Genomic DNA, 57,671 nt, shown 5'->3' on the forward strand with positions numbered 1-57,671 from the left:
CACCGAATCCTGTACGACACCGGGCCTCTTCGCGTCGCTACGAGCGAGGGAAGAACTGCTCGATGAGCACCAAGACGGTCTTCGAGACCTTGGCCGCCGAAATAAACGCGCTGCGCGGCTCTCCCGTCGTCGCGATCGACGGCGTCGACGGGAGCGGCAAGACGACATTCACGAAAAGTCTTGCAGCACAGCTGAATGAACGCCCCGCCATTGTGATTCACGTCGACAACTTCCTCAATCCGCCGGAGATTCGCCATCGCAGAGGTCGGCTGTCACCGGAAGGCTTCTGGCTCGACAGCTACGACTACGACGCCCTCGAGCGTCATGTTCTCGCCCCTCTGAGACCGGGAGGTAACCGCGAGTACCGACCACGACGGGACAGCGACGCGTACTTGCATGCAGCCGACGGAGCCGTAGTCCTCGTCGAGGGACTCTTTCTGCATCGGGACGAACTTGCTTCCCGATGGGACTATTCGATCTTTCTCGACGTGCCCTTCGAGATCACCGCCGAGCGAATGAACCTTCGCGACGGAACGAACGCGGATCCGGAACACCCGTCGATGAACCGTTATGTCGGCGGCCAACGTCTGTACTTCGCGGCTGCAGAGCCCTGGACCCGCGCGGACAGTGTCATCGACAATTCAGACCCGAAACTGCCTCGAATCACGACACATGCCGCCCACTGGAGTTGGCAGTCCGCATCGCCGGCCCCGCGTTTCATCGGTGCGCTGTGGATGTGAATTGGAAGGTTGCGGCATCCACGATCTCAGCGGGCGTGATGTCGATTTCGCCGTTGAGCCAGGCCGTCACCAATTCGGCCAGGCCGCCCACGAACAGTAATCCGTTGATCTCACCCTGATGGGGAGGCCAAGCTCGATCGCCGTACAAGAGCGCAGCCTCGTCGGCCACCATCTGCGCGAACCCACGCAGCGCTCCCCGCCTGTGAGTGCGCAGCGGCTCGTAAGCCACCGACTCGACCATCGCGACACGCCCTTTTCGAGGATCGTCCGTCAGGATGTTGACGAACGAAGCAATGGCGCTCCGCACGCGCTCCTCCCGTGTCCCATCGGTCGTTCGGAGTGCAGCCATTCCGGCCACGCGCACCTCGTCGACGATTCCGTCGAAAACCTGCTGGAGGAGTTCGTCCCTGCTGGTGAAACTCTCGTAGAAATATCGCTCTGTCAGCTTGGCATGCGCACAGATGGCGGTCATGGTGGCACCCTGCCTGCCCGCGGCTGCAAACACGTCCAGTCCTGCTGCGAGCAAGCTTTCACGCCGAAGCGCGGCCCGCTGCTCACCACTCAGACCGGCATATCGACGGGGTGTGGGAGAAGCCATGAGTCGATCTTGACAGACAACGCGACTGTGACGCAGACTACCCCCATCTGACAGGCGCCACTGTCAGATGCAAACGGAAGGCAGGTACGTGATGTCGAAAATCCTGGCCGCTCCACCCATCCGGTCGCAGTTGCGTCCCATCTCAGGCAATTCGGGACTACCCGGAATAGGGCAAACTTTCGAATACATCCGCGACCCTCTCGCTCTGATGCAAAAACGCTGGGATCGTTACGGCGAGGTCTCGTGGTTCTCGATGGCCGGTAGACGGTGGGTCGCAGCCCTCGGACCCGACGCATGCCAAGAAGTTCTCCAGAACAAGGACCGCGCTTTTGTCAACAGCGACGGTTGGTCAGTGCTCATCGGCCCCTTCTTCCACGGGGGTCTGATGCTTCTCGACTCCGAAGAGCACCTACGACAACGACGCATCATGCAACAAGCCTTCACGAGATCGCGTCTCGAAAAGACCGTGGACGTGCTGAATCCCGCGATCGCCTCCGCGCTCGACGCCTGGACTCCGTCCGATGGCTTCCGCGCCTACACCGCTCTCAAAGCTCTCACACTCAACCTCGCGACCGACATCTTCATGGGCGGCGCGGAAGGGACCACTGACAACGAAATCGACTCTGTGAAAAAAGCTTTCGTCGATTGCGTGCAAGCTGCAACCTCGGTGATCCGTTATCGAGTTCCCGGCACCAGATGGAAGCGCGGCCTCGACGGGCGCCGAACCCTCGAAAACTTCTTCCGCCGCTACCTACCTGCGCGCCGTTCACGCGAAACCGACGACCTGTTTTCCGTTCTCTGTCACATCGAATCAGACACCGGACAGCGCTTCAGCGACGGCGAGGTGATCGATCACATGATCTTCCTGCTGATGGCCGCACATGACACCTCCACCATCACCATCTCGACAATGATGCAATATCTCGGCCAGAATCCTCAGTGGCAGAACAGATGTCGGGCGGAATCACTCGCACTGAGTACGTCGACGCCGAGCTATGCCGAACTCGACCAACTCGCAGGCTTGGACCTGGTGATGAAAGAATGCCTCCGACTCGTCGCTCCCGTGCCGGTCATGGCTCGCCGAGCGGTGTGTGACACCCAGATACAGGACCACTTCGTACCCGCTGGGACCTACGTGTCAGTGGTGCCACATTTCACTCACCACATGCCGCAGTACTGGCCCGACCCCGAACATTTCGATCCCGAACGTTTCGCGGACCACCGACGTGAAGACAAGGTGCACCGGTATGCCTGGGAACCGTTCGGTGGAGGCGTGCACAAATGCCTCGGCATGCACTTCGCCGGCGTCGAAATCAAAGCGATCATGCACCACCTGCTCACACGCTTCGATTGGCAGGTCGCGCCCGGCTACACCGCCCCTCTCAACTACATGTCCTTGCCGTTCCCCTCCGACGGACAGCCGATCGATCTGAAACCACTCACGACTTCTCATGACCGGTAGCGACCGAACAGACGTCAGGATCAACTCGCACATGACTACCGGCACAGACGCTTTCGAAATCCAGAGGAAAACATGAGCACTCGGCCCGCCCGAAACCGGCATGCACGCGCTGCTCCGAAACCAGAGGTCGTCTCAGCGGCGGAGTTCCTACTCGCAGAATCCGACGCCCATGTCTTCCGTCGCCGCTATCTCGAACTGCTCACCCACACCACAGCGCCGGATGGCGCAACCGTCACGGACTACACGGTCGCCGAAAGGTATCTACTCAACTCTGCAGCAAAGAGACGTGCTGCGCGGCGCCCGGCCACTCCTTAGCCACGATCGCCGGTCGGGCAGCGCTCGCGGCGAACGTCGAGAACATCGGTACGGGGTTCACGAATTCGTCTTGGGGTAACGACGAAGAATAGAGTGCGCTGCCTGGGTGACGGTGGTGCGATCGTAGGTTTGCACGAAGTCGAAGGTCCGCTCGAGATCTGGACCGTTGTCATGAAGATCTCGCGCCGACAGCATCGCCGCATGGTGTGGTCCCAGAGTGACGACCGTCCACTCGTTGACGAGATCATCACCCGGGTCGAGCGGTGCGTGTTGAACTTTACCGTCGAGCATCACGGACAGTCCGACACCGTAGACACCGGCAAACCCTACGGTATCGGCGAGGTGACGCCACCGTGCTGTTGTGGATGCGGTGAAATGCTCGGCTTGTTGAAAGGTGCCCAGAACAAGCATCGAGGAACCCGATGTGGCGGCTTGCGCTTCGAGAGACTTACTCAGTTGGATCAACAGACGCTTGGTACCGCGCCGGATCCGGCTGTGAGCAGACACGATCGAGTAGGGAGTGCCCACGTCGGGGATGGGATCACTCCACACCGGACTGTCGGGCATCGCGACGACCGGTTCGGACAACAGTGAACTCGGATCGTCGACTGCGGGATACAACTCACCCGTTCCGTATGTGGCTCCGATGGTGATTGCGGCAAGACGGGACGATTCCGAGTCGACACCCTCGGCAAGGATAATCGCGTTCGATCGCTCGACGTAGGCGCCGAGCGCGTGCACCGTCGTTCCAACTTCGAAATATGCCGCCTTGGAGAGTAATTCAGCGGAAGTGATAATGATGTCGGGTTCGACCAAAGACAGAAGTGTCGCCGAGTGCCTGTCGATGCCGACGCCGTCGAGTGCAATCAGACGCCCGCCCGCGCGGGCTTCTCTGATCACTGCCAGAGAGTTGTGGGGATCGGTAAGCACCGATGCGCTGTCAACCGTGATGACGATCCGTTGCAGATTTCTCGTCACTCCTTCGATACCAGGAGCGTTCAGAGCTGCTCGGGAAGCCGAGTCGACTGCCACCAGCAACGGCAGGCGATCCGCGACGGTGCATGCGAGTGCAGTACGGGACATGGCCAGTTTGTGACTGTCGAATTCCGAGCGTTGCTGCATCAATTGCGAGGCGCGACGGAGGGCATGCGCCGAACACAGAGAGGAATTGTCAGGCCCACGCAATTGCAACTCGGCGCCTGCAAGTGCGTGGTCGTCGAGGCGGCGTATCGGTGCGAACTGCATGCTTACTTCCAGACCAATCACATCGGAGAACTGGGTGATCGGAGAATTCGACGATGTCGAACCGTTGCTGGTGTCATACGCCATGGTGTGGCTCTTCACTACGAGTCGGGACCACCAAGCGTTCATGCGGCCGGACGCGTCGATGGCAGCGCCGGCTGCTCGACACCGAACGAGAATACCGCAAATCTCGGCGCAACCCGGTGACGACAACCTGATCCCGCGCCGCAAAGTGCACATCGACACGCAGATCAGACCAGATACCAAGTCAACGCGTATCGAGCACTGCTCACTTCACATCGTTCGTGGGAGTTGTTTCCGGCTCAAGCACCGAGAGCATCAGCGGTCGACGTGGCAACGCCCGCAATGAGTTCGGAGGCGCCGAGAGCCTGAAAGATCATGGAGACCGCTCGCGTCGGGGCAAACAAGCGAATGCGGTTGTTGCCACGCCCCGCAGCATCGACAACGGCATTCGCCACTCCGGACGACATGAAGGTCACGCCGGAGAGATCGACGTGAATATCGGTTCCGACCAGGAGAAGTCGGTCGAGCGCGTGCACCAATTCCACCCGCTGACCCATGTCCAATTCTCCGGCAAGTCTCAGTACCGCATACGAAGGGGTGTAGCTTTCCACGTCGATACTGTACCGATGCCCTTCTCGGCCGGCGCTGTCAAAGAGATCGAGAACATTTGCAGCTGAAGAACGTTCGTTGATCGTAGTCATGAAAGCCTCTTGTCTGGACTCGGCGTGCCCCACCGCCCGAATCAGCGATGAATCACTGTGCGTCGGATAACCAACCGTGTCGGTCACTGCGTTCCAGACGAACTCTGCCACCGGCAGGTTTCGCCGACACAACCACATCTATAACGCTAGGGTCTCGAAAACGTCACAGCGCGATATCGCACTTTTGGCGCCACCCCCGACGCACTGAACCGCTACCTCGCCTGGCCCCCGACGTGCCTGCGGGGCGACGTCTCTGCGGCGTCGACCACTGGCTTTCTCGCTCATCGGGAAGGTGGGTTCGCCGCACCACCATTCCGCAATACCTTCTGTGACATGGATAACATTGTCGACGTACTCGTCATCGGATCGGGCGCTGCCGGATCGGCCGCAGCGCTCCAAGCGCACGCCGACGGCGCATCGGTCGTGATTCTGGAAAAGAGCGGACCTGATTCCGCGGGCGGCAACACTCGACTGTCCGGCAGTGGATGGTTCGTCAACCAGGACCCCGCTGCCGCCCGAACCTTCCTGCGTTCGTTGAACGGGGAGTTCCCCGTTGCCGAGGACGTCATCGATGCCTGGGCCGAGAACACTCACGGACTGTCCGACTGGATCCGCAGTCTGGGTGCAACTGTAGCGATGACCGGCGATTTCCATTCCGCGGCAGAGTTCGCCGAACTTGACGGAAGTTCTTGTTACGCAGGGATGGACACCGTCGAAGGGAAGATGGGCAATGAACTTCTCTACCGGTTCCTCGTCTCCGCTCTCGCTGAACGCGGCGTCACAACACTATTCGACACCGAAGCCACCGGACTGCTGACGGATGAATCCGGAGCGGTGACCGGAGTCGAGATCCGTTCGGGTGAAAAGACTTCGCAGATCCAGGCACGCCGGGGCGTCATCCTTGCCACCGGAGGATTCGAAGCAAATCCGACGATGGTGCGCGACTACTTGCGTCTGGAGAATCCGAAGATCTGGGGCTCACCATCGGCAACCGGCGACGGTCACCGCATGGCACAGGCCGTGGGCGCCGATCTGTGGCATATGAACAACATGATGACCATTACGGGAATTCCCGGCGACCTCGAAAATCCGACTGGATTCTTCCTCGCACTGTGGAACGCGCACAACTATGTGTTCCTCAGCCGGGAAGGTAGACGCTTCACCGACGAGTCAGCCGAAATGCGGCATGGTCATGTGTTCAGAGAGGGTTCTTACCAACACTTTCCGGTGCAACCGATGAACGTCGTCTTCGACGAGACGATGAGGTTGGCCGGACAGCTGAGCCCCGGCCGCGACGCACTGCCCGTCGGCCACAGGGTTCTCGACGAAGGGTACGAGTGGAGCTCGGACAATCAAGCCGAGATCGACAAGGGATGGATCCTAAAGGCGGACACGCTCGCCGAACTCGCCGAGAAACTCGGACTGGACCCAACAGTCGTGGAAACGAGCGTGCGACGCTACAACGAGGCGTGCGCGGACGGCATCGACCATTCGTTCGGCCGCAATCCCGAAACTTTGGCCCCGGTGGCTACCGCTCCGTTCTACGCCGTCTCCGGGTCGCCACTGCTGGGATGGAGTAGCGGTGGGCCGCGCCGCGACGGTCATTCCCGCGTACTCGATACTGCCCGCAATCCGATTCCTGGCCTCTACGCCGCGGGCGCGGTCAGTTCCACCTACAGCGCGGCGAAGGACGGCGGATTCCACATTGCCGACGCCTTCGCATTCGGCCGTGTCGCCGGGGCCCATGCCGCCGCGCGTAAAGCTTGATATCGCCGGCCTTTCGACTGACTAGCCACGCACGATTACGTGGCTGGTCAGTTGTGGTCGATCGTCACGCAGATGAATCCTCTGCGCCGGATGAAACCGGGATTCGTACCGGGACGCTATCGCCTCGGCCGTCCCGTAATAGCTCACATCGCGCGGACGTCCCTTCGCACGCCGCAAGGACTCGTCGAAGCTTGCTTCAACCCAGATTCGTAGGTCGAACTGATCTCGCATCAGTCCGCGAAAAAGCAGCACTCCCTCGACGATCACAATGGCGCGATCCGGGACTCGTGGCTTCGACACCACAGATTCGTCTGTCTCCGGATCAGTCGAGACGTAGGAAATTTCGGTAACTTCGGCCAACCGTAGCGGCACCATCACACGGCTACTCAGGTTCGAATAGTCGTACGCATCCTCGAGATACCCACGCACCGTGTCAGGATCTTTGTTCCGTACCGCTTTCGCAGTCGAGAACTCGTCCCCATGGATCATGATGAAGTCATGGCCCGACTTCGAGATACCGGCAGCCAACTCGTCCGCGATCGTCGATTTTCCGGAAGCCTCGATTCCCGAGATCCCGACAAAAGTGCGTCCGGCCCGATCTTCGTGGCAGCGCACGACGTGCTCGACTAGAGAACCCGAATCATCCGCGCCGAAGGTCTTCTGCCGATTCACACCCGAGCAGCCTTGACCTCGTCGAAGAACGCGATGACGGCTGCCTCGTTCTCCGGCGGAACAGTCAGCGATGCCCGTGGACCCGCTACCGCGATCGAGTCGTCGGCGAGCCTGTTCCCGATGGTGAGTTTCAGTCCCGACTTCGACGGTTTCGCCTTCACCGCAATGTGTTCGACATGCCAACGAGCCACTTCGCTCGTGCTCGCGGCGGTGCGGTCGAAGACCTCCACCGTGCGGTGGTCGAGGACCATCACGATGTTGATCCCGACGGTGACTTCCAGATAGCGCCGTTCCGCCACGGTGTACGCCTTTCGGTTAGGTGAAACCGACGCTACACACCGTGGCGGAACTCAGCGTGTCAAAACCTCAGCTGTTCAAGATTTCAGCTGTTCAAGATTTCAGCTGTTCGAAACCTCAGCGGGACGAACTTCCTGCATCCACCGGCAGGGCGACCGACGTGATGTAGCGAGCCTCGTCGGAAGACAGGAACAGAGCAGCGTTCGCTACGTCCACCGGTTCGATCCACGGAATGGCGAGCATGTTCATCGTCATCGCTGCGGCAGCAAATTCTTCGCGCGTCGGGTTCTCGAGATCGGGGCGGAACTTGCCGCGCACCAACGGGTTTTGAATCATGAGGGTGTCGACGTTGGTGGGATGGACCGTATTGACGCGTACGTTGTGCGGAGCCAGTTCCTTTGCCAGCGAACGCATCAGACCAACGACTCCATGCTTGGCTGCGGTGTAGTGCGCGACTCCGACCAGCCCCCGAAGTCCGGCGATGGAGCTTGTGAGTGTCATCGATCCCCCGCCCCGCGCGATCAAGTGCGGAGCCGCGACGGTCGTGGTGTGCCACACGCCGGTCAGATTGACGTCCAGCATGGTCTGCCACATCGTTTCCGACATGGTCAGGGCCCCGTCGGAGGACGTGATACCAGCTGTAGCGCAGACGATGTCGAGACCACCGAGCGTTCCGACGGCCGAGTCCACGGCACTGCGTAGTGCCTCGAGATCCCGAACGTCCACTACCGCAGATTCGACCTTTCGCCCCAGCGCCCGGATCTGCGCCACTGTCTCATCGAGATCGGCCTCCGTCGCGGGCGGCGTGACTGTGGTTTCCACCGAAGTGCACACGTCGACCGCGATGATGTCCGCGCCCTCTTCGGCAAAACGCACGGCCTGAGCCCGCCCGATTCCTCGTGCCGCACCCGTGATCAGCGCGATCTTGCCTTCCAATCGAGAAGTCATCAATTCACACTTTCTGGGTCAGGCCGGCGTCGACAATCAACTGACAGCCGGTCATGTAGCGGGACTCCGCGGATGCGAGGAACAGGACCGCATTACTGACGTCCACCGGATCGACCCAGGGAACGGGCAGCAAGTTGCGAGCGCTGAGCACTGCAGCAGCGTCTGCTTCGGTGGGATTCTCGATGTCCGGGCACAGGTTCGCGAACACTCGCTCGTTGATGATCATCGGGGTACGTACCGAACCCGGATGCACGGAGTTGACGCGGATACTCTGCGCCCCCAACTCGTTGGCCAGCGTTCTGGCCAGGCCCACCACGGCATGCTTGGCTGCGCTGTAATGACTTGCTCCGGCAATACCTTTGATTCCCGCTGTCGAGCTGACCAGAACGACGGATCCACCGTCGCCGAAGTGCGGAACGCAGGCCTTGACGGTGTGCCACGCCCCGGTCAGATTGACGTCCAGCGAGCGGTTCCACACTGCAGGATCGATGGTCCACGACGGTCCCGGCGTGTCGTAGACGCCTGCATTCGCGACCACGACGTCCAACCCGCCGAGTTCGGTAACGCACTCGGCCACGACGGCGGCCAGACCGTCGAAGTCCCGAATATCCGCCACACCGGTGACCGCGACACCGCCTCGATCACGCACTGCCTGAGCGGTTTCCGCCAACCCCGATTGCGCCTGTTCGACATCCAACGCGATCACGGACGCGCCTTCCTCGGCGAGCCGCTCACAGTGTGAGCGTCCCATTCCGCCGGCCGCACCCGTCACGAGTACCCGCTTGCCCTCCAGCCGGCTCATGCGTGCACCGCGCTGTTCAGCTCGAAGCCTCGGTATCCCGCTGCTGCCACGTCTGCACAGATGTCGGAGTAGACACCGAAGCCTCCGATGAAGGGCATGAATATCCTCGGCTTTCCCGGGATGTTGGCTCCCATGTACCAGGAGTTCGCGGATGGGAACAATGTTGCCGACGCCCGGCGTGAGCACTCCTCGAGCCAGTTGTCCACGGCTTCGGCACTCGGCTCGATGGTGTCGATGCCCGCCGAATCGAGGTGGTTGATCGCGTCGGCGATCCAGTCGACGTGCTGTTCGGCAGCGAGAATCATGTTGGACAGCACACTCGGGCTGCCCGGCCCGGTGACGATGAACAGGTTCGGGAAGCCGTGAACTCCCAAACCAAGATAGGTTCTCGGACCCGCATGCCAGTTCTCTCGCAAGGTCTCGCCGTTGCGGCCACGGATCTCGATGCGATCGAGTGCCCCGGTCATCGCATCGAAACCGGTGGCGAACACCAATGCGTCGAGTTCGTAGTGCGAGTCGGTCGTCTTGATCCCGGCCTCGTCGATTGCCTCGATCGGTGCGCTCTTGAGATCGACCAGGCTCACGTTGTCACGGTTGTAGCTCTGGTAGTAGTCGGTGTCCGTCACGATCCGCTTGGTCCCGATGGGGTGGTCGTTCGGGATCAGCAGGTCGGCGATGGCCTGATCTTCGACCACCGATCTGATCTTGGCCTCGGCAAATGCGGCCGCCGTCGCGTTGGCGTCGATGTTGCTGGTCTGGTCTGCGAAGGTTTTGGCGAACAGAACACCGCCGAGCTTCCACCGCTCCTCGTAGGCCGCGTTCCTCTCGGCCTCGGACACCTCGAGCGCGCTGCGAGGATCCGAAACGAACGGAGATCCACCGCCACTGCGCTTGGACAGCGCTCGACGCTCGGCGTAGTCGGCCTTGATCTCTGCGCGTCGTTTGTCATCGAGAGGCGTGTTTCCCGCCGGCACACTGTAATTCGCGGACCGCTGGAACACGAAGAGGTGATCGGCCTGCTCGGCGATCAACGGAACGGACTGGATGCCCGACGATCCGGTGCCGATCACTCCCACTCGCTTGCCGGTGAAATCGACGCCCTCGTGCGGCCAGAAGCCGGTGTGGAAGACCTCACCGCCGAAAGTCTCGCGACCTGCAATGTTCGGAACGTTCGCGGTCGAGAGGCTGCCCGTGGCGCACACCACGAACCGCGAGGTGACGTCATGACCACCGTCGGTGTGCACTCGCCACGTCGACGAGTCCTCGTCGAACTGTGCGCTCAGGACACGGGTATCGAAAGTGAACCCACTGCGTAGGTCGAAGCGATCGGCGACGTGATCGAGGTAGGACAGGATCTCCGGTTGCGCGGCGTACTTCTCGCTCCAGTCCCAATCCTGTTGCAACTCTTCGGAGAACGAGTAGGAGTAGTCGAAACTCTCGACATCGCAGCGTGCGCCCGGGTAGCGGTTGAAGTACCACGTGCCGCCCACTCCGGAGCCCGCCTCGAAGCCGTGGACACGCAGCCCCTGCTCGCGAAGTCGGTGCATGGCGTACATGCCGGCGACGCCGGCGCCGATGACTACGACGTCGAGTGGTGCGGTAGAGAAGTCAGGATCGGTCATGGTGGCCACGCTACGAGTGGGTTGAATGGTAGAGGAACAGGTTCTCCCGCTGGGTGGGCGGAGCCTCCACCCCATGACGCTGGGTGGGCGGAGCCTCCACCCCATGACGCTGGGTGGGCGGAGAGCGCTGTGTCCACCGATCGGCGGACAGCGATGTCGTCCAGCACTCGGACCCGTAGGTGGACAGACCCGAAGGGATTTCGGGGCCATAGTTGTCTCATCACAGAAACACACGGTCACCGAGACCGACAAATCGAGGAGAACATGATGAGCACCAACACAATTCGACCCGAATCACTTTCCTTCTCCGGCCTCAGCATGGCAGCTCTGGTTGCCCGCTCCGCCGGTACGAACACGGTGAAGTCGATGACCGACACATCCGTCACGACGGCGATGATCAGCAATTCGGGCCGCGGGGCCCTGTATCTGGTCCACGCGTCCAATCCGAACGGCGACTGGGTCGTCCCGCCGGCGGACTACATCCTCCCCAACATGAACGTGAACGTTGTGGCCACGAGCAAGAACCAGAACGACTTCCCCATCGTGCTCACGTACCGCTCCGACGACGGTGGGGTGTTTGTCTTCAGTGCTACCAACTCGAAGACCAGGGCGGATGCCGGCGGTACGCACGCCCCCGACAGCCACGACGTCACGGTGACGATGACCTCGGGTTACCCGGCCATGAACGTCACGTACGTGCTTCGGTGACGCTTGCTCACTCCAACAATCCCTGCCGCATTGCAGCGGCGACGGCCGCGCCTCGATCGTTGACTCCGAGTTTCTCGTAGAGGCGCTGCACGTGGGTTTTGACGGTGGAGGGCGCAAGAAAGAGTTGTGAGGCAATGGCCGGGATGCTGGCGCCCTGCGCGATCAATCCGAGAACCTCACGTTCGCGGGCGCTGAGCGTCGGACCGGAGGGTTCACTACGACGCCGAACCTCTCCTACCAATCCGGCGGCGATACTGGGCGGCAACACATCTCGTCCCGCAGCACAGTCGAGCACGGCGCTCACGATCTCGGCGCGAGTGGATTCCTTCGGCAGGAATCCGGCAGCACCGGCTTGCAGGGCCTGGTACACGACAGACGATTCGTCGTGAGCGCTGAGCAGAAGCACACGCGTCGGAAGCTCGTCTCGAACGACTGCGGCGGCGACCTGAGTTCCATCCAGGTGCGGCATCCGGAAGTCGAGCAGCGCGACCTGCGGGCGTAGTTCGCGGATCATTGCGAGCGCTGCTGCGCCGTCGTCGGCCTCGCCCAGGACGTCGATGCTGTCACTGCCGGTCAGAGCCCGAACCACGCCCTCACGGAACAGTGGGTGGTCGTCGCCGACCACCACGGAAACCTTGCCGGCCAGCGGCTTCGTGCCTTCGCGCATTGCTCACTTTCTCACGCCCGTACCAGCAATGCGAGCACTTACGCCTCCCCCGATCGGGGGACAAGAGATTCAACCCCGCCACGGCCCCGTCGGCGGACATACTGCAGCACTCATTCGCGACAAGATTGATTCATCGCCGAGAACGGCAACCACACACCATCCCAGGAGCAGACATCATGCGTACCAACACCACCCGCTTCGTAGCAGTCACCGCAATCGCCCTCACTGTCGGCGGAACCGCACTGGGAACCGCAGCGATCGCCAACGCCGGCACCATGCCCACCGACGGCCCGACGGTTGCCATGACCATCACCAACAACACCGACAACCCGATGCTGCTGGACAGCGCGTCCAACCCCTACGGACAGTGGATCAACGGCCCCCGCTCCTACCTGGCCCCGCACACCACCGAGATCGTCACCGCCTACAGCAGCGATCCCCGCGGTATCGGTGTCGACGTCACCTACAACGTCGCCGACGGCGTCCAGACGGTCATGGCTGCCAACAACTACGTCGGCAACCCCACCCTCGACGGGACTCGCATCATCGGCGACCCGACGCACGTCATCCTCACCGACTACATGGCCACCGGCTACCCCACGATGAACGCCTCCTACGACGTCTTCACGCAGAACTGAACCAAGCGTTGATGCAACCACGAACTTGATCCGCTACGGCCCACGACCCGGTATCCGCATGGATGTCGGGACGTGGTGTGCGCTGACCAGCTCAGACGCGTTCGACCAACACGCAGCGGGCGCCACTGAAGATCGTGGGCATGCACTTGTTGCAGTGGATGCACAGTGATTGGGTATCGGATTCGGCCGCGATCCGATTGATCAGATCCGGTTCTCTGAGCAGCGCCCGTGCCATGGCGACGAACTCGAACCCTTCCGCCATTGCGGTATCCATGCCCGCTTTGTCCGTGACACCCCCGAGCAGCACGAGCGGCAACTTCACCGCAGCACGAATCTGCCGAGCCTCTTCCAGCATGAACAACGGCTTGTACGGATAGGTATGCAACATGCTCTTCCCCACCAACTGCACACCGAGTCGAACAGGTTGCGGCATCGCGGCGGCGAACTCGCGGATCGGCGCATCGCCCTTGAACAGGTACATCGGGTTGAGCAGTGAACTGCCCATCGTCAACTCGAGCGCGTCGACGCTTCCGGATGCTTCGAGCCACTGCGCCACCTGGATTGCTTCGTCCACCCAGAATCCGCCTGGCACACCGTCGTCCATGTTCAGCTTGGCCAAGATCGCGATCTTGTCACCGACGGCATCGCGCACACTGCGTGCAGTTTCGAGTACGACGCGAGCCCGGTTCTCCAGCGATCCGCCGTAGGAGTCCTTACGACGGTTGAGTTTCGGGCTCAGGAACGAGCTCGCGAAATAGTTGTGACCGAAGTGGATCTCGACGGCGTCGAATCCTGCCTCGACGGCAAGTCGCGCAGCGCTCCCGTGCGCGGCCGCAATTCTGGTGATGTCCGCTGTCGTGGCAGTGCGAATCATCCTCATGCTCAACGGATTGAACGAACTCGACGGTGCCAGCGCGGGCAGTCCGGTCGACTTCTGATTCGCCACGGGACCGGCATGGCCGAGCTGCGCCGACGCAGCAGCACCTTCGGCGTGAATGGCATCGGTGAGCCGCCGAAGCCCGGGGAGGGCATCGGGCCGCATCCAGAGCTGGCCGTATTCGGTGCGCCCTTCCGGTGCGACGGCGCAATACGCGACGGTGGACATCCCGACTCCGCCGGCGGCTGGGCGACGATGGAACTCGATCAGCTCGTCGGTGACCAGGGCGTCGGGAGTTTTGCCTTCGAATGTCGCGGACTTGATGATTCGATTTCGAAGGGTCACCGGGCCGAGCTTCGCCGGGGCGAGCACGTCGGGAGCAGTGGTCATCGAGTTTGCCTCTCGCGGGAGTTGTTTGCAGGACGGTAGATCGATGGCCCCGAGCCGGCTAGGGCCCGTGCCACGGAGCGGGAAACGGCTTCAGCCCGGCCGAGGTGGCCGGGCTGAAGCCGTCATTGCCGTTCAGACGCGTCCGAAATACGCATCCTTGAGCACTGCCAGGTCGTCGATGTCCTTGGCATCGGCGTCGAGAACCACCTTGCCGATGTCGAGGACCGTGACATGATCGGCGACGCTCATCGCGGCCTCGACTGCCTGCTCGACCAGTAGAACAGCCAGGCCGGTTTCCTTGAGTTGTTGGACGCGGTCCATCACCTCACCGACGATCACGGGAGCGAGACCGCCCGAAGGTTCGTCGAGAAGGAGCAACCTCGGCTGCGCCATCAGCGCTGCGCCGATCGCGAGCATCTGCTGCTGACCGCCCGACATGGAACCGGCCGGAAGCGAACGCTTCTCCCCCAGGATCGGGAACATCTCGTACATCGATTCGACGGATTCCATAAGCTCGCCGCGCTTTGCCTTGCGGGTGTACCCGCCCAGCAGGAGGTTCTGCTCGACGGTCTGCTTGTGGAAGACCCGCTTGCCCTCCTGCACGTACGCCATCCCCTGTCGTACCCGTTTGTGCGCGGGGACTCCGGTGATGTCGGCGCCGTCCATCTCGACGGTTCCGGAGGCCACCTTGTTGAGGCCGGACAGGGCACGGAGCGTGCTCGTCTTGCCTGCGCCGTTGCGTCCGAGCAGGGCGGTCACCTGACCGGGATAGACGTCGAACGAGACATCCCAGACGACGCGCAGATCGCCGTACCCGGTCTGCAAGTTTCGGACCTTCAGAATCGGTTCCATCACTTCACCTCACTGGTCTGATGGTCTACCGCGCCGATTTCTTCGAGAAGTGCTTCTTCGTCACCGGACTTGACTCCGAGGTACTCGCTCAAGACGCGTGGGTGATGTTCGATGGTTGCCGCATCGCCGGTGGCGATCACCTGCCCTTGCGCCAGCACGACTATCTCGTCGGCCAGCGAGAGGACGAGGCGGAAGTTGTGCTCCACCAACACCACTGTCGCCCCGGCATCTCGCAGTACCCGGATCAGATCTGCCAGGCGTTCGAGTTCGTCCTCGTCGAGTCCGGATGCCACCTCGTCGAAGAGGACGACCCTCGGTTCGGCGATGACGGCGCGAGCAACCTCGAGCATGCGACGCATCCCCAGGGGCAGCGACGTCGCGATCTCGTTGCGCAAGTGCGACATCCCCACGAGTTCGAGGACACGCTCGGCCTCGACGATGTCGGCCTTCGCGATCCTGCGGAAGCTGGGCAGGCGAAGCACAGCCGACGCCATCGACGCTCGGTGCACCGAATAACGTCCGGATGCAACAGCTTCCAGAACCGTGATGTTTTCCGGAATCGTCGGAGTTTGGAACGTGCGCGCCACACCCACGCGCGCCACCTTGTGCGGCGACGACTGCGAGACCACCGTGTCACCGATCGTGATCACGCCCGCATCTGCGGTGTAGAAGCCGCAGATCATGTTGAGCATGGTCGTCTTACCCGAACCGTTGGGCCCGATCAACGCGGTGACCTTACCGGCCTCTGCGGTCAGGGTTGCCGCATTGAGCGCCTGGTTGCCACCGAACGCTTTGGACACTCCGCCGACCACCAACCGTGCTCCGTTGATCGGCGCCAGTTCCGGTGTCCCACCGCTGTTTTCCTTTGCGGTGACTACGCCCAGGCCGGCCTTGCGATCGAGTTTCGAGACGATCGCTCGCCCGACCTTGGTCAAACCCCCGGAGAGCAGCACACCGCCGATGATCAGGAAGCCGCCGTAGAAGATCAGCGAATACTCCTGGAACGCCGTCGACTGGTTGGGACCGAGCTGCATGATCGCGGCACCGACCACGGCGCCGTACACACTTGCCGCACCGCCGAGGATCGACGCCGCCAGAACTGCTGTGGCAAAGGTGAACCCGAAGGCTTCCGGCGAGATGAACAGGTCGGTGTTGGCGAACAGCGCACCCGCCAGACCGGCGGGGAACGCACCGATGGCATAACCGAGCAGCTTCATCCGGAACACCGATACACCCTGCGACGACGCCAGAACCGGCGACTGCTTGAGCGTGCGGAACGCGATGCCGTGCCGCGAGACCACCAGGTTACGCATCACCGCGAACCAGAGCACGGTCACGACGACGACCACCATGTAGTACTGCTGGGTGTCGAGTTCGGAACCGAAGAACGTCGGCGGCTCCATACCGGTGAGGCCGTTTCGGCCGCCGGTCTTGCCACCGAAGATCGCCAGTACGTCAGGTACCAGCAGAACCAGGAAGAACGACGTCATCGCCAGGGACCAGTTGCCCAGGCGCAGACCGGGAACACCGGTCAGGATTCCGACCGCCAGTGCCACTGCTCCGGAGGCAGCAAGCTGAAGCAGAATGTCGGTGTGACCTGCCTGGGACATCAGACCCGCGGTGTAGGCACCGGCCGCGTACATCGCTGCCTGGCCGAGTGCCAGTTCACCAGCAAAGCCGAGGCTCAAGTTCAGGCCACTGACCACAAGTGCCAGGATGCAGGCCAATTGAATCTGACGTGATGTCGACAGGTCGAGTCCCATCACGGGCAGCAGCAGGATCACCACGGCCAGGACGAGTGGGATGATCCAGCTCGGTAGGGAACGGGAAGTCCGCCACGCACTTACCATCTCACACCACCCGTTCTCGGACATTGCCGAACAGTCCAGCCGGTTTGACCATCAAGATGACGATCAGCACCGTGAAGACGGCGATATTGCTGTACTGACTTCCCGCCCACAGGGCGGTGAACGATTCCACCAGGCCGACGGTCAGACCGCCGATCAAAGCGCCAGGCAGAGAGCCGAACCCGCCGATCGCCAACGCCACGAATCCCTTGAGGGCCAACGCTGCACCCAACGTCGCAACTGCAAACGTCTTGGGGCCGACGAAGAGTCCGAGGACACCGGCCAAGGCACCCGAGAAGGCAAACGCTCCCAGTGCCAACCGTCGTACGTTGACTCCTCGCAGCATCGCCGCTTCACGATCCTCGGAGATGCCGATCAGAGCCAGACCCGTCATCGTTTTCTTCGAGACGTAACTCAACCCGACGACCAGTGCGATCGCCGCAACCAGCAGAGCGATCTCGACCGGGTAGGTACGGCCGCCGAGCAGGGTGATCGGTTCGTTCGATCCGAAGAACGGAACCGTGAGAGGTTCACTACCCCAGATCAATTGAGTGGCGCCGTTGAGCAGAGTTGCGACACCCAACGTCGTGACCAACTGGTTCTGGTGATCGGCCACCGGTCTGATCGCGACGATCTCCTCGACCGAGGCGAGGAGCATCACGGTCACGGTGGCCATGACGGCCACCACGAGAACGGGGAGTTTCAGGGTCACCAGACCCGTGTAGGCGACAAAGGTGCCCACCATCATCAGCTGAGCTTGAGCGAAGTTGAATGTGTTGGAGGAAACGAAAACGATGTTGTACCCGATGGCAACCAGCACGTAGACCGCGCCGAGCGCCAATCCGGACCACAGAATGGTCATGACGCAGCCGGGTTTCCGAACTGACCGTTGAGGATCTTCGTCGGACTGATGAACTTCAGCTCGCTGGTGTCCGGGTTCGGGCCGTGGTTGTCGGAGCTGAAGTTGTAGCGCGAGAGGAATGCGGTCTTGGCATTCTCCTGGACCTCAGTGGTTTCCAGTGCTTCGGCGAGCTTCTTCGGATCGGTCGAACTGCCGACCTTCTCCGCTGCCGCCGCGACGAGGGGGAAAGCGTCGTAGTTGTCCGCGAGGATCAGCGTCGACGGGATGGAGCCCAGCGAAGCCATCGTGTCCACCATCGTGTTGACGAGTGCGTTGTTCGGATCGAACACCGTGCTGCTGAACACCTGCGTCACCAGGTTCTTCACCTGCGGGGTGCCGAGCACACCGGCCGGCGGATCATTCGCGATCAGGTTGGTGGCAGACACCGAGGTGTTTCCGACCAGCGGCACGTCCCAGCCGAGTCGCTCGAGGCTTTGCAACACGTATCCGAGAGGAGCGCCGTACGCATCCAAGGCGATTGCCACGGCACCCGAATTCTTGAGCGACTGCAACTGCGCCGTCATGTCCAAAGCGGCGGCGTCGTACTCCTCGTTACCGGCGGCCTTCAGACCTGCGGATTGCAAAGCACTGGTCATTTCTTCGCCGAACAGCTCACCGTAAGCGGTGCTGCCGTGCAAGACTCCGACGCTGCTGTAACCCTTGGACTTCGCGTACTCGGAAATTCCGCGAGCGGTATCGGTCGCACCCGGAGCCAGATCGAAGTTGAGCGGGAACTTCGAGGGGTCCGTCGAATCGGGCGAGGGAGCCATGCTCATCGAGAGAATGTTGTTCTGCTTGAGGATCGGCAGAACCGCAGCCGCGATCGACGACGGACCCGAGTTCAGGTAGAGGTCAGGCTTGTTCCCCGAATTGATGGCTTCGCGCAGCTTGGTGACGGCGATGGTTGCGTCACCCGCGTCGTCCACCGTAGTGAGCTCGATCTGACGGCCACCGATCCCCCCGGCTTCGTTCTGCACCTGAACGCCCGCCTTGGTGGCGAGCAGCGAGGTCTGCGAATTAGCCGCGAGAACTCCCTGTGCACTGATCCCGCCAGTCAGCAGCACACGGTAGGGCGAGTCCGCACCTCCGTCGGACTCCGAAGAACCACTGCACCCTGCAAGAGCCAGAGCCGTCACGGCAACTGCCGCAACAAGAATGGGCCGACGATTCATGTCTGCACTCCTAGAACACATGTATGCACCGAACGTCAGGCGAATACCTGACGAAAGAATGATCGGCCGGTGGACGTGCCTGATTTCGAGCACCAGCCAACCAAGCACCCGCTTGATGATCTAGCAAGCAGTTGCTTGGGATGGAGCATAGAATGTGATCTGGATAACGTCAAACGCTGAAAAGTGGAGTCATGGAAGCGGACGCTATGCACATTGAGGCGGCGTCGACAGATCTCTTCCCGCTGGGTGGAAACGCCGAAACGGCTCCACGCCCTGGCGGATTCGACGAAATGAATCCGACAGGGCGTGGAGCCGTTTGTGTAAAGGTCCGACTATCTCTGGTTGCGGGGCTTCCAGACCACCAACGCGTTGTTGCGCGGAATCGGCACGAGATCCCGGCGATAGCCCGCATGGACTTTCGCGATCTCCTCGGCCAATTCGCGGACGCGATGCTGCAGAGCCTCGACCTGGTTGGTCAGTTCGATGATTCGTTTGATTCCGGCAAGGTTGACTCCCTCGTCCTGCGAAAGCCGTTGTACTTCACGAAGAAGCGCAACATCGCGCGGGGAGTAGCGTCGTCCGCCACCGGTGGTTCGATGCGGGGTGACCAACCCGAGTCGGTCGTAGTTACGCAAAGTCTGCGCGTGCATTCCGGCCAACTCGGCTGCCACCGAGATCACGAAGATCTGAGCGTCAGGATCGACCGTCGCATCCCATTGATTCTGCGGTCGCTCTGTCATCATGCACCGGCCCACCCGGCCCGTGGATCGAACCCGCTCGCCTTCTCGGCTTCGAGATAGGTTTTCAGCGCTTCGATCGCCGGGTCGTCCAACTTCTGCGGAACGGATACCTTGACCGTGACCAGAAGGTCACCGGCACCGTCCGGCCGCTTGGGGATACCGCGTCCGCGAACTCGCAGAATGCGTCCGTCCACCGTTCCAGCCGGAACCTTCACTCCGACACGGCCTTCCAAAGTCGGCACGGACAGTGTCGTTCCCAGCACCAGCTCGCCGTAGCTCACCGGAACCGTCAGTGTCAGGTCGTCGCCGTTGCGTCCGAAGACACTGTCCGGCTTGACGCGGATGTTGACGAACAGGTCGCCGGCCGGAGCGCCGCGGAGTCCCGCTTCGCCCTTGCCCTTGAGTCTGATCTTCTGACCGTCGCTCACACCGGCAGGCACGCGAACCGTGATGGTCCGTGTGCGATTGGTGACTCCGCTACCGTGGCAGTCTTCACACGGCGAGTCGATGATCGAGCCGGTTCCCCGGCAATCGTCACACGGCTCACTGAATCCGAAGGCGCCCTGGTTCCGGCTGACCACGCCGGTTCCGTTGCAATGTGGGCACACTCGCGGGCTGGTGCCTGGCTTTGCGCCGCTGCCGTGACACGTGGTGCACGACGTAGGGCTGGTCAGACGAAGAGGGACGGTGACACCGAGCGCTGCTTCACGAAAGGCGAGCGTCGTCTCGGTCTCGAGATCCTTGCCTCGACGCGGGCGGTTGGGCGCAGCTGTTCGCTGGCCCGCTCCCCCGCGGTTGAACAATCCGCCGAAGATGTCTCCGAGACCCGAGTCCTGCCCACCGGCCCCGCCGCCGAACAGGTCGTTGATGTCGAAACCACCAGCGCCGGGGTTGAATCCGCCGCCGCCCTGCGCGCGGGGGCCGAAGCCGCCGCTGGCAAAGAGGCGCCGAGCCTCGTCGTACTCCTTGCGCTTGTCCGGATCAGACAGAACGGCATGAGCTTCACTGACGGACTTGAAACGCTCTTCGGCCTTCGCATCGTCAGGGTTGGCGTCGGGATGAAGATCCCGAGCCAGCTTGCGATACGCCTTCTTGATTTCGTCGGCCGTCGCGGTGGACGAGACGCCCAGCTCCTTGTAGAAGTCCTTCTCGATCCACTCCCGTTGACTCACTGGGCGTCTCCTCCTCTCACTCTTACTTCGCTTCTTGTTCTGAACCGTCTGCAGGCTTGTCGCCTACCCGGTCCGTCACGGCCACCATTGCGGTCCGAAGGACCCGGTCGCCGAGCTTGTATCCCTTGCGCATGACCGTCCCGAGTACCGGGTCGTGGCCTTCGCCTTCATGGTGCACCGCTTCGTGGAGTGCGGGATCGAAATCGTCACCCTCGCTACCGAAGTCGGTCAAACCCAGACCCGTCAGAGTCGTGTTGAGTTTGTCTGCGAGTGCACGCAGTGGACCCGATTCGAGGTCACCGTGTGCCCGAGCGCGATCCAGGTCGTCGAGAATTCCGATGAGCTCGGTGATGACCGAAGCCCGCGCGGTTTCCTTGATGACCTGCTTGTCACGCTCGACGCGACGACGGTAGTTGGTGAACTCCGCCTGAAGTCGCTGCAGATCCGCAGTCCGTTCGGCGAGCTGATCGGTGGCGGATGCTTCCTCCACGATCGACTCTGCTTCCTGAACTACCCCTGTGTCTTCCGAGTCGAGCGGCGGCAGGGATTCCCCCGCCGCCTCTCCCTGTGCACCGGTCTCGGGGTCGACCGGGTTGTTCTCGGGGTTGTCCGAGGTCACTTCTTGTCCGAGTCGGTGGGCTCGTCGACAACCTCGGCGTCGACGACGTCGTCGTCATTGCCTGCGCCGTCGGTGTTTCCGGCCTCGTTTGCAGCGGAAGCCTCGTAGATGGCCTGGCCCAGAGCCTGCGACTCGGTGCCCAGCTTCTCCACTGCGGTCTTCACTGCAGCGATGTCGGTGCCTGCCAGGGCGTCGTTGACGTCCTTGACCGCTGCCTCGACCTTGGTCAGGATCTCCTCGGAGACCTTGCCCGCGTTCTCACCTTCACGCTGCTCCTTGACGAACTTCTCCGTCTGGTGGACCAGCGACTCGGCCTGGTTGCGAACCTCTGCCTCTTCGCGACGGGCCTTGTCTTCCTCGGCGTGAGCCTCGGCATCCTTGACCATGCGCTCGATCTCTTCCTTGGACAGACCGGAGCCGTCCTGGATCTTGATCGTGTTTTCCTTGCCGGTGCCCTTGTCCTTCGCCGTCACGTGCACGATGCCGTTGGCGTCGATGTCGAAGGTGACCTCGATCTGCGGAACGCCACGCGGGGCGGGCGGCAGATCGGTGAGCTCGAAGGAGCCGAGCAGCTTGTTGTGCGAAGCGATTTCGCGCTCACCCTGGAAGACCTGGATCTGCACCGAAGGCTGGTTGTCGTCAGCGGTGGTGAAGGTCTCGGAACGCTTCGTGGGGATCGTGGTGTTGCGCTCGATGAGCTTGGTCATCACACCACCCTTGGTTTCGATGCCGAGGGAAAGCGGCGTGACGTCGAGGAGCAGAACGTCCTTGACCTCACCCTTGAGCACACCGGCCTGGAGTGCGGCGCCGACGGCGACGACCTCGTCCGGGTTGACGCCCTTGTTGGGCTCACGGCCACCGGTCAGTTCACGAACCAGATCGGAGACGGCCGGCATACGGGTGGAGCCACCGACGAGCACGACATGGTCGATGTCCTTGACGGCGATTCCGCTGTCCTTGATCACTGCCTGGAACGGCGCACGAGTGCGATCGAGCAGGTCCGAGGTGATCTTCTGGAACTCGCTGCGGGTGAGCTGCTCGTCCAGGAAGAGCGGGTTCTTGTCCGCGTCGACCGTGATGTACGGGAGGTTGATGGAGGTGCTCTGCGAGCTGGAGAGCTCGATCTTCGCCTTCTCCGCAGCCTCACGCAGACGCTGCAGGGCCATCTTGTCCTTGGTCAGATCGATGCCGTTCTGAGCCTTGAACTTGTCGACCAGCCAAGCGACGACGCGCTCGTCCCAGTCGTCGCCACCGAGGTGGTTGTCACCGGAGGTTGCGCGAACCTCGACGACACCGTCGCCGATTTCGAGCAGGGAGACGTCGAAGGTGCCGCCACCGAGGTCGAAGACCAGAATGGTCTGCTCGGTGTCACCCTTGTCGAGTCCGTATGCCAGTGCAGCCGCGGTGGGCTCGTTGACGATACGAAGGACGTTGAGGCCGGCGATCTGGCCGGCTTCCTTGGTTGCCTGACGCTGTGCGTCCTCGAAGTACGCGGGGACGGTGATGACGGCGTCGGTGATGTCTTCGCCGAGGTAAGCCTCCGCGTCACGCTTGAGCTTCATGAGCGTGCGGGCGCTGATTTCCTGCGGCGTGTACTTCTTGCCGTCGATTTCCACGTTCCAGTCAGTGCCGATGTGGCGCTTGACGGAGCGGAGGGTGCGGTCGACGTTCGTAACTGCCTGGTTCTTCGCGGGCTGACCGACGAGAACCTCGCCGTTCTTGGCAAATGCGACCACCGAGGGGGTGGTACGTGAGCCTTCGGCGTTGGCGACCACTACGGGCTCGCCGCCCTCCAGCACTGCAACTACCGAGTTGGTCGTACCGAGATCGATACCGACTGCACGAGCCATAGTGTTCCTACCTTTCGTTCTGCGGTTCTCTGCCCGAGTGGTTGATCTCGAACATGACCGCGAGTTTTTCGCTTGGTGAGCGTCCTCCGCTCAAGTTTGCCTCCGACCGTGGCCGGGAGTCAACTTGAAGTTGAGCCGAGGGCGCTCAAGCTTGTCGAAATGGTCAACTACAGCCCACGTAGATTTGTTCCCGCCTTCCCCGAAAAGCCGGAAAAGTGCGCCACATCACTTCCGTATCTCTCCGAATGGCTACGATCGGCCGGTGACCGATCCCGACAATTCTCCCGCGCGACCTCCTCGCCCGTCACCTCCACGCCCGGCACCCGAGCGACCCGACGTCTCGGTTCGGCCGCTCCGACCTGCAGCGAGCGACGAGACACCCAAAGCCGTGACATTGTCTACCTCTGCCTGGATCGGCTCGTTCGTCGTCCTGGCCGGAATCGCCGGAGTGGTAGTCACCAGCCTCGACGACGTCCGGTCGGCTCTCGAAGAATCGACTGCGCGCGACAATCCCGGATACTCGTCCACCGACATCTCCGATGCCGTGACCGTCGTACTCGCGGGCAGCGGCGGCGGCGCTCTCGTCCTGGTCCTGCTCGCACTCATGAGCCTTCAACTCCTCCGCGCACGCAAGAACGCCGGGCGGGTGATGACGGCGATCGTGGGAGTCGTGAGCATCGCGGCCGGACTCGGCTTCATGTCTCTGGTCGACGGCGCAGCAGACATCGGCGCCGGAGTTCTGAGATGGGGCCCGATTCTCTACTGCGCCCTGGTCGCGGTGGCGGCGATCGCTCCGTTCGCTCCCGGTGTCAGCACCTGGCTGCGGGGACGCCGATGAAGGTTCACGTACAACTGGACTCCGCGCCGGGCGCGGGCGCTGCTCGTAGCCGTGAACTCGCGGAGACCGGCGCCGGTGGCCTGTTCACGTTCGAGGGACCACACGACGTGTTCTTCCCGCTCGTCGAAGCAGCATCGGCCGTCGACCTCGACCTGATGACCAACGTCGCCATCGCATTCCCCCGCAGTCCCATGCATCTGGCGCATTCGGCCAACGACCTGCAGTTGCTCAGTCGCGGCCACTTTCGACTGGGTCTCGGATCGCAGATCAAACCGCACATCGAAAAACGCTACAGCGCAACGTGGTCGCGTCCGGCGGCCCGCATGAAGGAGACGGTCGCAGCGGTCAAGGCGATCTTCACTGCGTGGGAGAACACCTCGACGCTGAACTTCCGCGGCGAGTTCTTCACCCACACGTTGATGCCTCCGACGTTCGATCCCGGCCCCAACCCCTATGGGCCGCCGCCCATCCTGATGGGTGCGCTCGGACCGGTGATGACCAGGACGGCTGCCGAGGTGGCCGACGGACTACTGGTCATGCCGTTCCACACGCAACGTCATTTCCTCGAACGAACACTTCCGGCCGTCGATGCCGGTCTTCGCGAATCCGGCCGCACCCGAGACGAATTCACGATCATCCCGCAAGTCATCGTCGGCGTCGGCCGCGGCGACGATCAACTTGCCGCGGCCGCCAGAGGCGTCCGAGCCCTGCTCTCGTTCTACGGTTCGACGCCCGCATACCGTCCGGTGCTCGACGTCGAAGGGTGGGGCGAGGTCCAACCGGAACTCAATGCCCTGTCGAAGCGAGGTGGCTACACCGAGATGGCGTCGCTGATCACCGATCCGATGCTGACCACACTCGCCGTCGTCGGCACTCCCGAAGAGTGCGCCACCGAGATTCGGCGGCGGTTCGGCGAACATGCCGACGAAGTGTGCTGCTATTTCCCCGGTTACGACGTAGAACCGTCAGACGTGGCGTCGATGATCTCGTCTCTCACCTGAACCCGGTCGAACTTCTTGATCAGGCCCCCAAGGTACGGGCCAGCTCGGTCAACGACTCCCGGGCAGCACGCAGGCTCGCGTCACCCTGCTCGATCAGAGGTGCCATCGCCGGAATACGTTGCGCCAAAGTCAGTTCCGCGGTGATGACGGAGACATCCATTCCCATCGACACCCCGAGCACCTGAACGAGTGGCGGGACGGTGTGATCGTTGGCCTCGTTTCCCGAGCCCGGCGCATAGGTGTTTCCGCGGCTGGAGACGATCACCACCGGCTTAGCTGCCAGAGGCTGAGTACGCGTGTCGAAAGGCACCGTAGTCCCCAGGACGTGTACGTAGTCGATCCACGCCTTCAACGTGGACGGGATCGACCAGTTGTACATCGGCGCACCGATCACGACGACGTCTGCAGCGGTAAGTTGCTCGATGACCCGAGCCTGGAGTGCTTCCGCTGCGGGATCCGGAATCTCGCCCTCGACTCGCAAGCGTGGTGCATAGTGCAGGGCCGCGTCCGCGAGGTGCGGCAAGGGATCCCGGTGCAGGTCCAACGTCACCGTCGTGTGATCCGGGCTGTTCTTCGACCACTGCTGAGCGAACAGTGCGGTCAGATCACGTGAGGTCGAGTGGTGGAGTTCGGCGGACGAATCGATGAGAAGTAGCTGTGGCATCCCTCATCACTACCAGAGCGCGCTCAACTCTTCTCCGCGGCTAGATCGGATTCCGCCGCGTACTGCGCCAGCAGGACTCGTTCGCGCTCGCGACGCGGATAGAAGAACGTCACCACCGCGGCACCGGCACACACGATGATGATCGCCGCGATGTAGGCGTTTGTATCCCCGTCCAGGAAGGCGTTTTTGGCGGCGGTCATGATTTGCTCCGCGTATTGCGGGTAGCGTTCCGCCAGAACTTCGGCGCTGGAGAAGGATTTGGTGAGCGCGGCCTGAGTTTCGGGAGTCACTTCGGATGCGTTCGGCGAGGACGAGATCGCATTTCCCAACGATTTTGCGTACCCGGCCGTGAGTATTCCGCCGAGAATCGACTGCATGATGGCGCCGCCCAGGTCGCGTTGCAGGTCCGAGGTTCCCGACGCCATACCAGCGCGGTGCACGGGAACGGATCCGGTCAGCGAACGCGATGCCGGTGTGCCGGCCAGACCGACGCCGATGCCGACAAGCGCATAGGCCAACGCGACCTGCCAATACTGTGTGCTTTCGTTCCACAGGAACAGCGCGACGAACAACCCGAGAACCACGAACAGGTAGCCGGCGAGCAGCGTGACGCGGGCGCCGTACCTTTCGATCATGGTCGCCGAGCGCGGCGCAACGATCACCATCGCCAGCGCAGCCGGAATGATCGCCGCACCGGCTGCCAGCGTCGAGTACCCGAGGACGTTCTGCAGGAACTGCTGGCCGATGAACATCGCGCCCATGAGCGAACCGAACACGACCAACCCACCCACCGCCGCGACCCAGAAGGTCGGGCGCGCAGCTACGTGAAGATCGAACAGCGGATTGACCGCGCGTCGCTGTTGCAGGAAGAACCCGATACCCGCGACAACTGCTATCGCCCCGAGCACCAGAGCCAACGTGCCCGAACCCTTCACCGGCGCAAAGTTGATGGACAATACCAGCGCCCCGATGAAGACGATCGACACTATGCCGCCGAGGTGATCGACTCGCTCGGTCGTCTCGTTGACGTGAGCGGGAACCAACACCAGGGAACAGATCAGTGCCACAAGGGCCAAGGGAAGGGTGACGAAGAAGACCGAACCCCAGTGAAACTGCTCGAGCAGCGCCCCCGAGACGATCGGACCGAGTGCTGAAATCGCGCCACCGATTGCCGACCACATGGCAATCGCCTTGGTTCGTGCCGGTCCGGCCCACAACGCCGTGATGATTGCCAGCGTGGTCGGGAACGCCAGACCTGCCGAGACGCCTCCGACTATCCGAGCGAGGAACAGCACTTCGAAGTTCCCGGCGAATCCCGCCACGATCGACGCCGGAATGGACAGCGCCATGCCGGTGACCAGCAACATCTTGCGGCCGTATCGGTCTCCCAAGGCCCCCAGGTAGAGCACCGTTCCGGCCAGGCCCAGCGAGTAGCCGACCGCGATCAGGTTCAGTTGCGTCTGACTGGCGTCGAAAGCCCGCCCGATATCGGGCAAAGCGACATTCGCGACCGAGAGATTGAGGTTCGCGACCGCAGCGACCAGGATGAGCGTCCCCAGGACGAGGGTGGCTCGATCCGGTGAAGCGGACTTGATGTCACTCGCCATGCGCGTGCTCCCATCGAGGTGGGACCCGAACCTGGGAGTTATGTCCGGATCATCCCGAACTCAAGATAGAACCCTCGTCCGGCGCTCGCATAGTGAACGGGTCCCTATTCGGGCACAATTTCAGCCAGGACGCCCTCGGCGCTGCGGGCGGCGACCAGGCAGGCGCGCGAGGTGAACCTGTCGAAGAGCGGATGTCTGGACAACTCGCGCCATCTGCGGACAGCCGCCGTGGCCCGCGCACGCTGCACCTCCGGCGATTCTTCCGGTTCGCAGCCCAACCGGTCACTTGCCCGGATTCCGTAGCCGCCGATCAGTCTTTGCAGTTGTGCCAGGTCGTCGGGTGGCAGATCCGTGTGTACCGAACGAAGACGCCCGAGCAGGCGAAGTTCGTGAAAGCCGTGAACATCGGCAAGCAACCGTTGCGCCTCCGCCGCGATCTGATCGCCTTCCTCGCTCGGATCGGCTTCGAGGATTCTTCCCAGCGTCACCAGCGCCGTGTGCGATTTGAGCTGATCTGCCCGCTGCCCGAATTGAACGTCGATCACCTGACGCAGTTCGTCCAGGCCGCTGCGCTCCAACAATTCGGCCGCCAGGGACGGTGAATCAGTGGCCCCCAACTTGATCGACGTCACGGCGAGGCGAATTCCGAAGAGCCCGAACCGATCGGCCAATTGCGCCCGCATGGCCGCATCGACCGGCAGCGGACTGTCCTGCCTGGCAAAGCGATCCGCGGAGAGGAGCGCAAGGCTCAGATCCTCGGCCGGAACCTGCGCGAGCGCCGAGAAGGCCGCGAACTCGCTCTGCCTCATCGTCCGAGCAGCGAGCGCGAGCAGACCTGCCACCGGAACCACCGACTGGCACAGGCCGGTTCGCTCCAACTCCTCGGCAAATCGCGCCGCGACGTCCTTCGCCGAAGACAACGCGTCGAGCCTGCCTGCGCCGACCTCATCGGCACGCGAGAGAACTCCGATCACTCCGAGTGGCCCGGATTCTCCGCCCACGTGATCCGCGATCTTCCCGAGGAACTGCATGTCACTGGCGTTGAGAGCCCGCAGGAGGTAGACCACTGCATCCGCGCCCGGTGCCTCACCGTCGGGAACGAGCATGTCCCAGGTGCGGGCCGAGACCTCGGTCGAGAGCGACGAGGTGCCCGGTGTGTCGATGATCGTCGTACGAGCCAATGCCGAAGACGGCCAGTCGACGTCGATGCGGTCCACCGAGTCTGCGGTGTACTCGCCCAGATCGAACGTGAGCCTGCCGTCGCGGCGCGTCACCGGCACGTTGAACTTGGCACCGTTCTCGGCCGTCGCGGTCACCTGCGGCGTCGTCCCGTTCCGATACCAGGTGACGACGCGTGTGCATTCCGTCGCGTCGGTAGGCGCTATATCCTGTCCGACAAGCGAATTGAGCAGCGTCGACTTACCCGCTTTGAGGGAGCCGGCGAGCGCCACCCGGAGTGGCTCGTCGAGCCTGGCCGCACATTCTTCCAACTGGGCGCGCGTCTGCGGCTGATCGGCGTAGGCACGTCTGGCGTGGTCGATCAGGGCGTGTGCCGACTCCACTGCGGTCACGGTGGTCGTGGCATTCATGCGTTGGTCACCTTTGCCGAGGCAGGAGCGGGAGTTTCGCCGATCAGCGTTCCGGCAACGGCGTCGAGCTCCGCGACGACGCGCATGTCGGTCTCCAGACGCTTGATCCGAGCGGCATGTTCACTCGACTCCAACTGCGCGGCTTCCTGAGTGGCGCGGAGGGATTCGTTGATCGAGCGCAGCGCCTGCTCGGCGATGTCGGTGAAGTGATCACGCAACAGCCGCTGCACCAGGCGTAGGCGATCCTTCGACTCCTTGCCCACCTGGAAGCTGACGTCGTCGGCAAACCGTCGGATGGCCGCTTTCGCCTCAGCGCGACGCTTGAGCACCTGAGCCTGCTTGTCTTCACGATAAGCCTTGGTGCCCAGCAGAACCCCGGCGCCGATGGAGATCGGGTTGACCAGAGCCATGCCCATCATCGTGGTGATCAAGCCGAACATGAGCACGCCGCCGTACGAGCCGCGCATGCCGACCAGGACTTTCTGAGTGATGCCGATTCGGCCGGATTCGAGGTCCGCCAATGCACCGACCGGTTCCAGGAAACCGTCGGTGTCGGCGACGTCGAGATGCGGGAGCGCGACGTCACCGGTCTCCGCAAAGTGCTGCGCCACAACTTCTGCCAGCCACTGTGCGCGATCATGCGCCCACACGAAGTTGTCACCGATCGCGGTGGCGATCTCCTGTTCGAGCCACTCCCCCACGACGTCCCAGTCCTTACCGGGATCGCCTTCGTCGACCGTCTCCTCGGCCTGGCGGGTCACCCGGCGCAACCGGTCCCGGAGGTCGTGATCGATGTCGGCGGCGAGGTCTGCGATGCCGTCACCGAGGCTCTGCTGCCACAGTGAGGTCTTCTTGTGCAGTTCCTCGGCCGCTGCCCGGGCACGCTGCAGTCCCGCGACCGCTGCCTGAGCGGTCGACGGATCCTTCAGCGCCGCAAGCTCACTGCCCATCTCCAACGTCAGATGCGCTGCCGCAGAACGCACATCCATCGCAACTGCGCGTCGAGTATTCGATTCGGCACGCGCAACGACGTTGTCCCGCAAGAACTGATAGAGGTCCAGAAATCCGGATTCCGCTTCGAGTTCCTTGTCCCCCAGCCTCAGCGCGTGCGAGCGCAGTACCGAGGAGATCGGAATGAGCGGCAGATCCAACCCGGCACGCTGGAGATGTCCGCGATCGGCGTCGAGGATCTGCCGCCAGTGCGGGTACAGATCGGTCTTGCTGATCAGCCCGGCTACCGCAGGACACAGATTGACGACCTGGCGGATGAATCCCAGCTCCGGTTCGGTGAACTCCTGGCTGGAGTCCGACAGAACCAACACTGCATCGGCCGCAGTGATCAATCCCAATGTTCCTGCAGCATGAGGATTTCCATGACCGCCGACACCAGGGGTGTCGATCAGAACCAAACCGTCGGCCAACAGCGGACTGGGAACACCCACTTCCACACGCAGAACCTCACGCCCTTCGGCGCGAGGCGTGGCCGGGGTGATCCCCATCAGTTCCTCGAGCGGGAGGGGCACCCGAATGGGCGCCGCACCCGGATCGGCGAGAATCAGTTCGGCGACCGCGGTCTCCGCGTACTGAACTACCGTCGCCACGGCCGTGGTCTCGTCGTCACCGACCGAGCACACGTCGATGCCTAGCAGAGAATTGACGAACTGGCTCTTGCCCTGCTTGAGGGGTCCGACCACCACGATGCGAATACGCGGGTCGTTGACTCTCACCTGAGCGTTCTCGAGTCGGCGCACCAGATCCGTGCGCCCGAAATCCTTCGCCACGACGGCTGTTCGTTCGAGCAACGACGCCGTCGACGACGCGACGCGCGCCTTCCGGCTGCTTACCTGACTCGCTGAATCACTCATGAGCTACGTTGACCCGCAATTCTTCCCGACTCGAATATCCGGCCCTGCGAACGCATAGCGCACGCAGGGCCGGATTTGTTACATCAGGTCATTTTGACCGATTTCAGTTCCTGCGTCAGCAGATCAGGGATGCAGGTGATCGACAACCGCAACCGGGTCGATGTGATCGACCGGCGCTGCAACCGAATCCTCGGCGAAGAGCGAGTGTTCGGTATCGGCGCTCAGACCCGAAGTGGAACCCGAACCGAAAGCATCGGTCGCATCGATCGACGACCACGGGTTCAGCGCACCGGTCAACGAACTCGTCAGGTCGGACACTCCGCTCACTGCTCCACCGAGGGATCCGCCCAGGTCAGCGACTCCACCGCCGCCAACGGTACCGCCGCCGTCGACTGTGCCACCGGCAGCTGCGGCTGCGTCGGCTCCGATCGAACCGGTCACGTCGGTGACTGCTCCGACAGCCCCGCCGAGCGATCCACCGAGATCGGTGACGCCGTTCAGTGCGCCGCCGAGCGACCCACCCAAACCAGCCGCAGCGTTCGTGGCCGCGTCGAGACCTGCTGTTGCGTCGAGACCTGCTGTTGCGTCCAGCGCGCCGCCCACAGTTGCTCCGAGGTCGCCGGTCACACCGCCGAGGTTCAGTCCTTCTGCCGCGATGCTTCCGAGGTCGACGGAAGGCAGTTCAGCGGAGATCGGGCCGAGGTTCACAGCGCCGAGGTCGACGGAGGGCAAGTCGGCACCGATCGAACCGGTGTCGATTCCGCCGAGGTTCAGTGCCGTGTCCAGCGCTCCACCGAGTGCACCTTCGGCACCGAGAACGCTGTCGAGAGAGCCCCCCAGCCCGAGGCCCGCGCCCAGCGCACCGTCCAGCGCGCCGGTCAGGTCCGTGCCCACGGAACCGACAGCACCCAAGCCGCCTGCACCTGCGAGGGCGGTGTCGAGAGCCGCAGCGACACCGGCTGCCAAGCCTGCTTCACCGCCCAGACCGAGTGCACCACCGAGGTCGATTCCGGTAAGTCCGCCTGCGCCCAGCGCTGCGTCGAGAGCGCCGCCGAGACCGCCCGCGAGCCCGGCATCGACGCCGAGTGCCGAACCGAGAACACCCTCGAGGGCCGTCGACAGATTCGCGCCTCCGGCCAGAGCTGCCGCGAGGTCTGCGCCGAGACCGCCTTCGAGGTCGAGTGCTCCCCCGAGCAGTCCACCGAGTGCGCCACCCAGGTCGGCTCCGACCGTTCCCCCGGCACCGAGGGCGCCGGAGAGTGCCGCGCTGAGCTGCGCGCCGAGGTCTGCTCCGCCGCCGAGTACGGCGTCGAGGTCGAGTCCGCCGCCGAGACCCAGTGCTGCGTCGAGTGCGCCGCCCAATGCAGTTTCCAGACCGCCGCCGACGCCGAGTGCTCCGCCGAGGGCGCCACTCAGGGCAGCACCGAGATCGAGGCCGCCCGCGATATCGGTGAGAACGCTGACATCCGTGATCGCGCCGAGGACGCCGCCGAGCGATGCACCCAGATCGGCGCCGATCGTGCCGCCGGCTCCCAGGACGCCCGAGAGCGCGCCGGACAATGCCGTGCTGAGGTCGCCTGTCAGAGCGCCGGCAAGATCCAGGCCGCCGCCGAGTGCAAGAGCGGATTCCAGTGCGCCGGTCAGGCTCGTGCCCAGTTCGCCGCCGATGTCAAGGAGACCGCTGAGGTCTGCTGCGCCGCCGAGGAGTCCACCGAGAGCCAGGCCGAGATCGGCTCCGAGGTCACCACCGATGGCGAATACGGGTGCGAGAGCTCCGCTGAGCCCTGCCGTCAGGTCGAGTCCGCCGACTGCGCCGATCGCGGCGTCGAGGGCTGCTCCCAGCTCCGCAGTCAGGCCGCCGGTCACACCGAGGGCGCCGCCCAGAGCCGCGCTGAGCTGTGCGCCCAGATCGAGAGCTCCTTCGAGATCGAGTGCGCCGCCCAAACCGAGACCGGCTTCGATCACAGCGCCGAAGGCTGCGCCGAGTTCGGCACTGATCTCGCCACCGATGGCAAGCGCAGCGCTGAGGGCTGCTGCGAAGTCGCCGACCAGGTCGAACTGGCCGCCGAGGGCGCCTCCGACTCCGATTCCTGCACCGGCGCCGAGACCCAGGCTGCCGCCGAGGCCACCACCGAGACCACCGGTGAGTCCACCACCGAGACCACCGCCGAGTCCGAGACCGCCGCCGATTGCACCGGCAGCGGACGCACCGGCGTTGACGATCGCGGACAGGTCGGCGCCACCACCGGCAAAGAGTCCGGACTCGGCGACCAGCGGAGCGACCGCGACGATGTCGGCGGGGCTGACGTCGCACAGACCGGCAGCATCGAGTGCCGCGGTCGGGTTGGCGCAGTAGTTGGCAGCTGCCTCGTCGTCACGAAGTAGCCCGAGGATGAATTCGAGTACGGCGTTCGTTGCCATGGCGGGTTCTCCTGAAGTTCGTTGACCGGGTTGTTGCCGGTGGGTAGTTGCCGGTGGTCCGGAAACTGGTGCGCTGCCAGAGGTAGCGAGTGGAATCAACGCTAAGAACTTTTGCGACTGGGGCCAACGGGGAGCACCCCCCTCTTCTCCAGGGACAGGTGGGGAAGCCCCCCATTGGGCTACGCCCGGTCGGAATAGGGGATTTGCCCCGATTAGGGGATCGGTCCCCTACTTCGTCGCGACGCCTCCGATCCGGTAACGATCTAGGTCCTGAAACCGACATCGCAGACAACCGCGACAGTCCTTCTGTCGCCCACGACCAGGGGAGTTCGTTCATGGCGGCAGGGCTCGGCATCAGCATCGGTTCGGCCACTCTCGTAGCTGTCACCGACGGCTCGACCGGTGAAACGCAACAGGTCCGCTTACCCAGTGCGCTGCAATTGGACGACGGATCCGTCATCACCGGATTTGTCGAGCGCGTCGGAGACCCGATTCCGATACTTGCCGCCGACGGTACCGAGTACCGCGGCGAGGCTCTCGCGGCGACAGCGGTCGGCGCACTGGTAGACCAGGCAGGCGGTAACGAAGGGCCAACTGTCGTCCTGGCTCACCCGGTGGGGTGGAACCGCCACACGGCACGCACCATGGAGTCCGCTCTGGACGACGTCGGAATTCACGGGGCGACTCTCGTCGCCGAACCCGCAGCCGTCATGGCGTGGCTCGCCGCTTCCGGAACTGTCGTCAGCGACGGTCTGACCGTCGTCTACGACCTCGGTGCTCGCTCGCTCGACGTCACGATGATGTCCACGACCGACGGACGAAGCGAGATCTTCGGTAAGCCGCTGCGCAGCGAGGACATCGGCGGCGACGAATTCGATCACCTCGTCACCGTTCACCTGCTCGATGCGGTTTCCGACCAGTTCGCAACCCTTGATCCCTTTGCACCCGAGACGATTGCAGCGCTGGAAACTCTGCGCGAGCATGCCCGCGCAGCCAAGGAGGAACTTTCCACCGAGACGGAAACCGTTGCCCGCGTGGCGCTTCCCGGTGCCGTCAGCGACGTTCGACTCGTTCGTTCCGAACTCGAAGATCTGATCCGGCCCGCCCTCACCGAATCGGTGGCATTGGTTCGCGAAAGCCTGCGATCTGCCGGCGTCGAGTCCAGTGACGTCAATCAGGTTGTCCTGGCCGGCGGAAGCTCGTCCATTCCCCTTGTCGCCGAACTACTGTCCGCGGAGCTTCGTGTCCCGGTGATCGCCGACGCCGATCCAGCGTCGTGCGCGGCGTCCGGCGCCGCGGCCCTCGCACTCGACGCCAGAGACTCGCAAGTACCGGCCGCCGCCACTGCAGTGATTCCCGCCGAGCCGTCTCGCAAGCCCGCACCAGTTCCCGCCTTCTCCACTCCGTTGCTTGCCGAGCCGACCGAAGAAGAGAACACGGCGACTCGACGCTCGTCGAGGGTCGGCGTCGTTGCTGCAGTGGTGGGAGCATTCATCGTGCTCGCCGCAGGCGGGCTCGGAATCGGAACTGCCATGGACAAGATCAACGTTCCGTCCAGTTCGGCGAACACCACCAGCGAGTCCACCTCCTCGACCGCTTCGACCACCGCGGGCTCTACTCCCGGCAGCACCACGGCAGCGGAAGCGGCAGGCACCGGATCCACGACTGCGAACAACGGCACTCAAAGCAATCAGCCCGGTTCTCCTGCTGCCGCAGGCGGCTCGACGACGGCGCCGGGGGCAGTTCCGGTTGCCGGCGCACCGGCGGGATCCTCGCCCGCACCGGGCGAGACCGCTCCGTCGGCGCCTGCACCTGCCGCACCCGGCGCCCCGGCGCCCGCACCTGCTCCCGCCCCGGCACCAGCACCCGCGCCTGGAGCCGGCGTCGGGACCGGTGTCGGTGACGCTGCGACCGGCATCGGAAACGGAGTCGGCGGTCTGGTCGACGGTGTCGGCAACGGAGTCGGCGGCGTGGTCGGAGGTCTCGGTAACGTCGTCGGTGGTGTCGGAAACGTGGTCGGTGGTGTCGTCGGCGGCGTCACCGCACCGATCCGCTGACCGGCGGTCTTTCGATGAACCGTGACAACGGCACCGAATCGTCGTTCATCGCAGGACTTTTGCGCGACGTCGACCTGACTGCATCGCCACTGCGCCTATTCGTCACCGGGACCGATGCCAGCGCTCGGCTCCAAGTGACGAGGGTTGTACGGAAGCGAATCGAATCGGGTGACAAGCCCGTGGTCACCGCAGTCACGCATGACGTCCCCGCCGACGCGATTGTGGTGATCGCGGACGCGCAAGCTCTGACCTCCGATGAAATCCGTGCCCTGAAAGAGCTTGTCCAACGTGACGACCTCGGAGTTGTCGTAGCCTCCGATCGGATCGATCCACCACTCGCACCGATCTACTCGAACATCTCGAGTTTCGGCACCGTGTTGCATCTGAACCCGTTGAACCGAAACGATATTCGGAAGATCGCGGCCGAGCGAAGAGTCCCGCTCGACGACCGCGCCGTGGTGGCGCTCGAGCATCTGTCCGGTGGTTCCTTCGGGGCGATCGAAGCGTACTTCGCCGCCGCCTCGGCAGGCCGCCTGGAAATGCCGAACGCCATACGCACACACATCCTCCACCAGGTCACCGCTCTGCATCCGATCGAGCGCGAGATCCTCGAAGTTTCACTCGCCGTCCCGGACATCGACGCCTTCGAGCTCGATCTGGGACAGGAGAAGTTCAGCCTCACAGCTGCATTCGACCGGGCACTGGCGACCGGACTGTTCGGTTCGCGATCACCACTCGTCGCGAGCGTGCTCGCCGAGTCGACGAGCACCGGGCGTATCCGCAGCGAGCTGATCAGAATCGTCGCATCACGCGCACACACGAGAACCCTCGATATCGACACAGCACGAAGACTTTTCGACTCCGGAATCCGCCACCGCGATCTCACGGGTGTACTACGAGACGCCGTCGAGGCGAGCACGCCGGCGGTCGCGGCAGATCTCTTTCGCCGCGTGAATTCGATCGAGCCTCTCGGCGTGGCCGACACGCTGCTGTACGCCCAGGTCTCGGCTCGCAGTGGTGACCTCGACACTGCCTGCCGTCTGTCCGATGCCGTCATCGCCGCACCCGATCTCGACGACGCGAGATTGGCTGCGGCGGTGCGAATCCGCGCAGCTTCGTCCGCAGCATGCGGCCAACTCGGCGCCGCTGCAGATCTCTACACCTGGCTGGGGCCAGGGCGCACCGGAAACGAATCCCCCTTCGCCGCAATCACTTTCCTCGGCATCGGCAAGGTCGATGACGCGAACGCGGCGCTCACCGGACACACCGGATCACCGTCGAGCTCGACGGTCGGCGCTACCACACTGGCCAACGGACTGATGCAATCGGTCACCGGGAGCGCACCGAGTGCGCTCAACACGATGTCGCGCGCACTCTCGCTCCCCGGCGGAGCCGACACATCTGAATTCCAGCCTGATTCCGCCCCGGCGCTGGTAGCTCTCGCACTCCTGCACAACGGCGCCCATGAACGGGCCGCCGCTGTCGTCACGTCCGCGATCGCCGCCGACGACGCAAGCAGCCACACGTGGGCGCGACTTCACCTTCTCGGCGCCTGGATCGCGATGGTCCGCGGGCAGGACACGATTCTCGAAGACCTACCGCAGGAGGTAGTCCGCGGCCCCCTCCGTGAGCGTGACGCACTGTTTCTGCATGCTCTGATCGTGGGTCTCGCTCGGCGTTCCGGCGATCTCGCCCAGCTGCGTCGAGCTTGGTCGGGCGCGGCAGGCACCCTCTCGTCCTGCAGCGTTGATCTGTTCAATCTGCTTCCCATCGGCGAACTGTGGCTTGCGGCAGTACGGCTCGAGGAGACCGAGCAGGTCGAGCATCTCGTCGACGACGCGCGCTCACTCCTCCGCGCGCTCGGCGAGCCGCCGCTGTGGTCGTCGCCGCTGCATTGGTACGGCGTCCAGGCGTCGATCCTCTCGCAGTCGCCGGCCGATCTCCTCCCACACGCCCATACACTCGCCGAATCAGCCAAAACTCACACTTACGCAGCCGGTTTGGCGATCGCCGGACGCCAGTGGCTCCTACTGATGCAAGGCAACGTCGACGCAGACGGTGTCGAAGCCGCCGCACGAACGCTCAGTCGGATCGGACTCCCGTGGGACGCCGCTCGCCTCGCCGGCGAAGCAGCGCTGCGCACCCCGGACACCAAATCGGCCACGGCACTGCTCCACGTTGCGCGCTCGCTACGCACAACGTCGACGGCCGAGACAAGTGCAACCGATACCGCCACAAGTGCGGCGCCACCGTCGGTGTTGACCGAGCGCGAACAAGAAGTTGCCGAACTCGTCGTCGTCGGACTGACGTATCGGGAAATCGGCGAACGCCTCTACATCTCCGCTAAAACCGTCGAGCACCATGTCGCACGGATCAAGCGGCGCGTCGGGGCGCAGTCTCGTTCGGAACTGCTCACCATCCTTCGCAGCATGACACCGCCGAACAAGTAGTTAGCTGCATATTGTCCAGAGGGTTGCGTATATCCGTTTAAGTGATAGTTTTCACAGGAATCAGGACATGCCTGCCGAGCAAAGTTCGGTAACTGTGAAACGGGGATCGCTATGAAGTGGGGAGTCGGACTCGCCGTCGGCAACAAACGAAGCATTGCTGCGATCGCGAGACCTGACTCGGAGCTGGTGACCCTCGAACGCGAATCGGTTCTGCACCACGCCCCCGACGGCACCGTGCAGCTAGGCGGAACCGCGGCGGGGTCCACCGGGTTGCGCGGGTTCCTCGACAGGGTCGGCACCGACGATACCGACAACTTCTCCGAGCACATGACGCGAGGGGAGGAACTGGTAGCGACAGCAATGTATTGCCTGGTCAAGGAAGTCCGAACACTCACCGATCAGAACCTGAACATCTCTGCGGTGATCCCCGCGGGTTGGTCGAGCGATTCCGTCGACGCACTGCGCGGCGCACTCGACAGCATGAATCTCGACGGCGTCGAACTGATTTCAGAAGATGAAGCCTCTGCAGCTTGGCTCGCGGATCCGCACGCCGACGACCGTGCTGCTCGCGGAGCCGCAGCGTTGGCCTTCTCGATCACCTCTACCTGTCCCGAACCCCAGCCAACCGATTTTGCCGAGCCAGAGGACACCCCCGAAGAGTTTCCGCCGTTCGTTCTGATCGAACCGGAGCCGGAATCCGGCGTGGAGGCACCGGTCACGAAAGAACCGAGCATCGACGGTTGGCTGAATCGCCAGTGGCGGTCGGAGCGCCGACCGATCATCGCCGCAGCAGCCGCCGCAGTCTTTCTGACGGTGTCGGGTTGCGCGGCCGCGGTCATCATCGGACACACTCCGACCATTTCAGCACCCAGGATTCTCGACGCACAATCTCCCCTGCCCCCAGGGACGGACACAGCTGCCACCTCGACGAGTTCATCCGGGACAGGCACGCAATCAGCGACCTCACCCCCACCGGAAGTACCCGCTCTCGGCGCGCAGCCGACGGCGCAGTCGTGGGCATCCGAAGCGGAATCGACCTCATCCGAATCCCAGCCCATTCCGGTGAGTCCGGGCACCGGTACAGAGAAATCCACTACGGCGAACGTCCCCGCGCAACAGGGATCGCCGATCACCATCCAGATCGATCCCCTTCGGATCGAGAACCTGCCGCCGGTCGTCGGACCGCTGGATCCGGTCGATCCGGATACCCCGGACACTCCCGCCGTGACCGCCCCCACTGATACACAGACAACGCCGACGCAGCCGTCCAACCCGACCGACACAACCGATCCGGTGGTTCCGAATCCCGACATGCCCGTCATGCCATTGGCCCCGAGACCCGGAATGCCAAGTTAGACAGAATAATTCGACTTGCCGACAACAGGCACATATTCCTCGTCGAAACTTTTCCCCTATGGTGGGTGCGGTACCTACCGGCTCGGTGCCGGGGACTTGAAGGGATTTCATGCGTAACTCGTTGGCGATCCGCACCGCTGTGGTCGGCGCCTCGGCACTACTGCTCGCAGCTCCATTCACCACGACGGCATCGGCAGAGCCCGCCTCCGACACGCATGTCGAACAGCTCGGGGCAGATCAGCTTCCGGCTGAGCTGATCGAGGCGATCACACGCGATCTGAAGATCTCCCCACAGGAGTATCTGGACCGCGCTGCCAAAGCTCAGGAACTCGGTGCATACGCCCAGGAATTCAAGTCCGAGCGCCCTGGCGACTACGCCGGCTCGTGGATGGGACTCGACGGTCAACCCGTCGTAGCCGTCACCACCACCGAAGCTGCACGCATCGCGGCCGACGACGGTTACCGCACGCACGTCGCCCCCGTCTCCGCCGACACCCTCGAGAAGACGCTGGCCGACGTCAACGGATGGATTGCCGGGCTGCCCAAGGAAATCTCACGCGCAGTCAATTCGGCGACTATCGACGTCCTGAACAACCAGGTCGTCATCGACGTCGCGAACAGCCCCGTCGGGCAGGCGCTCAATCTTCCGACCCTGCTCGAGAACACCAAGATCGTTCTCAGCCCGGACGGTGGCGGATCGGTTGATCCCGGAGCACTCGGCGGCGATACCTACATCACGTCGACAGGCCCCATTCGCGAGACACCGACCGAGAACATCTCGGTCTGCTCGTTCGGGTTCAACGCCGTCGACGATCAGAACAATGCTCTCAATATCAGTGCCGGACACTGCAATCCGGCCGAGGGTTCGAAGTCGCCCGTCTACCTGCCGAATCACGCGAACGTCGACGACAGTCAGTTGATCGGAGCATTCTCACAGTCTTCCGTCGGCAACAACGCCGGCGATCTCGATTACTCGGTCATCAAGTTCGACCAGTCCGGCATCGACGCGGGCCTCGACCGTGCTGCCGTCCGCGGTGCCAACGGGACCACCCTCGCGATCACCGGAACAGCACGTCCCGTGATCGGCGCTCCCATCTGCAAGTCCGGCCAGACGTCGTCCTTCACCTGTGGTGTCGTGGCAGCCGATCGCGTCGAAACTCAACTGGTCATGGCGGACGGTGATTCACGAACCGTTCGCGGATTCGCCGGCACCGCGTGCACCCTCGCCGGGGACAGTGGCGGCGCCATCGTCTCCGGAACCTTGGCTCTGGGCATCACCAGCGGCTCCAACAGCAGCGGAGCACCCAGTTGCAACGAAGCGAACCTGGTACTGGCGACCTCCGGTGGAACCTCGAATCTGGGTATTCCGGTCGGAGACATCCTCGACGCGGCAGATCGCGCTTCCGGTGGCGGTGTCGGTGCCGGAATCCGCGTCCGCACTGCTGGTTGACCAACCACTGATTCACACACTGTGCCCGCCGATCCGTTTCGCGATCGGCGGGCACAGTGCTGTTGTCGGTCGGGGTCAGCGCTGTCTGCTCATGTAACGGGTGGGAATAGCGCGTTCGAACCCATATAGTCATGGTCGACTGTGATCGGCTCACCACAAGTCCGTGAGCCGTATCCGTGTGCTCCCAGGGGGGTGGTACGCGGTCAACGAAGTGGAAAGGCCCACATGCGAAGCTCCATCGCACGTCGCGCCGCAGTGTTCGGTTCGGCCGCGCTGCTGCTCCTCGGACCGATTACCGCGGTCGCGAACGCAGAACCGAACGAATCCGGGGTATCCGATCAGGCAGCCCATCTGCCCGTCGAACTCGCCGAAGCCCTACAGCACGACTTGGCGCTGACGCCCGACCAGTTCGTCTCGCGTTCCGAACTCGCGCAGAAGCTCGCGGAGTTCGCCGCCATCGCGCGCGTCCAGTTTCCCGACTCTTTTGCCGGAGTGTGGCTCGACGACCTCGGCAAGGGCATCGTCGCTCTCGCTGACGGTCGCGACAAGGATGCTGCCCGCGAGGCCGCCGAGAAGGCCGGTTTCGAGGTCAAGGACGTCGCGCAGAGCGAGCAGGCTCTGCAAGGTCAACTCTCGGCACTCAACACCTGGCTCGATTCGCAGCCTGCCGAGGTCGCAGACCTCGTGCGTGGCATCGCCGTCGACGTCGTCGGCAACGGAGTCGCCCTCACGGCCGATCCTGCCGCCGGCATCGAATTGCCTGAATTCCTGAAGCGGACCGTCGTCCATACCGCTGCTCCGCTACTGGTTCCCCCGATCGTCGCGGACCTCATCCCCGCAACCGGATCCGCAACCGGCGACGCTGCACTGGGCGGAGACGCCTTCGGCGCAACCTCCGGTAACACTGGACTGCGTTGTTCATTCGGCTTCAACGGCACCGACGGTTCAGGACGCACAGTCAACATCAGCGCCGGTCACTGCGATCCCAACCGTGCCGCTGCCGGCACCTCGAACTCCAGCCAGGTCTTCCCAATGGTGAACAACCAGACCGGGCCCCGCGTCGGGTACTTCGCCAAGAGCAGCTTCGACGGGCGCGACTACTCGATCATCAACATCGACGACAACGCGAAGTACCGCTTCGAGAACAACAGCGTGCGGGTCCCGTTCAACCGCTCGGTCAACATCACCGGTACCGCCGATCCTGTCGTGGGCGCCCCGGTCTGCAAGGCAGGATCGACCACAGGCTTCAGCTGCGGCGTCGTCACCGGCGTCAACCGCGTCGCAAAGGTTTTGGATCACACCCTCGACAACGGCTTCACCACCAACATCTGCGTCCTGCAGGGTGACAGCGGTGGCCCGATCGTCTCCGGAACGTTGGCAGTGGGCATCACGAGTGCGTCCAACGTCGCCACCTCTCCCCTGTGCGAGATCGCTCAGGCAGAGACACTGTTCGGGCAAGAAGCCCCGACCCAGTACGCGACGCCGATCAACGACATCCTCGCCGCCAACCCAGGCCTGAAGGTTCGCGACTACTGATCACACGCATTACTCGAGACAGCAAAACGGGCGCCACACCTTCTGAAGGTGTGGCGCCCGTTTCGGCGTTCGTGACGTTCTACTGGAAGAGAGTTGTTCCAGCCGGAGCGTTCAGAACCTTGATCAGGTCCAAGCCCGCGACGACGGCAGTTCCGCCGCCGGCGAGGATGGTACCGGCGACTCCACCGATACCGGCCCCTGTGACCATGCCGGGCAGGCAGCCGACGACCAGGCCGGGCAGACCCACGATGCAACCGATGACCGCCCCGACGATCGTGCCGGTGAGGCTACCGATCTGCGTGGCAAGCCCGAGCTGTGACTGGAACTTCTCGATTGCCTTCTGATCCTCGTCAGGCGAAGCAACCGGGGTGAACTCGGCAGCGACCGGCTTCGGCTTGGAGCTGGCCGGGTCCAGGTTCGGCTTGAGGGTGAGGGTCTTGCCGTCCTCACTGACGGTCTCGTCGAACGGGAACTGAACGTCGCCGAGGTTGAACGCGAGCGGAAGGCTCACGAGAGTTGCGCCCTGGCTGTTCTGCAAGTCGACGTGAGTTCCGTCGCCCGAGACCCGGAATGCTCCGGCGTCGATGGTGGTGACAACGGCCTGGTCGACGACCTCGGCGGTGTACGAAACGTCGGGTGACGTCTCCGGAGCTGCGTAAGAAGTACCTGCAGCGATGCCCGTAGCGGCAATGGTCATCGCTGCGACGGCCGCAGCTTTTCGAATGAACATTTTTGATCCTCCCCGGGATCGGGCGGGCGTCAGTCGATGACTCACACCACCCGTTTCCCCTGTGCGTGACGGGCGTAACGATAACAGCCGGTCGGTTGTTCTCACCTGCTCGGAACCCGACTTAGGGCTGCCTGACAGATGGACACCTGACGGGCACCGCCTAACGTGACGACCAGACATGTCTGCGTCTGGCCCAGCCCGTCCGACGCAGAAGATCGATCTCTCCAGGCCACGAGCGGTTACCAGCCGGTACCTACAGGCTGGTAATGCTAGTTACTGGCGGGTAACATAACGCAGGTTAGTATCAGTGGGCTGTCCCGAGGTGGCCGACGCGTCGCCCTGAAACGAAAGGCCGCGACATGAATGCCCTGACGATTACGTTGGGCACGATTGGTGCTCTGCTGAGCTTGGTGTGTTGGTACATCTTCCTCTCAGGCGCGCTGAGGATGTTCAACACCGTGCGCATCGGCCAGTCGGCACCCGATCGATGGCGCCCGTTCTTCCCTCGCTTCAAGCAGATGATCATCGAGTTCATCGCGCACACGCGCATGAACAAGTTCCGCAGCGTCGGCTGGGCCCACTGGCTCGTCATGGTCGGCTTCCTCGGTGGGTTCCTGCTGTGGTTCGAGGCCTACGGCCAGACGTTCAACCCCGAATTCCACTGGCCCATCTTCGGTAACACGTGGGCGTGGCACCTGTGGGACGAGATCCTCGGCCTGGGCACCGTCATCGGTATCACCACGCTGATCGTGATCCGTCAGCTCAACCACCCGCGTCTGCCCGCGCGCCTGTCCCGTTTCGGCGGCTCCAACTTCAAGGCTGCCTACGTCATCGAAGGCATCGTCCTGCTCGAGGGCCTGGGCATGATCATGGTCAAGGCAGGCAAGATCGCGACCTACGGTCACGCCAACCCGTGGACCGACTTCTTCACCATGCAGGTCGCGAAACTGCTTCCCGCCAGCCCCGTCATGATCTCGGTGTTCGCATTCGTGAAGCTGATGACCGGCATGATCTGGCTCGCGATCGTGGGCCGCAACATCACCTGGGGCGTCGCGTGGCACCGCTTCTCGGCGTTCTTCAACATCTACTTCAAGCGTGAAGACGACGGCACCGTCGCCCTCGGCGCGGCAAAGCCCATGATGTCCAAGGGCAAAGTCCTGACGATGGAGAACGTCGACCCCGACACCGACACTCTCGGCGCCGGAAACATCGAAGACTTCTCCTGGAAGGGCTGGCTCGACTTCACCACCTGCACCGAGTGCGGTCGTTGCCAGTCCCAGTGCCCCGCGTGGAACACCGGAAAGCCGCTCTCTCCCAAGCTGCTCATCATGTCGCTGCGTGACCACGGCTACGCCAAGGCCCCGTACCTGCTCGCTGGTGGACGCAAGGACATGGGCGGCGACGAGATCGGTCTCGTCGACAGCGAAGGCAATGTCAAGGAAGGCGCCCTCGCAGCCATCCCCGAGGCGGCACGCCTCGAGGCCGACCGCAAGCTCGTCGGTGAAACCGTCGAAGGCGAGATGGCCCCGGTCATCGACGCCGAAACCTTGTGGAGCTGCACCAACTGCGGCGCCTGCGTCGAACAGTGCCCCGTCGACATCGAACACGTCGACCACATCATCGACATGCGTCGCTACCAGGTCCTGATCGAATCGGAGTTCCCCTCCGAGCTCGCCGGCCTGTTCAAGAACCTCGAGAACAAGGGCAATCCCTGGGGTCAGAACTCCAAGGATCGCCTCAACTGGATCAACGAGATGGACTTCGAGATCCCCGTCTTCGGCAAGGACGCCGACAGCTTCGAAGACTACGAGTACCTCTTCTGGGTCGGCTGCGCCGGCGCCTACGAAGACCGTGCCAAGAAGACCACCAAGGCTGTCGCCGAACTCCTCGCCACCGCGGGAGTGAAGTTCATGGTCCTCGGCGCCGACGAAACCTGCACCGGCGACTCCGCACGTCGTGCCGGCAACGAGTTCTTGTTCCAGCAGCTCGCGATGCAGAACATCGAGATGCTCAATTCGGTCTTCGACGGTATCGAGCAGAAGAAGCGCAAGATCGTCGTCACCTGTGCGCACTGCTTCAACGCCCTCGGCAACGAGTACCCGGAGGTGGGCGGCGACTACGAGGTCGTGCACCACACCCAGCTGCTCAACCGTCTGGTGCGCCAGAAGAAGCTGATCCCGGTTGCGTCCGTGAGCGAAGACGTCACCTACCACGACCCGTGCTTCCTCGGACGCCACAACAAGGTTTACGACGCTCCCCGTGAACTCATGGAAGCCTCAGGCTCCAAGCTCGTCGAAATGCCGCGTCACGGCGAACGTTCCATGTGCTGTGGTGCCGGTGGTGCTCGCATGTGGATGGAAGAGAACATCGGCAAGCGCATCAACGTCGACCGCGTCGACGAAGCGCTCTCCACCAACCCCAAGAAGATCGCCACGGGTTGCCCGTTCTGCCGCGTCATGCTCACCGACGGCGTCACTGCCCGCCAGGAGCAAGGCCAGGGCGAAGGCGTCGAGGTCGTCGACGTCGCGCAGCTGATGCTGAACTCCGTCACTCGTCTCGATCCCGCCCAGCTCGGCGAGAACATCAAGGTGATCCCGCGCGAGAAGGCACCGGTCGCTGCTGAGGCAAAGGCTGAGACCGTCGAGCAGGATCGGGTCGCCGAAGTCGAGGAAGCTGCCGCGACTCCGGAAGCCAAGGCTGCACCGGCAGGCAAGGGTCTGGCCATGAAGGGCCTCGCCAAAGCACCAGGTGCAAAAGCTCCCGGCGCCAAGGCACCCGGCAAGGGGCTCGGAATGGCCGGCGGGGCCAAGGCTCCCGGCGCCAAGAAGGCGGCTCCCGCCGCAAGCGCGGAAGCTCCCGCTGACGAAGCTGCTGCACCGGCAGCACCTGTCGCAAAGCCCAAGGGTCTCGGCTTGGCAGGCGGGGCCAAGGCACCCGGCGGCAAGGGACTGCAGATGAAGGGCGCCGCCAAGGCACCCGGAGCAAAGGCCGCTGCCGCGCCGGCAGCGGAAGCTCCGGCTGCTGAGGCTGCTGCACCCGAAGCTGCTGCACCCGTCGCCAAGCCGAAGGGTCTGGGCCTGGCGTCCGGCGCCAAGGCACCCGGCGGCAAGGGACTGCAGATGAAGGGTGGGGCCAAGGCTCCTGGTGCAAAGGCTGCTCCTGCTTCTGAAGCACCTGCTGCTGCTCCGGCAGAGGCTCTGGCAGAGGCTCCGGCTGCACCGGCAGAGGCTCCGGCCGCCGAGGCGGAAGCCCCGAAGGCTCCGCCTGCTGCCAAGGCCGGCGGACTCGGATTCAAGTCGGGCGCAAAGGCTCCCGGTGCCCGGAAGGCAGCTCCCGCTGCGGCCCCGGCGCCGGCTGCAGAGGCCCCGGCTCCCGAGGCCGAACCTGTGAAGGCAGAACCCGCTGAAGCGCCTGCTGAGGCGTCCGCACCCGCGGAAGCTCCGGCGCCTGCTGCCGCGCCGCCCGCCCCCAAGGCAGGCGGACTCGGATTCAAGGCCGGCGCGAAGGCTCCTGGCCGCAAGAAGTAAGCGCACCACACGCGAATGCCCTCACCGTCACGGTGAGGGCATTCGTGTTTGTGCGGGAGCCTTTGCCGACCGAGCACCCTTTCCCTCGACCCGACACACCGTCCAGCACACGGAAACCGGTGCTCGCCCTGTGCAAGTGGTGCTCACTCCCCCGCCAACTCGAGGCCGGCGTGTCAATCGGCGACAAGCATCACCGCACCGCGCGCACGCCCGACGCCCCTTTCCTGCTGCCGGCCGATGACGTATCGTCCCGGAGCGATGCCGGTCGCGCCGTGCTCCGGGTGGATGAGGTACGCGGTCACTCGGGTGTCGAGCATGCCGAGTGCAAGGCCCCGAGCATCTTTCACCGGCGTCGACCACGTGCACTCCCCTTCGTCTGCAACCAGACTGTGGGGGTTCCCTCCCGCCGCACTTCGCAGCAGTTCCACGCCGGAGAGCGGCACTCTCACAGAGCGTGTCCACGGCAGGGGCGCCACGATATTTGCGAGCAGCGAAAACGGGATCACGATGAGATCGCCTTGCGCCTGGAGTCCGTCGATCACAGGAATGGACACTTCCTGGTCCAGGTAGTCGAAGACATCGAGGCCGGTGAGGGTGGTGAGAGCGGACAAGGTCATGTTCGAGTTCATAAGTATCACCCAGGGTTTGAGGATTGAGGGTTCGAGGATTGAGGGTTCGAGATTCAGGTTCGACGAACGAGACGGGAATAGTCGGTACCGGTGATGCCGTAAGTCCATCCGGCGGCATCCAAAGCGGAGGTAAACCATCCGGGTACGTGAAGGCCGTATCGACGCCGATGCCCGTCGCGTTCGAGAGAACCGTTGACCGCGAGGAGAATCCGTCCACTTCGACCCCAGCCCTCCGGCGACGCGTAGAGCTGCAGGAGGCAACCGGCGTTACCGGGATCGTCGGTTTGGTCGACCAGTGTCAGGTCCGCCAGCTCGATGTAGGAATCCCACCCGATCCGCTCGATTGCACATCGACGGATCTCTACATTGCGCTCGTGTGCGATGCGTTCGGCGGTGGGATCGAGCACCACCCAGTCGGGAACGATCGCTCCGTGTAGAACGAACGCCTTTGTACCGTCTACGAATTCGATTGCGGGGGAATCAGAATGATGCAAGCGTCGTGCCCCCTGCGCGCTGCCCGGTATCGGTTCGGCATGTAAGGCGGTGGGTCGTTCCGCCATGATGCACGCGTCGTCGAACGCCCACCACCACCCGGTCGAGTCAGCCAGTGCGGTCTGCACGTCGAGGAGTTCACGGTCTTCCGAGCGGAAGGTCGCAAGACCGAATCGATGGCATGTGTCGTAGTACGCGATTCGATGTGCGTCCTGCTGCCCGTACCAGGTCACTTCCCCGGCCACCGGGGTCAACATCGTTCGTATCGCAGCTGCGACGCCGTCGAACAGCGTGGTGTGCAACGATTCCCAAATGGACGCCCTGATCAGGCGCTCCCCCTGCCGGCGTTCCATCTGCCAGCCAGTTCTCCGACATTCGATTCGCGCGTCCATGCGTCGGCGCGAAGCCGCAAACATGCTCGCGATATACCCGGAAGCGCAGTCGAGGCCGGTGCCGTCCAATGACATCTTGGTCGACAGTCCTTCGGTGACGATCAGGTCCGAACCAGCAGACGGCGACGGGACCCAGACGAACTCCGGTTTCGGGAGCCCGGAGCGTCGATACAGTTGCGCGACAGAGGCTTCTGCGGTGTTTCGATCAGCAGGACGAGTACACAATCCGCGTTCGAGCCACACGTCGCGGATCTTTTCCAGGGCCAGACTGTCTTCATCGAAGAGATTGAAGTTCTCGGGCAATGTCGCTCGATGTGATGCCGACGAGCGAATCGGTGCGGCGCTCACGCGACGGTGGCGGAGTCCGCCTTTCCTGTAGTCATAGTTGAACAGCCTGGCACGCGAACGCTCCGGACGCAAGGGTTTCCTAGAGCGCGACACCGGGAACCTGCCACCGTTTCCCCATACCGAACACCCCCTCCAGCGACGCGAAACCGGTTCGAACTGTGGACAAGTGGTGTTCACTCACGGCTATCCACACCCCCGGGGTCACGGCTTCCTTTCCAGCGCCGGGCACAGCAAGATCGATCGACATGGGGGAACAGACACATATCATCCGCAGGCCGGACCAACTGTCGATCGGTCGCACCGATGCCGAGATCCGACAGGCCTGCGCTAGTGGAACCTGGGCCAGAATCCATCGGAGTGCGTACGTGGACAGCGGCCACCTGTCCCGCCTCGACGCATACGGACGACATCGATTGCGGGCAGAGGCCGTGGCCTGCGCCGCTTCACCCGGTGCCACTGTCAGCCACGTCTCGGCTGCGGTTCTGCACGGTTTCGAACTCTGGAACACTCCGCTCGAGGTCGTTCACCTGTCCCGGAACCGGCGAGGTGGTGGCCGAAAGTCCGCTCGACGTCATGTGCACTCGACATGGCTGGCGGACAACGAGATCACCGAAGTCGATGGGCTGCGCGTCACGACTCCGGCACGAACTGTTGCGGATCTCGCGAGGACACTCACTTTCGAACAGGCTCTCGTCGTAAGCAATTCAGCGTTGCACCGTTCAAGGTTGACCAAGGACGCGGTTGCAGCCTCGCTGGCACTCAGCCCGAACCATCCGCGCCATCGACATGCGCTCCACGCGCTCACCGCGATGGACTCCCGCATCGAAAGCGTCGGTGAATCACGGAGCCTCGCATTGTTCCTGCACGAACACCTGCCGCTCCCCGAACCCCAGGTCGACATCCACGACGCCCGAGGGTTCGCCGGCCGCGTCGACTTCCTGTGGCGTGAGCAGCGCACCATCGGAGAGTTCGACGGCCGCATCAAGTACGGCCGACTGGTGCCAGCCGGTCGCAGCCCCGAGGACGCGCTCTGGAACGAGAAGCTCCGCGAAGACCGACTCCGTGACGCAGGGTGGGAGGTCGCGAGGTGGACGTGGGCCGACCTGTCGACCCCGTCACTGGTGGCAAGTCGGATCCTGGCGGCCTTCGCGCGCAGCCACGGGGCCGTCAGCTACTGATCGCAGGCTTCCACAGCTCGAGCGTCGGAATGCCGGGTGGAGTGAATCCGAGCACCTGCCCGTAGAAGGACAGCTCGGCGCTGCGTGAGCTGATGATGGTCGACTGCTTGCGGAATCCGTGAGATTCACCCTCGTAGGCCAGGTACGCGTGCGGAATGCCCTTGGCCACCAGAGCATCCCGGAATCGCTCCGCCTGCGAGGGTGGCACGATCGGATCGTCGAGACCCTGGAGAAGCAACACCGGGCAGTTCAACCCGTCGACGTTGTTGAGTGGAGCACGTTCCGCGTACAGGTCGGCAGATTCCGGCAGCGGGCCGATCAAACCGTCGACGTAACGCGATTCGAAATCGTGAGTTTCCTGCACGAACAGGTCCAGTTCAGCCACGCCGAAATAGGAAGCACCACAAGCGAACACGTCGGACGTCGTCAGTGCGGCCAGAACGGTCCAACCACCGGCGGATCCGCCTTCGATGGCAAGGCGGGCCGGATCGGCAAGCCCCTGCTCGGCCAACCCGTTGACGGCGGTGACGACGTCCTGCACGTCGACGACACCCCACTGACCACGCAATCGATTACGGTACTCACGTCCGTAACCGGTCGACCCGCCGTAGTTCACGTCGACGACGCCGATTCCGCGGCTGGTGAAGAAGGCGTAGACGAGGTTGAGGGCCGGTGCGACGTGCGCCGTCGGCCCACCGTGAACAAACGCGACATACGGCGGTCGTTCATCGTCGAGCCCTTTGTATCGCGGACTGCGCGGCGGATACGCAACGGCGTGAACTTCTCGCCCGTGTCCGTGAGCCACGACGGCTCGCGCTTCCGGAAGGTAGGCAGACTCGGGCAATTCTTCGACCGACGAACGGATTTCGGTGAGTTCGCCGGTACCGAGGTCCAGTTCACGTAGCGCGCCCGCCAGTTTCGCGCCTCCCGAGATGAGCAGTAACCGATCGCCGCGAACTTGCATGAGGCCGATGCTGGTGACACCCGGGGTCGCGATGTCGCGCAGTTCCCCCGACGCCGGGTCTAGTACCGCCAGCATGTCGGTTCCGACGGTGCGTGCGGTGAGCAGGTGCCCGTTGCCGAGTTCGACGAACCAGCGCCCACCGAAGCGCCACTGCGGGCCACCGAAATCCGCGTTCACCGGGCAAATCGGGCTGATCTTGCCGCCGACGCGATAGATGTTCCACCAGCCGCTGCGATCGCTGATTGCGTAGAGTTCGTCGTCGGTGATCCACTCCGGCTGCAGGACGGACTCTTCAAGTCCGCCGATCAGCACGGAATACGCCTGAGCGACGCCGTCGACGAGTGGAGCTACCCGCAGTTCGGTACCGTCCCAGGGCATTTGCGGATGGTTCCATGCGATCCAGGCGATCTTGGTTCCACTCGGCGAAAGCCTCGGTGACGAGAGGAAGTCCGAGCCGCCGACGATCGAGCGGATGTTGCCGGAACCGTCCAGCGGAATCGCGCAGATATCGCGAGTGATCGCCCCGTCCTCCGCGTGCGCTTCCCGAACCGCCCACACCTCGCCGTTCACGATCTGCAGGTCTGCGTATCGCAATGCGGCCGGCGACGCCGGTTCGGGCGTCAGAGCCCGTGGAGTGACTCCTTCGAGGATGTACACCCGTTGATCGGAGAATTCACTGAAGACCAGTTTTCCGGACTCGGTGACCGTCCAGGCGCCACCGCCGTACTCGTGAACCCTGGTACGCGCGTTCCACGGCGCGGGGAGGATGTCGACGGGTTGGTTGTCGAGACCAGATCGACGGATCGAGGTCCGACCACCCTCGGTCGGACGAAGTTCAGCCCACCAGATCTCGTCACCGACGTATCGTCCACCCTCGACAGGATGCCCACCTGCAGCCAGATCAGCTGCTCCGATCGGAGAAGTCCACGATCCGTACGGGGCTGCAATCTGCTCGCTGGGGGTCATCGCTCGACAATAGCCAACGGGGCGTGCGACACGGTCCCCGACAATGCACTTGCACAGTGGTGGAATCATGTAACTCGTGAGCACACCAGAACCCGTCCGCCACCGTCAGCCGCAGCGCGAGCTGGAGCAGTCGTCGAAGCTCCAGAACGTCCTGTACGAAATCCGTGGACCGGTACACGCGCATGCCGCCCGGTTGGAGGCGGAAGGACACCGGATCCTCAAGCTCAACATCGGCAACCCGGCACCGTTCGGATTCGACGCCCCCGATGTGATCATGCGGGACATGATCGCCGCCCTGCCCTATGCACAGGGCTATTCGGAGTCGAAGGGCATTCTGTCGGCGCGGCGCGCAATCGTGACGCGTTACGAGCTGGTTCCCGGCTTCCCCGAGCTCGACGTCGACGACATCTACCTCGGCAACGGTGTTTCCGAGCTGATCACGATGACCATGCAGGCCCTCCTCAACAACGGCGACGAGGTTCTGATCCCAGCACCGGACTATCCCCTGTGGACTGCGATGACGAGCTTGTCCGGAGGCACGCCCGTCCACTATCTCTGCGACGAGGCCAACGACTGGAATCCCGATATCGCCAATATCGAATCCAAGATCACCGACAAGACCAAGGCTCTCCTCGTCATCAACCCGAACAACCCCACGGGTGCGGTGTACTCGATGGAGGTTCTGCAGCAGTTGGTCGATCTGGCACGCAAGCATCAGCTTCTGCTGCTCGCCGACGAGATCTACGACAAGATCCTCTACGACGACGCCAAGCACATCTCGCTGGCAACGCTTGCCCCTGATCTGCTGTGCCTGACGTTCAACGGCCTCTCGAAGGCCTACCGCGTCGCCGGCTACCGCTCCGGCTGGGTGGCAATCACGGGCCCGAAGGATCACGCGGCCGGCTTCCTCGAGGGACTCGATCTCTTGGCGTCGACCCGTCTGTGCCCCAACGTCCCCGGACAGCACGCCATTCAGGTCGCCCTCGGCGGTCACCAGAGCATCGAAGACCTGATCCTGCCCGGCGGCCGCCTGCTCGAGCAGCGCGACGTCGCTTGGGAGCGATTGAACATGATTCCGGGCGTTTCGTGTGTGAAGCCTCGCGGCGCGCTCTACGCGTTCCCTCGTCTGGATCCGAACGTCTACGAGATCTACGACGACGAGAAATTGGTTCAGGACCTGCTTCTCCAGGAGAAGATCCTGATGGTTCAAGGCACCGGGTTCAATTGGCCGAATCACGATCACCTTCGGATCGTCACCCTTCCGTGGGCCCGAGATCTCGCCGTGGCCATCGAGCGATTCGGCAACTTCCTCACCAGTTACAAACAGTAGATTCTCACGCTGAATCCGGCTGAAATCGAGTAAACAATTCGTTGTACAAATGCCCCGTAAACGTAAAACTGCGGGGCATTTGTGCGACCTTGGTCACATTTTTCGCAAACCAGGCGGTTTGATTGACTCTTTAACTATTTAGTGACCTGCCCCGATGTGAAAACGGTCCAACCGGTACGTGATTCGTTGTGAAATTGGTAGTTGGACAACGCGCCAAATCGGTTTGAAATTGGGTACATTAGTTAGCAGCACTTCGGTGCCGCGAGCACCTGGTATCCCTCCCCCCCCTGTGGATACCAGGTTGGTGGCGGGGACAACCCCCCCTGTTCCCCGCCACCCAGCTCGACCAATCCCAGTTTCACAACCCCTCATCGGTAGCACCGGTTTTCGCCGACTCTGCCTTGCAGCGACACTGCCTTTCACCGACACTGCCGTCAGAAGCTGACCATTCGCTTCGGAGCCGATAACATTGCACCGGTGCAAATCCCCAGTCCGACACTCAGTTTCCGATGAGTCACGGCCATGGCCACGGTGGCCCCATTCAGATCGGCCCCACCGCATCACGCGTCGTCATCGGGTTGCTCGTCGTCATCGGCATGGTCGTCGTCGCGGCAGCTGTCGCACTGTGGCCGGACAAGAACACCATTCCCGTCCCACTCCCCTTCCAGAATGCCGACGGCAGCTCGGTGGAAACCGAGGCGGGCACCGTCACGATGCAGGATCTCGGTGACTGCGGAAGTTCCTCCGCCGGAAGGGTATTCGTCGGTGCCCCGCAACCGCCGCCTACCTCCGCCTACCAGTGCCAGCGAAGTATCGTCGATATCGAATCCGGGCCGAATGCCGGAACGAAGACATTGCTCGAGGTCATTCCGGGCGCCGGTCAGCCGGACCTTCGCGTGGGTGACCACATTCGCCTGGTGCGTCAGACCGACCCGAACGGAAACACGCAGTACTCCTTCGAAGACTATTCGCGTGGGCTCCCGCTGGCGTTGATCGTCATCGCGTTCGCCGTCGTCATCATCGCAGTCGCACGGTGGAGAGGGCTGCGCGCACTCGTCGGCCTGGTGATCGCCTTCGGCGTAGTCGTCGGGTTTCTCCTACCCGCTCTGCTCGACGGCAAGCCTGCGATGCCGGTTGCGCTGGTCGCCGGGGCGGTGATCTTGTACGCGGTTCTCTATCTGGCGCACGGGGTCTCGCTCAAGACCAGTTCGGCTTTGCTCGGCACCCTTGCCGCCATGGTGCTCGCCGCGGTTCTCTCCTACCTCTGCATTGAACTGACACACCTCACCGGTTTGTCTGAAGAGCAGAACACCAATGTTCAGACCTATATCGAGCACATAGACATCACCGGCCTGCTGCTGGCGGGCTTCATCATCGGCTCGCTCGGCGTTCTCAACGACGTCACCATCACCCAGGCATCCTCGGCATTCGAGTTGGCCGAACTCGACAAGCATGCGTCCCGTCGAAAAGTCTTCGGCGGTGCGATGCGGGTCGGACGTGATCACATCGCCAGCACGGTCTACACCTTGGTTCTCGCGTACGCGGGTGGGGCGCTGCCACTGCTACTGCTCTTCAGCGTCAGCGGGCGCCCACTTCAGGACGTCCTGGTCGGTGACGCCGTCGCAATCGAGATCGTAAGGTCCGCTGTCGGCGGAATAGCCCTGGCGCTTTCGGTTCCACTCACCACTGCCATCGCCGTGATTCTCGCCCGTCCGCCCGGTAGCGCGGTCAAGGCCGGCCCCACGTCAGGTGGCCGACACTCCAAACGCTGAAAGCGAGCCTCAGAGTCCGGGAATCGCTGGGAGAACCGGCAACAGAATCGGCGGAAGCCCCGGGATGTAGATCGCCGGCGGTGGCGGCGCGGGCGCGGGCGCGGGCGGCACGTAAGTGTCCTGCACGACTGGCGGAGCCTCGACGACCGGAGGGGCTTCCTCCGTCGTCGTCGGGGGCGCGGTCGTTGTGGTCGTCGGCGGCGGAGTAGTCGTGGTCGTCGGTACCGTCGTGGTCACCTCGGTTGCCACGGGTCCGGCGTCCTCGGAATCGAAGACCTTTCCTCCGTAGCCCAATCCCAGCCCCACGATCACGATCGCCGCGATCACACCGGCGCCGAGGCCCGCGAACCGTAGCGGGTTTCTCGGCTCTTTGGATGTCGATTCAACGGGTTGTGTCCCGGCGAGCCAGGACGGGTGTGCGGCCCCTGCCCCGGGTGCCTCGCCTTCGTACATCGCCGAGTACGCCTGGGCGTCAACCATCACGGCCTCGGTGTCTGCGTCACGTTCTGTGCCGAATCCGTCCGTGGCCTGGTCGCTGTCGGCGACCACGAGATCTGCGGCCGGATCGAATCGTTGCTCGTGTCGGTTCGGTCGCGGCTGAGGCAGTTCCGCCGCGTAAGGGCTCGGCACCTGTTCTTGCGGAACGGACTTCGTGCCGGAAGTGACTTCGGACAAGGCATTTGGCCGCTCCGATTCCGCGAGCGTTGCGACCCCTCCGTGGCTGAACGCCTGAACCGGAACGGGTACCTCCGCCGGGGTGTGGATCGGATACGGCGCAAAGATCGGCGCTACAGCCGGAACTTGAACCGGGGCAGATACCGCGCGCGCCGATGGCGTCATCGACGACTCCGCGATCAGCGCAGCGCCTTGAGCAGTCACGAGTTCCGGCTGCTCGGGCGCGATGAGGGGGCACTCCAGCCACGCGGCGAGGGTCGCCCGCACGATCGGAATGCGTGCACCGCCACCGATCAGGAGAATCGCGTCGGGGTTACGGCCGGACGTTGCGATGACCTCTCGTATCTCGCGTGCGAAGGCCTCCACCGACGTGACGACCAACGAATCGAAAACTTCCCGCGACAGCAGGAGAAGCCCGCCGGGGCCGGGCAGGCACACCGCACTTCGTGAGGACAGCTGTTCCTTCGCGAGTCGGCATCGCGCCTGCAGTTCGGCATCGCCGCCCGGGTCGGCCGGCGTAGCTATACGGCGACGCACGGTCTGATCCGAGTAGACGAGCTCGTCGAAGTGATCTCCACTGACCCGCGTCGACCGGGCGGTGACGACGGTAGACCGTATCTGCCTGTCCACAATGCTGATCGTCGATCCAGAACTACCGATGTCGACGACGACGAGTGTGCTCTGGTCGGTCAACGCACCGGACTCCTCGAGCATTCGAAGCGTCGCGATTACTTCGGGAACCAGCTCGAAGTTGTGGATGCCTTTCTGTTCGAACGCTGTTTGGAGTGCTCCGGCCTGTGCTTGATCCCGGTAGGCGACGACCGTATTGCTGCCGAGGTCGGCATTCTCGGTCAAGGCCACGCCGGTTGCCTCTGCTGCGACTTCCTCCGGAATCTCGCGGCCTCGATCGACCGCTCTGGATCGGAACACCGGACCACTGTGGTCGGGCGTCCCCGGGCGCGCCAAACGCACAGCGCTGGCTCCCACCGTCACACCCAAAACCAAGTTCATGATCCACCTTCGTCGACCGTCGACGGGTTCCGTCACCAGACCCCGTCATTCCCCGGCCGGAAGTCTACCCACTGGGCATGGTCTGCGAGGTTCGCGCATCTCACCTAAGGCCTTCTCGCAGCTATTTTTTCGCTACCTGGACGTTCGACCTACCGCCCCAATCCGCGATAGTTCCAACCGGCGGCGCGCCACAGGTCCGGATCGAGGCAATTTCTGGCGTCAACGATCACCCGCCGCCGAACGAGTGGTTCCAAATCGGCGGGCATCAGTGAGGCGAACTCGTCCCATTCAGTGGCGATCAAGACCACATCAGCATTCCTGCAAGCTTCTGACGTGGAGGTTGCGTAGTGAAGGGTGGGAAACAGTCGGCGAGAATTATCCATTGCCTTCGGATCGAAAACGGTGACCGCCGCCCCGTGCAACTGCATCATTCCTGCAACGTTGAGCGCAGGCGAATCGCGTACATCGTCGGATTCGGGTTTGAACGCGGCTCCCAGCACCGACACGTTAGCTCCCAGCAAACTGCCATCGCAGGCTGCCGTCACCAGTTCCACAGCTTTTGTCCGTCGTCGCATGTTGATGCTGTCGACCTCGCGGAGGAAGTACAGCGCCTGGTCGACACCCAACTCCCCGGCGCGTGCCATGAACGCCCGAATGTCCTTCGGCAGGCAACCACCGCCGAACCCCAAGCCCGCATTGAGGAATCGTCTACCGATCCGAGCGTCGTACCCGAGAGCGTCGGCCAACATCGTGACGTCGGCGCCGGTCGCCTCGCACACCTCCGCAATCGCATTGATGAAGGACACCTTGGTCGCGAGAAACGCATTCGCAGATCCTTTGACCAACTCGGACGTCGCCAGATCGGTCACGAGGAAGGGCACCCCTGCGTCCAGTATCTCGGCATACACCTCGCGAAGAACGCCTTCGGCGTTTCCCGGCCGGTCACGATCGATCCCCAGAACCAACCGGTCAGGGCTCAAGGTGTCCGCGATGGCGTGTCCTTCACGCAGGAACTCCGGATTCCAGGCCACTTCTACCGAGCCACCCGCCGGCGCAGTCGCTCGGAGCCGCTCGCCGAGAGCCGCTGCCGTGCCTACCGGCACCGTCGACTTCCCGACTATCAGCGAAGGCTTTCGCAACAACGGTGCCAACATGTCGATCACCGAATGAACATGACTCAGATCTGCGGCGTACTCCCCC

The 57,671-nt window shown here is 63.2% G+C and carries 47 protein-coding genes (2 of these 47 running past the window's edge); 18 read left to right on the forward strand and 29 right to left on the reverse strand.

The annotated features are described in order from the left end of the window. Together M1L53_RS20975 and M1L53_RS20980 are read left to right on the forward strand one after the other, a co-directional pair. A protein-coding gene (locus tag M1L53_RS20975) for a nucleotidyltransferase domain-containing protein (RefSeq protein ID WP_039972698.1) crosses the window boundary here: on the forward strand, nucleotides 1-66 show its end. Its footprint begins 369 nt before the window's first position; the window shows 66 of its 435 coding nt (coding positions 370-435); its start codon lies beyond the left edge, outside the window; the stop codon is at nucleotides 64-66. After that, nucleotides 63-740, forward strand: a complete 678-nt coding sequence (locus tag M1L53_RS20980; RefSeq protein ID WP_054187131.1) for a uridine kinase — start codon at nucleotides 63-65, stop codon at nucleotides 738-740. The genes M1L53_RS20975 and M1L53_RS20980 overlap by 4 nt, the downstream gene beginning before the upstream one ends. Here M1L53_RS20980 and M1L53_RS20985 read toward each other — a convergent pair. Continuing rightward, a complete protein-coding gene (locus M1L53_RS20985) occupies nucleotides 718-1,338 on the reverse strand; it encodes a TetR/AcrR family transcriptional regulator (protein ID WP_039972697.1) in 621 nt (206 codons plus the stop codon). The two genes, M1L53_RS20980 and M1L53_RS20985, sit on opposite strands and share 23 nt — an antisense overlap. Nucleotides 1,339-1,429: 91 nt before the next feature. Between M1L53_RS20985 and M1L53_RS20990 the strand changes: the two genes are divergently transcribed. Both M1L53_RS20990 and M1L53_RS20995 read left to right on the forward strand, forming a co-directional pair. Further along, entirely contained in the window at nucleotides 1,430-2,800 is a 1,371-nt protein-coding gene (locus M1L53_RS20990) for a cytochrome P450 (RefSeq protein WP_007726721.1), read from the forward strand. A gap of 72 nt (nucleotides 2,801-2,872) precedes the next feature. Then, nucleotides 2,873-3,115, forward strand: a complete 243-nt coding sequence (locus tag M1L53_RS20995; RefSeq protein ID WP_003944403.1) for a hypothetical protein — start codon at nucleotides 2,873-2,875, stop codon at nucleotides 3,113-3,115. 57 nt (nucleotides 3,116-3,172) lie between these two features. On the opposite strand, the gene M1L53_RS21000 is transcribed toward M1L53_RS20995, so the two are convergent. Next, the gene (locus M1L53_RS21000; protein WP_007726720.1) at nucleotides 3,173-4,444 is read right to left on the reverse strand and encodes a DICT sensory domain-containing protein; all 1,272 of its coding nucleotides are present in this window, start codon (nucleotides 4,442-4,444) and stop codon (nucleotides 3,173-3,175) included. Between the two features lie 236 nt (nucleotides 4,445-4,680). Continuing rightward, nucleotides 4,681-4,992: an STAS domain-containing protein gene (locus M1L53_RS21005; RefSeq protein ID WP_228401988.1), complete on the reverse strand. Its 312-nt coding sequence runs from the start codon at nucleotides 4,990-4,992 to the stop codon at nucleotides 4,681-4,683. Nucleotides 4,993-5,415: 423 nt separating this feature from the next. Here M1L53_RS21005 and M1L53_RS21010 point away from each other — a divergent pair, with 423 nt between their 5' ends. Further along, entirely contained in the window at nucleotides 5,416-6,849 is a 1,434-nt protein-coding gene (locus M1L53_RS21010; RefSeq protein WP_054187130.1) for an FAD-dependent oxidoreductase, read from the forward strand. Nucleotides 6,850-6,870: 21 nt separating this feature from the next. Here M1L53_RS21010 and M1L53_RS21015 read toward each other — a convergent pair whose 3' ends face one another. The 5 genes from M1L53_RS21015 to M1L53_RS21035 form a co-directional block, all read right to left on the reverse strand. Then, nucleotides 6,871-7,521 (reverse strand): hypothetical protein, encoded by a 651-nt coding sequence (locus M1L53_RS21015; protein ID WP_003944437.1) that lies wholly within the window; start codon nucleotides 7,519-7,521, stop codon nucleotides 6,871-6,873. After that, nucleotides 7,518-7,820, reverse strand: coding sequence for a hypothetical protein (locus tag M1L53_RS21020; RefSeq protein ID WP_042452216.1), 303 nt, complete (start codon nucleotides 7,818-7,820; stop codon nucleotides 7,518-7,520). The genes M1L53_RS21015 and M1L53_RS21020 overlap by 4 nt, the downstream gene beginning before the upstream one ends. Before the next feature lie 115 nt (nucleotides 7,821-7,935). After that, entirely contained in the window at nucleotides 7,936-8,766 is an 831-nt protein-coding gene (locus M1L53_RS21025) for a mycofactocin-coupled SDR family oxidoreductase (protein WP_007726714.1), read from the reverse strand. A 4-nt stretch (nucleotides 8,767-8,770) separates the two neighbouring features. Next, complete coding sequence (locus M1L53_RS21030) at nucleotides 8,771-9,568, reverse strand: mycofactocin-coupled SDR family oxidoreductase (RefSeq protein WP_054187129.1); 798 nt, start codon at nucleotides 9,566-9,568, stop codon at nucleotides 8,771-8,773. After that, on the reverse strand, nucleotides 9,565-11,190 hold the full coding sequence (locus M1L53_RS21035) for an NAD(P)/FAD-dependent oxidoreductase (protein ID WP_007726712.1): 1,626 nt from the start codon (nucleotides 11,188-11,190) through the stop codon (nucleotides 9,565-9,567). Before M1L53_RS21035 ends, M1L53_RS21030 begins: the two co-directional genes overlap by 4 nt. Before the next feature lie 267 nt (nucleotides 11,191-11,457). Between M1L53_RS21035 and M1L53_RS21040 the strand changes: the two genes are divergently transcribed. Next, entirely contained in the window at nucleotides 11,458-11,898 is a 441-nt protein-coding gene (locus M1L53_RS21040; RefSeq protein WP_054187142.1) for a hypothetical protein, read from the forward strand. 7 nt (nucleotides 11,899-11,905) lie between these two features. On the opposite strand, the gene M1L53_RS21045 is transcribed toward M1L53_RS21040, so the two are convergent. Beyond that, the gene (locus M1L53_RS21045) at nucleotides 11,906-12,565 is read right to left on the reverse strand and encodes a response regulator transcription factor (protein ID WP_007726710.1); all 660 of its coding nucleotides are present in this window, start codon (nucleotides 12,563-12,565) and stop codon (nucleotides 11,906-11,908) included. 176 nt (nucleotides 12,566-12,741) lie between these two features. On the opposite strand from M1L53_RS21045, the gene M1L53_RS21050 reads away from it, so the two are divergent. Continuing rightward, complete coding sequence (locus tag M1L53_RS21050) at nucleotides 12,742-13,203, forward strand: hypothetical protein (protein WP_054187128.1); 462 nt, start codon at nucleotides 12,742-12,744, stop codon at nucleotides 13,201-13,203. A 91-nt stretch (nucleotides 13,204-13,294) separates the two neighbouring features. Here the strand turns inward: M1L53_RS21050 and M1L53_RS21055 are convergent, their stop codons facing one another. From M1L53_RS21055 to dnaK, 9 genes are all read right to left on the reverse strand, one after another. After that, nucleotides 13,295-14,470 (reverse strand): NADH:flavin oxidoreductase, encoded by a 1,176-nt coding sequence (locus M1L53_RS21055; RefSeq protein WP_042452220.1) that lies wholly within the window; start codon nucleotides 14,468-14,470, stop codon nucleotides 13,295-13,297. Nucleotides 14,471-14,602: 132 nt separating this feature from the next. Beyond that, on the reverse strand, nucleotides 14,603-15,322 hold the full coding sequence (locus tag M1L53_RS21060; protein ID WP_003944438.1) for an ABC transporter ATP-binding protein: 720 nt from the start codon (nucleotides 15,320-15,322) through the stop codon (nucleotides 14,603-14,605). Then, complete coding sequence (locus tag M1L53_RS21065; RefSeq protein WP_054187127.1) at nucleotides 15,322-17,172, reverse strand: ABC transporter permease subunit; 1,851 nt, start codon at nucleotides 17,170-17,172, stop codon at nucleotides 15,322-15,324. The genes M1L53_RS21060 and M1L53_RS21065 overlap by 1 nt, the downstream gene beginning before the upstream one ends. A 1-nt stretch (nucleotide 17,173) precedes the next feature. Further along, nucleotides 17,174-18,031 (reverse strand): branched-chain amino acid ABC transporter permease, encoded by an 858-nt coding sequence (locus M1L53_RS21070; protein ID WP_007726703.1) that lies wholly within the window; start codon nucleotides 18,029-18,031, stop codon nucleotides 17,174-17,176. Then, the gene (locus M1L53_RS21075) at nucleotides 18,028-19,242 is read right to left on the reverse strand and encodes an ABC transporter substrate-binding protein (RefSeq protein ID WP_054187126.1); all 1,215 of its coding nucleotides are present in this window, start codon (nucleotides 19,240-19,242) and stop codon (nucleotides 18,028-18,030) included. The genes M1L53_RS21070 and M1L53_RS21075 overlap by 4 nt, the downstream gene beginning before the upstream one ends. Nucleotides 19,243-19,574: 332 nt before the next feature. Continuing rightward, nucleotides 19,575-19,985 (reverse strand): heat shock protein transcriptional repressor HspR, encoded by a 411-nt coding sequence (locus tag M1L53_RS21080; protein ID WP_003944355.1) that lies wholly within the window; start codon nucleotides 19,983-19,985, stop codon nucleotides 19,575-19,577. Continuing rightward, on the reverse strand, nucleotides 19,982-21,154 hold the full coding sequence (gene dnaJ, locus M1L53_RS21085) for a molecular chaperone DnaJ (RefSeq protein ID WP_003944329.1): 1,173 nt from the start codon (nucleotides 21,152-21,154) through the stop codon (nucleotides 19,982-19,984). The genes M1L53_RS21080 and dnaJ overlap by 4 nt, the downstream gene beginning before the upstream one ends. A gap of 22 nt (nucleotides 21,155-21,176) precedes the next feature. Continuing rightward, complete coding sequence (grpE, locus tag M1L53_RS21090; protein ID WP_054187125.1) at nucleotides 21,177-21,773, reverse strand: nucleotide exchange factor GrpE; 597 nt, start codon at nucleotides 21,771-21,773, stop codon at nucleotides 21,177-21,179. Next, nucleotides 21,770-23,623: a molecular chaperone DnaK gene (dnaK, locus tag M1L53_RS21095; protein ID WP_003944365.1), complete on the reverse strand. Its 1,854-nt coding sequence runs from the start codon at nucleotides 23,621-23,623 to the stop codon at nucleotides 21,770-21,772. The genes grpE and dnaK overlap by 4 nt, the downstream gene beginning before the upstream one ends. Nucleotides 23,624-23,885: 262 nt before the next feature. Here dnaK and M1L53_RS21100 point away from each other — a divergent pair, with 262 nt between their 5' ends. Together M1L53_RS21100 and M1L53_RS21105 are read left to right on the forward strand one after the other, a co-directional pair. After that, complete coding sequence (locus M1L53_RS21100) at nucleotides 23,886-24,461, forward strand: hypothetical protein (RefSeq protein ID WP_039972689.1); 576 nt, start codon at nucleotides 23,886-23,888, stop codon at nucleotides 24,459-24,461. Continuing rightward, the gene (locus M1L53_RS21105) at nucleotides 24,458-25,462 is read left to right on the forward strand and encodes a TIGR03617 family F420-dependent LLM class oxidoreductase (protein ID WP_042452226.1); all 1,005 of its coding nucleotides are present in this window, start codon (nucleotides 24,458-24,460) and stop codon (nucleotides 25,460-25,462) included. The genes M1L53_RS21100 and M1L53_RS21105 overlap by 4 nt, the downstream gene beginning before the upstream one ends. Nucleotides 25,463-25,481: 19 nt before the next feature. Here M1L53_RS21105 and M1L53_RS21110 read toward each other — a convergent pair whose 3' ends face one another. From M1L53_RS21110 to M1L53_RS21130, 5 genes are all read right to left on the reverse strand, one after another. Beyond that, on the reverse strand, nucleotides 25,482-26,126 hold the full coding sequence (locus M1L53_RS21110; protein WP_054187124.1) for an FMN-dependent NADH-azoreductase: 645 nt from the start codon (nucleotides 26,124-26,126) through the stop codon (nucleotides 25,482-25,484). Between the two features lie 23 nt (nucleotides 26,127-26,149). Then, nucleotides 26,150-27,733 (reverse strand): MFS transporter, encoded by a 1,584-nt coding sequence (locus tag M1L53_RS21115; RefSeq protein WP_054187123.1) that lies wholly within the window; start codon nucleotides 27,731-27,733, stop codon nucleotides 26,150-26,152. Nucleotides 27,734-27,837: 104 nt separating this feature from the next. Then, nucleotides 27,838-29,322, reverse strand: coding sequence for a dynamin family protein (locus M1L53_RS21120; RefSeq protein ID WP_054187122.1), 1,485 nt, complete (start codon nucleotides 29,320-29,322; stop codon nucleotides 27,838-27,840). After that, nucleotides 29,319-31,187, reverse strand: coding sequence for a dynamin family protein (locus M1L53_RS21125; RefSeq protein ID WP_007726689.1), 1,869 nt, complete (start codon nucleotides 31,185-31,187; stop codon nucleotides 29,319-29,321). The genes M1L53_RS21120 and M1L53_RS21125 overlap by 4 nt, the downstream gene beginning before the upstream one ends. A 123-nt stretch (nucleotides 31,188-31,310) precedes the next feature. Continuing rightward, nucleotides 31,311-33,608, reverse strand: coding sequence for an IniB N-terminal domain-containing protein (locus M1L53_RS21130; protein WP_007726688.1), 2,298 nt, complete (start codon nucleotides 33,606-33,608; stop codon nucleotides 31,311-31,313). A 335-nt stretch (nucleotides 33,609-33,943) separates the two neighbouring features. Between M1L53_RS21130 and M1L53_RS21135 the strand changes: the two genes are divergently transcribed. The 5 genes from M1L53_RS21135 to M1L53_RS21155 all read left to right on the forward strand — a co-directional run bounded on the left by M1L53_RS21135 (nucleotide 33,944) and on the right by M1L53_RS21155 (nucleotide 42,457). After that, a complete protein-coding gene (locus tag M1L53_RS21135) occupies nucleotides 33,944-35,665 on the forward strand; it encodes an Hsp70 family protein (RefSeq protein ID WP_054187121.1) in 1,722 nt (573 codons plus the stop codon). Between the two features lie 14 nt (nucleotides 35,666-35,679). Beyond that, nucleotides 35,680-38,115: a LuxR C-terminal-related transcriptional regulator gene (locus M1L53_RS21140; RefSeq protein WP_054187120.1), complete on the forward strand. Its 2,436-nt coding sequence runs from the start codon at nucleotides 35,680-35,682 to the stop codon at nucleotides 38,113-38,115. A 111-nt stretch (nucleotides 38,116-38,226) separates the two neighbouring features. After that, entirely contained in the window at nucleotides 38,227-39,471 is a 1,245-nt protein-coding gene (locus M1L53_RS21145) for a hypothetical protein (RefSeq protein ID WP_054187119.1), read from the forward strand. Nucleotides 39,472-39,580: 109 nt separating this feature from the next. Beyond that, nucleotides 39,581-40,921 carry a S1 family peptidase gene (locus M1L53_RS21150; RefSeq protein WP_054187118.1) on the forward strand — a complete coding sequence of 447 codons (1,341 nt, stop codon included), beginning with the start codon at nucleotides 39,581-39,583 and terminating at the stop codon, nucleotides 40,919-40,921. 225 nt (nucleotides 40,922-41,146) lie between these two features. Beyond that, entirely contained in the window at nucleotides 41,147-42,457 is a 1,311-nt protein-coding gene (locus tag M1L53_RS21155; RefSeq protein ID WP_054187117.1) for a S1 family peptidase, read from the forward strand. 79 nt (nucleotides 42,458-42,536) lie between these two features. On the opposite strand, the gene M1L53_RS21160 is transcribed toward M1L53_RS21155, so the two are convergent. Beyond that, nucleotides 42,537-43,187 (reverse strand): glycine zipper family protein, encoded by a 651-nt coding sequence (locus M1L53_RS21160; protein ID WP_003943407.1) that lies wholly within the window; start codon nucleotides 43,185-43,187, stop codon nucleotides 42,537-42,539. A 359-nt stretch (nucleotides 43,188-43,546) separates the two neighbouring features. On the opposite strand from M1L53_RS21160, the gene M1L53_RS21165 reads away from it, so the two are divergent. Further along, nucleotides 43,547-46,714, forward strand: coding sequence for a (Fe-S)-binding protein (locus tag M1L53_RS21165; RefSeq protein WP_073512914.1), 3,168 nt, complete (start codon nucleotides 43,547-43,549; stop codon nucleotides 46,712-46,714). A 173-nt stretch (nucleotides 46,715-46,887) separates the two neighbouring features. On the opposite strand, the gene M1L53_RS21170 is transcribed toward M1L53_RS21165, so the two are convergent. Beyond that, nucleotides 46,888-47,343, reverse strand: a complete 456-nt coding sequence (locus tag M1L53_RS21170) for a hypothetical protein (RefSeq protein WP_029254716.1) — start codon at nucleotides 47,341-47,343, stop codon at nucleotides 46,888-46,890. Nucleotides 47,344-47,396: 53 nt separating this feature from the next. Next, nucleotides 47,397-48,575 (reverse strand): DUF6745 domain-containing protein, encoded by a 1,179-nt coding sequence (locus M1L53_RS21175; RefSeq protein WP_054187540.1) that lies wholly within the window; start codon nucleotides 48,573-48,575, stop codon nucleotides 47,397-47,399. 245 nt (nucleotides 48,576-48,820) lie between these two features. On the opposite strand from M1L53_RS21175, the gene M1L53_RS21180 reads away from it, so the two are divergent. Next, nucleotides 48,821-49,753: a hypothetical protein gene (locus M1L53_RS21180; protein WP_054187541.1), complete on the forward strand. Its 933-nt coding sequence runs from the start codon at nucleotides 48,821-48,823 to the stop codon at nucleotides 49,751-49,753. Here M1L53_RS21180 and M1L53_RS21185 read toward each other — a convergent pair. Next, a complete protein-coding gene (locus M1L53_RS21185; RefSeq protein ID WP_054187542.1) occupies nucleotides 49,743-51,683 on the reverse strand; it encodes a prolyl oligopeptidase family serine peptidase in 1,941 nt (646 codons plus the stop codon). The two genes, M1L53_RS21180 and M1L53_RS21185, sit on opposite strands and share 11 nt — an antisense overlap. A gap of 76 nt (nucleotides 51,684-51,759) precedes the next feature. Here M1L53_RS21185 and M1L53_RS21190 point away from each other — a divergent pair, with 76 nt between their 5' ends. Next, on the forward strand, nucleotides 51,760-53,013 hold the full coding sequence (locus tag M1L53_RS21190) for a pyridoxal phosphate-dependent aminotransferase (protein WP_054187543.1): 1,254 nt from the start codon (nucleotides 51,760-51,762) through the stop codon (nucleotides 53,011-53,013). A 509-nt stretch (nucleotides 53,014-53,522) separates the two neighbouring features. Continuing rightward, on the forward strand, nucleotides 53,523-54,785 hold the full coding sequence (locus M1L53_RS21195) for a YibE/F family protein (protein ID WP_054187544.1): 1,263 nt from the start codon (nucleotides 53,523-53,525) through the stop codon (nucleotides 54,783-54,785). 9 nt (nucleotides 54,786-54,794) lie between these two features. On the opposite strand, the gene M1L53_RS21200 is transcribed toward M1L53_RS21195, so the two are convergent. Further along, the gene (locus M1L53_RS21200; protein ID WP_232319025.1) at nucleotides 54,795-56,471 is read right to left on the reverse strand and encodes an Hsp70 family protein; all 1,677 of its coding nucleotides are present in this window, start codon (nucleotides 56,469-56,471) and stop codon (nucleotides 54,795-54,797) included. Nucleotides 56,472-56,620: 149 nt separating this feature from the next. Next, on the reverse strand, nucleotides 56,621-57,671 hold the 3' portion of the coding sequence (locus M1L53_RS21205; protein ID WP_054187546.1) for a UDP-glucose/GDP-mannose dehydrogenase family protein. The gene runs 269 nt beyond the window's last position; only the last 1,051 of its 1,320 coding nucleotides appear in the window; its start codon lies off the right edge, out of view — the gene reads right to left on this strand; it ends in the stop codon at nucleotides 56,621-56,623.

Origin of the sequence: Rhodococcus sp. T9N (assembly GCF_024436645.1) — a bacterium.
Classification (GTDB): domain Bacteria; phylum Actinomycetota; class Actinomycetes; order Mycobacteriales; family Mycobacteriaceae; genus Rhodococcus_F; species Rhodococcus_F qingshengii.

Coding starts and splice junctions, on each gene's coding strand:
- M1L53_RS20980 (WP_054187131.1), top strand. CDS start 63: ATGAGCACCAAGACGGTCTTCGAGACCTTGGCCGCCGAAATAAACGCG.
- M1L53_RS20985 (WP_039972697.1), bottom strand. CDS start 1,338: ATGGCTTCTCCCACACCCCGTCGATATGCCGGTCTGAGTGGTGAGCAG.
- M1L53_RS20990 (WP_007726721.1), top strand. CDS start 1,430: ATGTCGAAAATCCTGGCCGCTCCACCCATCCGGTCGCAGTTGCGTCCC.
- M1L53_RS20995 (WP_003944403.1), top strand. CDS start 2,873: ATGAGCACTCGGCCCGCCCGAAACCGGCATGCACGCGCTGCTCCGAAA.
- M1L53_RS21000 (WP_007726720.1), bottom strand. CDS start 4,444: ATGGCGTATGACACCAGCAACGGTTCGACATCGTCGAATTCTCCGATC.
- M1L53_RS21010 (WP_054187130.1), top strand. CDS start 5,416: ATGGATAACATTGTCGACGTACTCGTCATCGGATCGGGCGCTGCCGGA.
- M1L53_RS21025 (WP_007726714.1), bottom strand. CDS start 8,766: ATGACTTCTCGATTGGAAGGCAAGATCGCGCTGATCACGGGTGCGGCA.
- M1L53_RS21030 (WP_054187129.1), bottom strand. CDS start 9,568: ATGAGCCGGCTGGAGGGCAAGCGGGTACTCGTGACGGGTGCGGCCGGC.
- M1L53_RS21035 (WP_007726712.1), bottom strand. CDS start 11,190: ATGACCGATCCTGACTTCTCTACCGCACCACTCGACGTCGTAGTCATC.
- M1L53_RS21040 (WP_054187142.1), top strand. CDS start 11,458: ATGAGCACCAACACAATTCGACCCGAATCACTTTCCTTCTCCGGCCTC.
- M1L53_RS21045 (WP_007726710.1), bottom strand. CDS start 12,565: ATGCGCGAAGGCACGAAGCCGCTGGCCGGCAAGGTTTCCGTGGTGGTC.
- M1L53_RS21050 (WP_054187128.1), top strand. CDS start 12,742: ATGCGTACCAACACCACCCGCTTCGTAGCAGTCACCGCAATCGCCCTC.
- M1L53_RS21055 (WP_042452220.1), bottom strand. CDS start 14,470: ATGACCACTGCTCCCGACGTGCTCGCCCCGGCGAAGCTCGGCCCGGTG.
- M1L53_RS21060 (WP_003944438.1), bottom strand. CDS start 15,322: ATGGAACCGATTCTGAAGGTCCGAAACTTGCAGACCGGGTACGGCGAT.
- M1L53_RS21065 (WP_054187127.1), bottom strand. CDS start 17,172: ATGGTAAGTGCGTGGCGGACTTCCCGTTCCCTACCGAGCTGGATCATC.
- M1L53_RS21070 (WP_007726703.1), bottom strand. CDS start 18,031: ATGACCATTCTGTGGTCCGGATTGGCGCTCGGCGCGGTCTACGTGCTG.
- M1L53_RS21075 (WP_054187126.1), bottom strand. CDS start 19,242: ATGAATCGTCGGCCCATTCTTGTTGCGGCAGTTGCCGTGACGGCTCTG.
- M1L53_RS21080 (WP_003944355.1), bottom strand. CDS start 19,985: ATGATGACAGAGCGACCGCAGAATCAATGGGATGCGACGGTCGATCCT.
- dnaK (WP_003944365.1), bottom strand. CDS start 23,623: ATGGCTCGTGCAGTCGGTATCGATCTCGGTACGACCAACTCGGTAGTT.
- M1L53_RS21105 (WP_042452226.1), top strand. CDS start 24,458: ATGAAGGTTCACGTACAACTGGACTCCGCGCCGGGCGCGGGCGCTGCT.
- M1L53_RS21110 (WP_054187124.1), bottom strand. CDS start 26,126: ATGCCACAGCTACTTCTCATCGATTCGTCCGCCGAACTCCACCACTCG.
- M1L53_RS21115 (WP_054187123.1), bottom strand. CDS start 27,733: ATGGCGAGTGACATCAAGTCCGCTTCACCGGATCGAGCCACCCTCGTC.
- M1L53_RS21120 (WP_054187122.1), bottom strand. CDS start 29,322: ATGAATGCCACGACCACCGTGACCGCAGTGGAGTCGGCACACGCCCTG.
- M1L53_RS21125 (WP_007726689.1), bottom strand. CDS start 31,187: ATGAGTGATTCAGCGAGTCAGGTAAGCAGCCGGAAGGCGCGCGTCGCG.
- M1L53_RS21130 (WP_007726688.1), bottom strand. CDS start 33,608: ATGGCAACGAACGCCGTACTCGAATTCATCCTCGGGCTACTTCGTGAC.
- M1L53_RS21135 (WP_054187121.1), top strand. CDS start 33,944: ATGGCGGCAGGGCTCGGCATCAGCATCGGTTCGGCCACTCTCGTAGCT.
- M1L53_RS21140 (WP_054187120.1), top strand. CDS start 35,680: ATGAACCGTGACAACGGCACCGAATCGTCGTTCATCGCAGGACTTTTG.
- M1L53_RS21145 (WP_054187119.1), top strand. CDS start 38,227: ATGAAGTGGGGAGTCGGACTCGCCGTCGGCAACAAACGAAGCATTGCT.
- M1L53_RS21150 (WP_054187118.1), top strand. CDS start 39,581: ATGCGTAACTCGTTGGCGATCCGCACCGCTGTGGTCGGCGCCTCGGCA.
- M1L53_RS21155 (WP_054187117.1), top strand. CDS start 41,147: ATGCGAAGCTCCATCGCACGTCGCGCCGCAGTGTTCGGTTCGGCCGCG.
- M1L53_RS21160 (WP_003943407.1), bottom strand. CDS start 43,187: ATGTTCATTCGAAAAGCTGCGGCCGTCGCAGCGATGACCATTGCCGCT.
- M1L53_RS21165 (WP_073512914.1), top strand. CDS start 43,547: ATGAATGCCCTGACGATTACGTTGGGCACGATTGGTGCTCTGCTGAGC.
- M1L53_RS21170 (WP_029254716.1), bottom strand. CDS start 47,343: ATGAACTCGAACATGACCTTGTCCGCTCTCACCACCCTCACCGGCCTC.
- M1L53_RS21180 (WP_054187541.1), top strand. CDS start 48,821: ATGGGGGAACAGACACATATCATCCGCAGGCCGGACCAACTGTCGATC.
- M1L53_RS21185 (WP_054187542.1), bottom strand. CDS start 51,683: ATGACCCCCAGCGAGCAGATTGCAGCCCCGTACGGATCGTGGACTTCT.
- M1L53_RS21195 (WP_054187544.1), top strand. CDS start 53,523: ATGAGTCACGGCCATGGCCACGGTGGCCCCATTCAGATCGGCCCCACC.
- M1L53_RS21200 (WP_232319025.1), bottom strand. CDS start 56,471: ATGAACTTGGTTTTGGGTGTGACGGTGGGAGCCAGCGCTGTGCGTTTG.